The organism is Benzoatithermus flavus (genome assembly GCF_037908215.1).
Taxonomy (GTDB): Bacteria; Pseudomonadota; Alphaproteobacteria; order Geminicoccales; family Geminicoccaceae; genus Benzoatithermus; species Benzoatithermus flavus.
This window is the reverse complement of sequence record NZ_JBBLZC010000036.1, coordinates 1-44,713: the sequence shown is the minus strand read 5'-3', so window position 1 is coordinate 44,713 and position 44,713 is coordinate 1. Positions and strand designations below refer to the sequence as shown.

The following is a 44,713-nucleotide window of genomic DNA, read 5'->3' as shown; positions in this document are numbered from 1 at the left end:
GTGGGTGCGGGTGACGCCCATCTTGTCCTCGGCCCTTTCGTAGTAGGGCGCGAGCTCCTGCAGCGTCAACGGCCAGTCGAGCAGCGTCGCGCCCTCGATGTCGCCGTAGGTGCTCCTGGCCTTGAACTCGTGCTCCTGGAAACGCAAGGCGGCGCCGGCCCAGTGGGTGGTGGTGCCGCCGACGGTCTTGCAGGTCCAGGCCGGGAGATTGGGGAAGTCCTTGGCGATGCGCCAGGTGCCCGAGGTGGTGCGCTTGTCGAGCCAGGCGAGCTGGGCGAAGCTCGCCCACTCGTCGTTGACGAAGCTGTCGATGCTCTGCTGCTTGCCGGCCTCGAGCAGGACCACCTTGATCCCCTTCTGGCACAGCTCGTTGGCGAGCGTGCCGCCGCCGGCACCCGAGCCGATGATGACGACCACGCTGTCATCGTCGAAGTCGTACTTGGCAGCCATGTCGGTTTCCTCCCTGCTTCAGCCCAGAAACGGCGGCGGGCTGGCTTCGGCGTCGGGCTGCAGGGTCCAGCCGGCGTCCTGGAAGCCGCGGAACAGATAGCCGCCGTACTCGGCCGAGCTGCCCTGGTAGCCGAAGTCGGCCCAGAGGTTCTTGTTGTTGTAGAGCGCGACCACGGTGTGGCCGCGCACGCTCTGGAAGAAGGGTGTCTGCTCGAGGCGCTTGAGGGCCTCGAGCTGGGTGCCGGGCGAGAGCCGGAGGAAGGGGACGCCCATGGCCCGATCCAGCGCGGCGATGCCGTCCTTGACCAGCGGTGCCAGGCTCGGGTCGCCTTGGATCTTGGCGTCATAGGCCTCGACCACCTCGGCGTAGTAGAGGTCGCCGAGCCAGTCGTGCGGGTAGAGGTGGCGGGTCATGGTGAGCAGCACCGCGGCCTCGTCGGCGCCAAGGGCGCCGAGCGTCATGGCCCAGGCGCGGTTCGCGGCCAGGATGGTGGTAGCACCCGAGAGCACCACCACCGTGGCCGCCGTGCGCGCCGCGCTCGTCAAAAACGTCCGCCGGTCCAAGATTGTCTTGCTCATTGGTTCAGCCTCCCTGGACGACCGCCGGCTAGCGGTAGCGCCCGTGCCGCTGGAGAACCTCGATCTTGTACCCGTCCGGGTCCTGGACGAAGAAGAATCGCGCCATCAGCCCGCCGTCGCGGTGGAACTCCTTGATCGGGTTCGGGTTGAGCCCGGCTGCCGTGAAGCGCCTGTGCTCGGCATCGAGGTCGTCCACCGCGAAGGCGATGTGGCCGTAGCCTTCGCCGTGGCTGTAGGGCTCGGTGCGCCCCTTGTTGAGCGTGAGCTCGACCTCGAAATCGGCCTCGGGGTTGCGCAGGTAGACCAGCGTGAACGTGTCGAAGTCGAACCGGTCGGCGACGTCGAGCCCGAACGCGGTGCGATAAAAAGCGATCGACCGATCCAGGTCGAGGACCCGGATCATCATGTGAATGGCCTTGGCCATGGACACGCTCCTCCTTAGACTGAAACCGTTCTAACAGAACATCACTCCACCAGGTAACAAAGCGGTACTACCACCGCCGATACCGTAAATAATGGCGGCGCACGTCAGGCAGAGGAAAATCTCTTGTTCCCATCGGTTTCACGACGGAGCCTGCTCGGGGCCGGGCTGGGCGCAGCCTTGAGCAGCCTCGGCCGCATCGCGCTGCCGGCGACGGCCGCAGCCGCCCGCCGCCTCGTCGAGGTGACGCTCGAAGCGCGGGCCGAGGAGCTCGAGGTCGCGGGCGAGCGGGTGCGGCTTCTGACCTACAACGGCTGCTATCCCGGGCCCCTGATCCGCGCCGCCGAGGGCGACCGTCTGCGCATCACGCTCGTGAACGCGCTCGACGAGCCCACGAACCTGCACTTCCACGGGCTCCACGTCTCGCCCGAGGGCTACGGCGACAACGTCTTCGTCGAGGTGGAGCCGGGCGAGCGGCACACTTACGAGCTGGAGGTGCCGGAAGGCTATGGCGGCACGTTCTGGTATCACCCGCACACCCACCACCGCCTGGCACGCCAGCTCTGGCGCGGGCTCGCCGGGCCGCTCGTGATCGACCGGCCGCTCGAGCGCGAGGTGCCGGAGCTCGCCGCGGCGGACGAGCACGTCGTCGTGGTCAAGGACCTCTCGGTCGTGGACGGCCTGCCGGCCGAGCACACGACGGGCGACTGGGCGCGCGGCAAGACCGGGCGAAGCGTGCTCGTGAACGGCGTGCCGGGCCCCGTGCTGGATGCGAAGGCCTCTCTGGTCCGGCTGCGGCTGATCAATGCCTGCAACGCCCGCATGCTGCTGCTCGCCCGCGACGACGGCCGCCCCTTGCAGCTCGCCGCGCACGAGGGGCATCTTCTCGCAGCGCCGCAGGCGCTCGCGCAGGTGCTGGTCACCCCTGCCCAGCGCGTGGATCTCCTGCTGCCGCTCGAGCCGGGCGAGCCGCTGCGTCTCGTCCAGATTCCCTACAACAGCGGCGCCATCCGCACGCCCGCCGAGGTCGAGACGCTGCTCACCATCCGTCCGCCCGCGAAGGCGACGCCTTCGCCGCTGCCGGTGCGGCTCGCCACGGTCGAGCGGCTCGATCCCGCGGCGGCGGCGACCCGGCGCACGCTCAGGATGGCGATGGCGTTCCTCACGCCCGACGGCCATCCGCACCTGGAACCGGTCCGGGCGAAGCTCGGCGATCTCGAGCTGTGGGAGATCACGAACGTCGACACGCAGGATCACGTGTTCCACCTGCATGTCTGGCCGTTCCAGGTCTGGCGGCGCAACGGGGTCGAGGCGCCCTATCCCGCCTGGCGCGACACGATCGACATCCGGCCCGGCGAGCGGGTCGAGATCCTGATCCCGTTCCGCGATTTCGCGGGCACGGCCGTGTTCCACTGCCACATCGCCGAGCACGGCGACGCCGGGATGATGAGCATCGTCGAAGTGGTACCCTGAGAATCGCGTCCAGCGCCCGTTCACGATGTCAGGCATCGTGAACGGGCGGCGATGCTCAGCCGCGGTGCTCGGGCGAGACGCCGAGACCGTCCTCCCCCTCGCCGATCAGGCCCTTCGCGCGCATCTCGGCGATCAGCCGGGCGCGCACCTCCTTCTGGTTCAGGAGCGGCCGGCGGCGCGCCACTCCCACCTCCTCGGCCGTGAACGGGGCGAAGCCGGGCGCCACCTGGCCGGCGCCGTAGGTCGCGAGCACCCAGTTGAGGACGGCGGCGAGGCGCGCATCGTCGAGACGCGAGCGCGCGGCACCGGGGACACGCAGGAGATAGTCGCGCCCCTCGGGCAGCCAGGTATAGAGACCGACGAAGCCCCGAAGGCGCGGCACGTGGCCGGGCGTGCCCTCGCCGTCGAAGCCGTGGCAACCCTTGCAGCGGAAGGCGTAGTCGGCCTTCACCCCGCTATAGTGCTGGACCTGCGAGGCTGCCGGATCGTCGCCGGCCCACGCCGGCGACGACGCCGCGAGCAGCGCCGTCGCGAGGACCGCGGCGAGCCTGCTTCTGGCGATCACGCCTTGCCGATCACCACGGCGCTCGAGCAGTGATAGACCATCGAGGGCGCCCCGAAACACCAGACGATGTCGTTGTTGAGCTCGGGCCGGTAGGTCGGCATCTCGCCCTCGGTGCCGAGACAGTTGCATTGCCCGCACGAATCCTTGCCGCAGCAGTCCTGGTAGGCGATGAGGTAGGCGGTGTTGTCGTCGGGATTGATGCAGGTGCCGATCCAGCTCGTGGGCGAGGCGTGGCTGCCGGGCGGGCACTGGTTGTAGGTGCCGCCACAGCACGAGCACAGGTAGCCGTCCGACGAGCAGTAGCGCCAGTAGTTGCAGGCGGTGGGGTCGGTGGTCTGCGCGGTCTTCGCGAAGGCCTCGGCGTGCGCCATCTTCATGCGGCCGGTGCGGTCCACGGGCAGCATCGGCAGAACGGCGCCGCCGACCAAGGCCGTCCCCAGCCGGGCCAGCACGCTGCGGCGCGAGCTGCGCTGCGCCACCCGACGGGCGGCGCTCTCCATCATACGGTCGAACGCGTCGAGGATCATGCGCTCATCCTCCCGGTGTCGTGGTGGTGCGGTGCGGCAGCCGCACCGTTCGGGCGCTGCGGGCGCTCGGCGCCCAGAAGGTAATCCTGGATCGAGGCGTGGCCGGTCTCCTGTGCCACCAGCAGGCTCTCGAGATGCTCGCGGCTGTTGACGATGCCCTTGGCGCGGATCACGCCCGCGGCGTCGATCAGGACGGCGTGCGGCAGCTTGCCGATGCCGAGCGTGATGCCGACGATGGGAGCCAGCACCATCGGCATGGCCTCGAGGCGATGCTCCTTGACCATGGCCTCGTGCGAGGGCCGGTCGCCGTCCCCCATGAGCACGATCTTGACGTTCTGCCGCTCGCTCTGGGCGAAGGAGCGCGCCACGGGCAGGAGCTTCTTGCACATCGGGCACACGGGCGAGACGAACAGGAGGAGCTGGCTGCGCCCGTCGGCCTGCCGTCCGCCGAGATGGAGCTTGCGCCCGGCGAGATCGCTCACGTCGAACTCGGGCGCGAGATCGCCGACCTCGACCGCGGTCCTGGTGGTGAGAGCGCCCAAAGGTGCGACGCGCTCGTGCAGCACGCCGATCTGACGGGTGAGCGCCAGCACGGTCACGGTGAGCGCCAGGATGACGACCCAGGACAGGACCTGCGAGACGACCAACGGATCCATGGTTTCAGCTCGCTTGCTTGAGCGGGGTGGGCGCCACGCCGAACAGGCGGCTGACGGCGGCATAGAGCAGAAGAAGGCAGAGGACGGCGGCGAGCACCGTGACGGCATCGAGCACCGCGAGCGGGCGAGATGCGCCCCGATCCAGCGTCAGCACCAGGCCCGCGAGCGCCAGGACGAGATTGCGCCCGACCAACCCCCAACTCAGGCGCTGGCGCAAAAGACCGACGAAGCAGCCGCAGTCGATCCGATCACGGCCGCGGGCGAGATTGATGCCGATCGCGAGCGCGAACAGCAGGAGCAGGGCCGCGACCACGAGCGCCGCGAAGGGCCGGGTCGGCGGGAAGAGCAGGCCGAGCGCCGCCAGGAGCTCCACGGGCGGCAGCGCCCAGGCAGCGGGCGTCACCAGCGGCGGCGGCAGGAGCCGGTAGTTCTCGACCACGCCCACGAAGGCGCTCATGGCCTTGAGCTTGGCAATGGCGGCCGTCGCGAAGATCGCGGCCAGCACCAGCGCCAGGGTCAGGGCCAGGGCCGGATCGAGGCTCATGCGGGGATACCCTCACTCGCCGTAGACGTAGAGGACGTAAGGCGAGATGCCGATCCCTTCCTTGACCCCCTTCGACTGGTAGCTCGTGGCGTCGAACACCTCGAGGGTGGCGGTCTCGCTCAAGGCATAGAGCAGCGGCTTGTCGTCCTGCGAGACGTTGACCGAGATCGAGTGGTGGGCGAGCGGGATGCGCTGGATGCGCTGCTTCTTCGCCACGTCGTAGACCCAGACCTCGTGGCCGGCCGCCTTATGGGTCCACCTGTCGCCCTCGTGCATCAGGACGAACAGGCGGTTGCTCGCGGCGTGGAAGGCGGCGATCTGCCAGCCGCCGGGCCGCCAGCCCTCGTCGGCCGCGCTCTGCAGCCTCCAGCGCTCGCCGACGACGGGCCTGCCCTTGAGGGTCACAGGGTAAACCCAGCCGTCGTAGGAGATGAAGAAGGCCTGGCCGCTCGGCCGGTGCATGGCCGCGTGCTCGAACACCGGATCGTTCTCGGAATCGAAGAACGGCTTGCCGTTCTCGATCGTGGCCCTGGCGTTCTCGTCGAAGGTGACGTTCTGCAAGGAGCCGTCCGGGCAGAGCATGGCCACACTCTTCGGGCCCGTCGGGTAAGCGAGGCTGCAGCCGCCCGATTCGATCTCGCCGACGTAGCGCTTCTCCTTCACGTCGACGACGCTGAGCCCCATCGAGGGCGCCATGTTGTAGGACAGGAGATAGCGGCCGTCGGTGGTGAGCTCGGCGTTGTTCTTCTTGGGCACGACGAGGAAGCGTCCCTGCGGCAGCTTCACCTCGCCCGTGGCCTCGAGCGTCTTGCCGTCGAAGAAGGTGACGACGTCGGTGCGGTCGCCGCGCGTGCCGCGCGACCAGTAGGTCTCGGTGACGTAGAAGCCGGCCTTGTCGTGATCGAGGACGAGGTTCGCCGTGTAGCCGGCGTTCACCATGCCCTTGTACTGCAGGGTGTCGCCGTCGATGATCCAGACTTTCGAGGCCTGCAGATAAGGGAACACGGGCTCGAGGACGTAGACCCAGTGCGGCTGCGGCTCCGGCAGCGTGAGGGTCGGGTGGTCCTCCTGCGTCCCGAGGCTGGCCTTGCCCGGAACCTGGGCCATGGCGGCCGTGCCGAGCAGGGATGCTCCGAGGAGACCGCCGAGAATCGCCCGCCAGCGTGCGCCGCTTGCCATGCTCACCCCCCTGACCCTTGCTGCGGCCGGGGCCGATCAGCGTCCGCGCCCGCGCCGTCTAATGACGGGACATTAGCGCCGGAAAAGCCGGGCGGGTAGTAGCCGGCTACTACGAAGAAGATGTCGGAACAACCTTCAGGCGAAGGCCGGCAGCGTGGCACCCCGCGGCTCGCGGCGGCCGGCGGCGGGCCGCCCGCGTCGCTCGAGATGGACGGCGCAGACCACGCGCAGAAGCGAGGCGAAATTCGCGACCTCGCCGTGCAGCTCGACGACCTCGTCGTGGAGCCTGGCCAGGAACTTCGGCGTCGTGGTGCCCTCGCCTTCCGCCATCTCGTCGAGGATGGCCCAGAACCGGGCCTCGAGGCGGATGGAGGTGACCACGCCGTGCAGGCGCACCGAGCGCGTCACCGGCGCGTATTCCTTGGGATCGGTGCTGGCGTAGATGCGACACATGACGGCCCCCTGCAGGCGATGAGCATCGTTCTGTTACTCTAGGGAGCCGAACGCGCTCCGGGAAGCGCGACGCACGGCTCGACCCGTGGCACGCATCCGGCACCGGCCAGCAGGAGCATGCTGCGCCTCGCCGGTCCGGGGCGATCCGCACGACCGCGCCGGCCATCCTCTCGGCCTGTCGCGAGCTTCGCCCCGCTGCTAAGCTCGCCGCCCACGACCTGCCTTCCACCTCGGAGCTGCCCGATGCCCGACACCGCACCCGTCCTGCGCCACATCGAGGAGACCTTCGCCCAGAGCGTCGCCCGGCTGCAGGATCTCCTGCGCTTTCCCAGCGTCGGCGTCGATCCGCGGCACGAGGCCGACACCAAGGCCTGCGCGCGATGGCTGGCCGACCGGCTCGCCGAGATCGGCATGGAGGCGTCCGTGCGGCCGACCGAGGGGATGCCCATGGTCGTGGCGCACGACCGCTCCGCACCCGAGGGCGCGCCGCACCTCCTCTATTACGGCCATTACGACGTCCAGCCTGCCGATCCGATCGAGCTCTGGGAGACCCCGCCCTTCGAGCCCACGATCGTCGAGGGCCCGCGCGGGCCGCGCGTGGTCGCCCGCGGCGCCGTCGACGACAAGGGCCAGATCATGACCTTCATCGAGGCGATGCGCGCCTGGAAGGCGGTGCACGGGGCGCTGCCGGTCAGGGTCACGATCTTCCTCGAGGGCGAGGAGGAAGCCTCGAGCAGGAGCCTCGAGCCGTTCCTCCTCGCCAACCGCGACGAGCTCCGGGCCGACGTTTGCGTCATCTCCGATACCGGGATGCTGGACGTCGACAGGCCCGCCATCACCTACATGCTGCGCGGCCTGGCTTACGCCGAGGTGACGCTGCACGGGCCGAGCCACGACCTCCATTCCGGCATGTACGGCGGGGCCGTCGTCAACCCGATCAACGCGCTCTGCCGGATCCTGGCGGAGCTCCACGACGACGAGGGCCGAGTGCAGATCCCGGGCTTCTACGACGACGTGCGCGAGATAGCGCCCGAGGAGGCCGAAGCCTGGCGGAACATCGGCTTCGACGAGGCGGCGTTCCTCGCCGGCGCCGGGCTGAGGAGCTCCACGGGCGAGGCGGGCAGAAGCGTGCTCGAGCGCGTCTGGTCGCGGCCCACCTGCGACATCAACGGGATCTGGGGCGGCTATACCGGCGAGGGCTCGAAGACGATCATCGCGTCGAAGGCTTCGGCCAAGCTCTCCTGCCGCCTCGTCCCCGACCAGGACCCGGCCAGGATCATGGCGGCCCTGAAGCGCTTCTTCGCGGCGCGCACGCCCGCGGGCTGCCGGCTCGACTTCGTCGACATGGGGGTGGGCGGCGCCATCCGCGTGCCGACCGATTCGCCCTTCCTCGATGCGGCGAAGCAGGCGGCCCATGAGGTGTTCGGCGTCGCCCCCGTCCTGATCGGCTGCGGCGGCTCGATCCCGGTGGTGGCCGCGGTCAAGCGCATCCTCGGGCTCGACACGCTGCTCGTGGGCTTCGGCCTCGACGACGACCGCGTGCACAGCCCGAACGAGAAGTTCGAGCTGGTGTGCTACCGGCGCGGCATCGAGACCCACGCCGCCATGCTGGGCCGGTTCGCGGACGTGCGCGCGTAGCGCGGCGGCTGCCCTCGCGTCAGCACAGGCGGAACACCTCGACGGTCTCGTCGCGGCCCCGGAGCTGGCGCGGGCCCAGGGGCTCGATCCGGCACAGGCCCGCCGCATGGGCCGCGGTGGTGCCGCTCGCGAGGATCACGATCCCGTCGTCCGGCGCTATCTCCTTGCCGAGCTGCTCGAGGCGCTGGGCGATGTTCACCGTGTCGCCGACGAGGGTGTAGTTGAGCCGGTCGCTGGAGCCGATGTTGCCGACGAGCGCGGTGCCGGTATGGATGCCGAGCCGGAGCCGGAGCGGCGGAAAGCCTCGCGCCTCGGCGAGCCGGTCGCGGATCAGAAGGGCCGCGCGCACCGCGCGGAGCGCATGGTCGGGCTGCGGCAGCGGCGCGCCCCAGAACGCCATCATGCCGTCGCCCAGAAACTTGTCGACGGTCCCCTCGGTCTCGGCGACGCAGCCCGCGAGCAGCTCGAAATGCCGGTTCAGGAGCGAGGCCGCCTCGCCGGCGTCGAGCTGCTCGGCCAGGCGCGAGAAGCCGACGATGTCGGTGAACAGCACCGTCACCTCGAGCTGGCGCGAGGCCACGACCTCGGGCGAGGGATTGTCCATGAGCTGACGCACGAGCCGGCGCGGCACGTAGGTCTCGAACCAGGCGAGCCCGTTCCTCATGGCGTTGAACGCCCTGGCCGCCCGATCGAGCTCGCGCACGTGGCTGCGCGGCAGGAGCGGCACGGCGTCGAGGTCGAGGGCCTGAATGTGCGCGGCGGCCTCGGCGAGCTTCTCCACGGGCCGCGCCATGCGCCGCCCGAGCCAGAAGGTGGCGGCGACCGCAACGGCGATGCAGGCGAGGCTGAGCAGCCCCGCGTACCACAGGCGGCGGATCTCGGCGCCCGCCACGCTGGCCGGAAGATAGGTGCCGACCACCCAGGGCTGGTCGCCGAAGCCCGCGATCTCGCGGTAGAGGACGACCCAGCGGTCTCCCGTCGCCTCGACCAGGCGCACGGCACCGCGCAGATGCTCGCCCAGCACGTCGAGATTCGCCTGCGAGCCGGCCCACATCGCCGCCAGCACCGGATCGCCCGCCTCGGGCAGGAGCGGCAGCGGATGATCCGGCCCCACGATGCTGGTGTCGAGCCGGGGCAGCGCCACGACGGCATCGCGCCCCTGCAGCACGAACACGGGCTGGCCGATGCCGGCCGAGATCTCGTCGACCCGGCGCACGACCGTGTCCAGCGTGACGGCCGCGAACAGGAGCCCCAGGAGCTGCCCGTCCCGACGCACCGGGATGTGGGCGTTGATGACGGTCTGCTGCAGGTTGGCGCTCCAGGCCGGAGCACCCCACACGACCGCGTCGCCCGCTGCGTGCTCGAAGGCGCGCCGGATCGGCTCGAGGCCCGACCAGTCCTCGGGCGGAAGGCTGCCCTTCGTGCGCAGAAAGCGGAACGCCCGGAAGTCGGGTCGGACGAAGGCCATGCCGACGACCTGGGGGGTGGTGGCGAGGATGCCGCGCAGCGCCCGGCCGCGGGTCATCATCGGCTCGGGCTCGAGATCGCCGTCGGTGATCTCGCTGGCCACGGCCCGCAGCTGCTCCTCGACCGGCCGGAGCAGGCTCTCCACCCGGCCCTCGAGCGTGTCGAGCAGGAGATTGGTGCGGTCGGCCAGCAGCTCGCGGGTGTTGGCGGTGCCGGCGTAGAAGGCGAGCCCGAGCACGATCGCGAGCGCCGCCATGAGCATCAGGCCGAACGTGAGCGACAGCACCACCGCGAGCGGCAGCCGGGCGCGCGTGATGCCGAGCAGCGCGGCCGCGCGGCGCAGGCCGCCCGCGGTCTCGTCGCGGACGGCGGCCCTGCGCCTGGCCCAGTCCGCGTTGCTCAGGAGGCGCATGAGAGCCGCTCAGACGTTGAAGCGGAAATGGCAGATGTCGCCGTCCTGGACGACGTAGTCGCGACCTTCGAGACGCATCTTGCCCTGCTCCTTCGCGCCCTGCTCGCCGCCGAGCCGGACGAAGTCGTCGTAGGCGATCACTTCCGCGCAGATGAAGCCGCGTTCGAAATCGGTGTGGATGACGCCTGCGGCTTCCGGCGCCTTGGCGCCGCGGCGCACCGTCCAGGCGCGGGCCTCCTTGGGGCCGACCGTGAAGTAGGTGAGCAGGCCCAAGAGCTCGTGCCCCTCGCGGATGACGCGGTTGAGGCCGGGCTCGTCGAGGCCGAGCGAGGCCAGATATTCCCGCTTCTCCTCCTCGGCGAGGGCGGAGAGCTCGGCCTCGATCGCGGCCGAGATCACGACCGATCGCGCCCCTTGCGCGCTCGCCATCTCGGCCACCTTGCGGGTGAGCGCGTTGCCGGTCGCGGCCGATTCCTCGTCGACGTTGCAGACATAGAGGATGGGCTTGGCGGTGAGCAGGTTGAAGCTCGCAAGGAACGGCCTCTCCTCCTCGCTCACCTCGAGCGCCCGCGCCGAACGGCCGTCCTCCATGGGCGGCAGGATCTTCTCGAGGAGGTCGAGCTTCGCCTTCGCCTCCTTGTCCTGCCCGCGCGCCCGCTTGACGAGTCCGTCCTTCTGCCGGGCGAGGCTCTCGATGTCGGCGAGCAGGAGCTCGGTCTCGATCAACTCGGCGTCGCGCAAGGGATCGACCGCCCCCTCGACGTGGACCACGTCGGGGTTCTCGAAGCAGCGCAGCACGTGCAGGATGGCGTCGACCTCGCGGATCGCGGCCAGGAACTGGTTGCCCAGCCCCTCACCCTTGGAAGCGCCGCGCACGAGACCGGCGATGTCCTTGATCTCGAGCTGGGTCGGCACGATCCTGGCCGACCTGCCGATCCTCGCGATCACGTCGAGCCGGGAATCCGGCACCGGCACCCGGCCGACATTGGGCTCGATGGTGCAGAACGGGTAGTTGGCGGCGGCCGCGGCCGTCGTGTTGGTGATGGCATTGAAGAGCGTCGACTTGCCGACATTGGGCAGGCCGACGATGCCGCAGTTGAAGCCCATCAGGGTTTCCGCACGAGGAGAGGGTTGAGGAACGCTGGCGCCCTTGTGACGTCACCGGCACGCGCCGACAAGAGAGATGGGGATCGGCATCCGACAGTCCAGCGAGCCTCTCTGCCGCTGCAGCCGGCGAGACCCGTGCCGGGGAGCGGCCGCCGCGGCAGGCATCGGACAGGCTCGGGATGACGGGCTCTTCAACCGCGAAGCGACTTCCGTTATCCGATACGGCAAGAATTACCAAGGCGCGCTCTAGATATCGGACACCCATCCACAATAGAAACGATCCGGTTGACAGAGACGATATTTGGACATATCGTTTTCGTGTCGCCTGGATAGGAAAGAGCGTACCTAGATGCGCCGAAATCGACAGCGACGAGGAAACGCCTTCTTCAGAAAATTCGAACAATGATTGCCCGTCTATTTTGAGGACGTTGGACGACTCTTGTCATCTGCGCTGCCCGAGTGCGGACGGGTCTGCCGATTTGCAGGCTGCGCTGCAGACCTCTCGGGCAGCGCAGCCATCTCTTCCGCTCCGGGCCCGGAGACGACGGGCTCGTGGTGCGGCGCGCAGCGGCTCGACCGTTGTCGAGGCGCCGACGGGAAACTAGAATCCTTCTAGACTTTGCCGATCCCGTCAGGAGAGCCTCTTCATGCCGACCCTCGGCCTGCGTCCGCAAAAGCGCTTCACGGACCTCAGCGAGCGCGAGATCCTGGCGCTGGCGATCTCGCTCGAGGAAGAGGACGGCCGCATCTTCCGCGACTACGCAGAGGGCCTGCGCGAGAGCTACCCGGCCTCGGCCAAGGTGTTCGAGGAGATGGCCGAGGAGGAGAGCGGCCACCGGCGGGCGCTGATCGAGCTCTTCAAGCAGAAGTTCGGCGAGCACATCCCGATGGTCCGGCGCGAGGACGTGCGCGGCTTCGTCCGCCGCAGACCCTTGTGGCTGATGCGGCCTCTGGGCCTCGAGGCGGTGCGCCGCCAGGCCGAGGAGCTCGAGGCCGAGGTGCAGAACTTCTATCGCAAGGCCGCCGAGCACGTCACCGATGCGAGCATCCGAAAGCTCCTGATCGACCTCGCCGAGGCCGAGGCCGCGCATCTCTCGCTCGCCGAGCGCCTGGGCGAGAAGCACCTGACCGAGAGCGCCAGGCGGACCGAGGAGGAGGCGGCGCACCGGCGCTTCGTCCTGCAGTTCGTGCAACCCGGCCTCGCCGGCCTCATGGACGGCTCGGTTTCGACCCTGGCCCCGCTGTTCGCCGCTGCCTTCGCCACCGGCAACAGCTGGGAGGCGTTCCTGGTCGGCGTGGCCGCCTCGATCGGCGCCGGCATCTCGATGGGCTTCGCCGAGGCGCTCTCGGACGACGGCAGCCTTACCGGCCGCGGCCATCCCTGGATCCGCGGCTTCGTCTGCGGCCTCATGACCACGCTGGGCGGGATCGGCCATACCCTTCCCTACCTCATCCCCGACTTCAACGTCGCGACCACGCTCGCGGTCGCGGTCGTCCTGATCGAGCTCTGGGCGATCGCCTGGATCCGGGCGCGCTACATGGACACGCCGTTCCTGCAGGCGGCCTTCCAGGTGGTGGTCGGCGGCTTTCTCGTGTTCGTCTCGGGCATCGTGATCGGCAGCGCCTGAGAAGGGCAGCCGGCATATCCTTCTGCGGCATTTCGTATCACGGACCTTTCGTCGCAGCCCGAATGCGCTAAACCAAGGGTGGAGTGCCGGTACCCGCAGCCTGGCCGGCTCGGATCAGGGGGGCGCGACGAGACGCCAGGACCGCGGCGCCATGGTGCTGCGAGTCCGGCCACGTGGCAGGCCAGCCGTCCGCTCCTCCCGAGAACGGCCCGATGCAGCGGGATGCCCGGCATCTCGCAACCACAAGGGCCGTCAGAGAGGACGACATGAGCACGGCAGGGATCGGTGTTTCCCCGAGCGCCGGCACGACGCGGCTGGTCTCGCGCGCCGAGGAGCGGCGGGTCATCTTCGCCTCCTCGCTCGGTACGGTGTTCGAATGGTACGATTTCTATCTCTACGCCACGCTGGCCCCCTTCTTCGCCGCCTTGTTCTTCCCGCCCGGCAACGAGACCGCGGCCTTGCTCTCCGCCTTCGCCACCTACGCCGCGGGCTTCCTCGTGCGGCCGTTCGGCGCGCTCGTGTTCGGACGCGTGGGCGATCTCGTCGGGCGCAAATACACCTTTCTCGTCACCATCCTCGTGATGGGCGCCTCCACCTTCGCCGTCGGCCTCCTGCCGACCTACGCCACGATCGGCTTCGCCGCCCCGCTCCTTCTCGTTGCCCTGCGCCTCCTGCAGGGCCTGGCCTTGGGCGGCGAGTATGGCGGTGCCGCTACCTACGTCGCCGAGCACGCGCCGCACGACGGCCGGGGCTACGCCACGAGCTGGATCCAGACCACGGCCACCTTGGGCTTCTTCCTCTCGCTCCTCGTGATCGGGCTCTGCCGCGGCTTCATCGACGCCGAAAGCTTCAAGCAGTGGGGCTGGCGGGTGCCGTTCCTGGTCTCGCTGATCCTCCTGGTGTTCTCGGTCTACATCCGGCTGAAACTCAACGAATCGCCGGTGTTCCGGCAGATGAAGGAGGAAGGCCGCGGCTCGCGCCGGCCTTTGACCGAAAGCTTCTTCCATTACCCCAACAACAAGTACGTGCTGCTGGCCCTTCTCGGCGCGACGGCAGGCCAGGGCGTGGTGTGGTACACGGGCCAGTTCTACGCGCTCTTCTTCCTCCAGATCACGCTCAAGGTCGACTATCTCCTGGCCTACCAGCTCATCGGCCTGGCTCTTCTCGTCGGCACCCCGTTCTTCATCTTCTTCGGCTGGCTGTCCGACCGGATCGGCCGGCTCAAGATCATCCTCGCCGGCTGCGCCATCGCCGCCGTCACCTACATCCCGATCTTCAAGGCGCTCACCCACTACGTGAACCCGGCGCTCGAACAGTATCAGGCCTCGACGCCGATCAGCGTCGCCGCCGACGATTGCAGCTTCCACGTCTTCGTGACCCCCGGCACCAGGTTCACGCCCTGTGATCGGGTGAAGGACTTCCTCACCAAGTCGGGCCTGTCGTTCGCATCGCTGCCGGCGGAGCCGGGTGAGGCGGTGGTGACGAGAATCGGCCAGATCGAGATCAAGGGCTGGGACGAAGCGCAGCTCAAGGCGGCGCTGGCTGCCACGGGCTACCCGGCCAAGGCCGATCCGGCGCAGATCGACTACCCGATGACGATGCTGCTCCTCGTCGTCATGATGATCTACGTCACCATGGTCTACGGGCCGATCGCGGCCTATCTCGTCGAGCTGTTCCCGACCAAGATCCGCTACACCTCGATGTCACTGCCCTACCACATCGGCAATGGCTGGTTCGGCGGGATGCTGCCGCTCCTCGCCACCGCCCTGGTGGCAGCCCGGGGCAACATCTACGCCGGCTTGTGGTACCCGATTGCGGTCGCGGCCATGACCGTTGTCGTGGGCGCACTCTTCCTGCACGAGACGCGCGACGTCGACATCCGCCGCTGAGCAGCACCGGCGGCAAAGAAAAGGGGCGCGGCCCGTTCGGCCGCGCCCCGGCGCTCGGTGCCGGAGAGGTCGCTCAGCGGCGACGGATCTCCACCCGACGGTTCTGCGCGTTCGGCGTGTTGTCCGGGGTCGGGACGGCGAGGTTGGTCTCACCGAAGCCCTTGATGGTCATGCGGTTGCGGTCGACACCCTTGCTCTGGAGGTAGGCCGCCACTGCATTGGCGCGGCGCTCGGAGAGCTTCTGGTTGTACGCCTTCGGGCCGGCCGTGTCGGTGAAACCCCAGACCAGGATGTTGGCGCTGGTGTCCTTGACCAGGAGCTCGGCGATCTTGTCGAGTTCGGGCTTGAACTCGTTCTTCACGATCGCCTTGTCGAAGTCGAACAGCACGTCGGCCGAGAGGCTCACCACCTCGGGCATCTGCGGCGCCGCCTTGACCTCGATCAGCTCCAGGTTCTTGTAGAACCCGTCGCGGCAGTAGGCGATGTCCTTGGGCTGGAAGTTCTCCTCGAGCTGCTCGAGCCAGCAGTCGTAGAAGGCCTGGGCCTTGCCGGCCGCCTCGGGATCGCGCTGCGGGCCGCCCGAGCTCAGGGCCGAGACCAGGCGCGCGCGCGCCTGCGTGACCTCGTCGATCTTGTCGGCCGGCAGCTTGCGCTCGCTCGGCTCGGTCGGCGTCGGCGTCTCACCCCGAGCCGCCATGATGGCCTTGCGCGCATGGTAGATCGCGTCCGGATAGTCCATCATCTTCTCTTGCTCGTACGTCGCGTGCTCCATGTAGCCGGCGTACAGAGCCTGATGATAGGCGTCGCCCTGCGGCGAGGCGCTGGCTGCCTCATCGTAGACCCGCTGGGCCTCGAAACCGCCGCAGCCTGCGAGCAGGCCCGCAGTGGCGAGCAATGTCATGGTACCGAGCCGGAGTCGCATTGCTGCCCCCTCACATATGTTACCCTAAACGACCGATAATGCGGCCATAACACCCTAATCTGGGCATGTCGATTAAGGCTGCGCCAAGTTGTGGAAGAAGACCACTTTTTCGGCATGTCGTGGTAATCGGGTAACGGCAACACGCCACAGTCCGTGCCGGCACCGGATGCTGTGACGATGCGTCCGGTTGCCGATCGTCTCGTCGCCATTACCGTCCGGCCGGGACTCATCAACAATAGGACAAGGTGCAAGGATGAATCCGAACGAGGGTCTCGGCCCGCTCGGCTGGCTCGGCCTCGGCCTCTTGCTGCTCATGGCGGTGGTGGCGCTGACCACCGGCTTCTCCAACCTGATCTGGTTCGCACTGGCGCTGGTGCCGGTGGTGTTCGTCGTGATGTTCCTGCTCTGCGGCGGCAAGGTCGACGCCGCTTCCTGAACGCCGGGCTCAATCGCCGGCGAGCTCGGGCAGCAGGCTCTCGAGCTCGCGCCACTCGCCGGCGCTGAGGCCCGAATTCTCACGGGTCACGGGCTCGCCGCGCAGCCGCCTGCGGATCACCTCGAGCGCCTTGGCCGAGAGCTCCGCTCCGCTCAGGCGATAATCCTCGAACGCGCGGGCCGTCAGCGGCACCCACTTCTGCACGATCCCGAACAGCACCTCCGCATAAGCGCGAATCTCGTGTTGCGCGTGGTCGTCGTAGCGCAGCCGCAGGAAGTGCAGGAGATTGTGAAGATCGATCTTCCAATACCACTGTGTGTAGGTGTTGAGCGGCAGCACCATGCGCGCGAGCTCGCGCGCGATGCCGGGCCGCTCCTCGTCGCCCAGGAGCTTCTCGTAGACGGTGAAGCTGCGGCTGCTGATGGCGCCGATCTCCTTGAGCACGGAAGCCGCAGCGTTGGCCTCGAGCACGCCCTCCCGGCCCTGCTTGTTGGTCGTGGACTGGGCGGCGGTCACCTGGGGCGCTGCGGCATCCCCGAGCTCGAACAGGCTGGCCTGCGTCGCCACCGCCCGCTTCTCGACCTTCTGCAGGCGCAGGAACTCCTGATCCGGCAGGTAGAACTCGCGATCGAGGACCGAGTAGCGCGCGGAATATTCGTTGACGTTGGCGGTACGGTGGCGGATCCACTGGCGGGCGACGAAGATCGGCAGCTTCACGTGCAGCTTGATCTCGCACATTTCGAACGGGCTCGTGTGTCGGTGCCGCATCAGGTAGTTGATGAGCCCGCGGTCGTTCGAGACCTGCTTCGTCCCCTTGCCGTAGGAGACCCGCGCCGCCTGCACGATGGCGGCATCGTCGCCCATATAGTCGATCACCCGGACGAAGCCGTGGTCGAGGACCGGCAGGGGCTCGTAGAGGATGGCCTCGAGTGCCGGCACCGTGGCACGGCGGGTTTGCGCCTGGCTCGCCCTGAGGCTTTCGATCTCCGCCCGCTTGTCCTCGTCCAACGCCATGAGCGTCCTCCGTCGACTGGCTTCGGCTACCTAAAGGCGGCCGTTGCCGGTGTCGAGAGCATGCGAGGACCGGTACGGCACAGGTGAGCGCTGCGCCACTTGGGCGGTTGCGTCCCGCCGGAGACCGCCTATATATGGGGAGCCGGTTCGCCGGCTATGGCGATAAACGCTGTCCGGAATAGGCGTAGCGGACCCGGGGGCAGAGCCCGGCGCCTCCACCAATCGTTCCGCCGTGAGCGGTATCACGGGGGCGACTTAGGATCGACGCGCGTAGTAAAGGGACAGTCTTCGCCCGGCATGGTTCCGCCGTTATCGGGCCGAATCACAAGTGCCAACGACAACGTTGCACTCCGGGCGGCTGCCTAAAAAGTAGCCTTCCCGCGGCTCGGGGGGAGCCGGGCAACAGAATCCCCCCACCTCGTCCGGCCCGGCCTTCGGGCCCTGACCCGAAGCGATGGATGGAAGCGGGCGTCGATGCGGCGTTCACGGATCGATTATGGACGGCTGGTCGAAGGCGCGCTCCGCACGGTCGTGCGCGACGTGCTGGAAAAGCTGGGCAAGGAAGGCGTCTTGCCGCCGCATCATTTCTACATCACCTTCCGCACGCGCCATCCGGGCGTGGTCATGCCCGAGTTCCTGCGCGACCGCTATCCGGTCGACATGACCATCGTGCTCCAGCACCAGTTCTGGGATCTCGAGGTCGACGAGCAGGCCTTCTCGGTGACACTCAGCTTCAGCGAGCAGCTTCATCGGCTGCGCATCCCGTTCGCCGCCATCAAGGTGTTCGCCGATCCCGGCGTGGAGTTCGGCCTCCAGTTCACGCTCGACGAGGACGTCGAGGCGGAAACGCCCGCGGTGGAGCCGTTGCCTCTCACGGCACGGCAGGAGCGCCCCGAGACGGAAGCGTCGGACGAAGCCGGTTCCGGCTCCGGCGGCGCGGAGATCGTGACGCTCGACCGCTTCCGCAAGAAGTAGCGGCATCCTTCATCTCCCATCAACGCTTGCCTCTTGTGGGGAGCTGCGCTGCAGTTGCATGGTAGGCAGGGCGTCGTAGACGTGAGGAAGCTACCTTGGGCGGCAACGGCGATGGGCGCGCGGCCATGACACTGGAGCGGATCGAAGCCGCGCTGGAGCGCATCGACGAGCGCACCAGAGACACCGAGCGGAAGCTCGATACCCTCACCGACCGGGTGCTGATGCTGGGCAGAGACACGGATCTGCTCAAGAAGCAGCAGGCCGGACTCTACAAGCTCGTGGAGGCCCGTTTCGAGCTGAGCACGCCGGGCTTCAGACGATGATTAGCGAGACCGTGCGCTTCGAGCTGAGCAATGCCAGAACAATGCTCGGAGGAGAAGTCGATCGGCTGCGCGGTGAGCTTGATGTTCTGCGCCAGCAGGTCGAAGCGCTGGCGCGCAAGGTGAGCGGATGACCGATCGGCCCTGAGGGGATCGGCCGCTTGCCAACCTGCCGGGCCTTTGAGCCGGCCTGCGACACAGGCTGCCGTTGACACCGGGGTCCCCCGGCGCAGATTGGCGCCAGCTTCGAGCAGCAAGGGGGAGCACGGCATGACGGACAGCGCAAAGCCGGCGGTTCGTGTCGAGACCGACACGTTCGGCCCGATCGAGGTCGAAGCTCACCGCTACTGGGGTGCGCAGACCCAGCGCTCCCTTCAGAACTTCAAGATCGGTGGCGAGCGCATGCCCGCACCTCTGGTGCGTGCACTCGGCATCGTCAAGCTCGCGGCGGCCAGGGTCAACGTGCGCCTGGGCGTGCTGGATGCGAAGCTCGGTGATGCGATCGCCCGCGCGGCGCAGGAGGTGATGGACGGCAAGCTCACCGACGAGTTCCCACTCGTCGTCTGGCAGACCGGCTCCGGCACCCAGACCAACATGAACGCCAACGAGGTGATCGCGAGCCGCGCCAACGAACTTCTGGGCGGGCAGCGCGGCGGCAAGTCGCCCGTGCACCCGAACGATCACGTCAATCGCGGCCAGTCCTCGAACGACACCTTCCCGACCGCGATGCACATCGCTGCGGCCGAGCAGACCGTGCGCGAGCTGATACCCGCACTCGAGCACCTGCACGCGGCTCTACTCAAGAAGAGCCAGGAGTTCGAGAGCATCATCAAAATCGGCCGCACCCATCTCCAGGATGCGACCCCGCTGACGCTGGGCCAGGAGTTTTCGGGCTACGCCACCCAGGTCGCCTACGGCATCGAGCGGGTGAAGGCGGCGCTCCCGCGGGTCTACTACCTCGCCCAGGGCGGCACGGCCGTCGGCACCGGGCTCAACGCCAAAAAGGGCTTCGCGGAAGCCTTCGCGGCCGAGGTCGCCCAGATCACCGGCCTGCCGTTCGTGACGGCCCCCAACAAGTTCGAGGCGCTGGCGAGCCACGACGCCATGGTCGAGCTGAGCGGTGCGCTCAATGTGCTGGCCGCGAGCCTCATGAAGATCGCGAACGACATCAGGCTTCTGGGCTCGGGTCCGCGCTGCGGCCTCGGCGAGCTCAAGCTGCCCGAGAACGAGCCCGGCAGCTCGATCATGCCCGGCAAGGTCAACCCGACCCAGTCCGAAGCGCTCACCATGGTCTGCTGCCAGGTCATGGGCAACCACGTCACGGTCACGGTCGGCGGCAGCCAGGGCCATTTCGAGCTCAACGTCTTCAAGCCGGTCATCATCTACAACGTGCTGCAGTCGATCCGCCTGATCGCCGACGGCTGCCGCAGCTTCACCGACAACTGCGTCGTGGGGATCGAGGCCGATCGCGAGCGGATCACCAAGCTCATGAACGAGAGCCTGATGCTGGTGACGGCCCTGAACCCGAAGATCGGCTACGACAACGCCGCTAGAGTGGCGAAGAAGGCCCACAAGGAGGGCACCACGCTCAAGCAGGCGGCCATGGAGCTGGGCCTGCTCACCGCCGAGGAGTTCGACCAGTGGGTCCGGCCCGAGAAGATGCTCGGGCCTTCCGACTAGGGCGAGACGGTTGCCGGGCCGGGTTGCGGCGGGGTCGGGGGGACCTGCCGCAGCCGGCCCGGCGCCCCTAAGAGCCGCAGACGAAACGGGCCACCTTCGGAATCGGCACGTTGCCCGTCCAGGCTCACCTCCATCATCCAGGCCAGAAGATCGAAGCGCAGCCCGAGGCGGCCCTCTCCGCCCGGCAGGCGCAGCACGAGCCCGCCCGACGGGCTCGTCACCATGCCGCGCTCGATCGAAAGCGGTCCTCCCGGTAGCGACAGCTCCAGATCATCCGGCGCATCCGCACCGGCAGCCGCCTCGCCCGGCGGCATCGCACCCCGGAGCCGGCCTTCGCGCAAGGCGAGGCTGCCGTCGCCTGCGAGCGAGACCACGAGATCGGCGATGCCGAGCCCCTGCCCCACCAGCTCGGCAGCGAGGTCGATCTCGCCCGTGAGCGCGCTGCCGGGTGCGAGCACGGCCGCGAGCTGCTCGACGCGCGCCCGCGACAGCCGCAGGTCGGTCGCGAGCACCGCATGGTCCGCCTCGTGCTCCAGCGTCAGCGTCCCTTCGAGAAGACCGCCCGCGAGCGGCAGGGCGAGCCGGCTCAACGCGAGCTCACGATCCGCCAGAACGATGCTGGCCCGCGCTCCGGGCAGCTCCTCTCCTCGATGGCGCAGATGCCCGGCGCCGACCTCGAGCTTCAGCCCGGCCCTGTCGAGCCAGCTCCAGTCCAGCGGACGGCGTGGCCAGGCGCCGGGCCAGCCCCAGGGGCTGCCGGGCGGGAACGCGAGTGGCAGGGCGAGCGTGTCGTAGACGGCGCCGATCAGCGCGGTGTCGAGCGTCCCCGCCTGCAGCCTGCCGTCGAGCCGCAGATGATCGCCGATGTCGACGACGGCCTCGCCCTCGAGGTCGCTTCCACCGATGCGGCTTTCGAGCGCCACCTTCGCCGGCCCGCCATCGCGCCGCACGTCGAAGCTCAAGGTGAAGGCCCCGAGATCCGGCCGCTCCGGCGGCACGATCCAGCCCAGAGCCTCGAGCAGCCTGCCGGCGTCCTCGGCGCTGGCCCGGCCGGTCAGGTCGAGAAAGCGCGGGTCGAACGGCCCGCCCAGCGTGCCTTCGAGCGAGGCCGCGATCCCTTTGCCGTCGAGCCCGAGCATCACACCGGCAGCGCCGGCATCGCCCGTGAGCCTGGCGCTGATGCGCAAGGGGGCGAGGCGGTCGAGCTCGGGTGCCGGCTCGAGGCCGGCGAGGCGGAGCAGGCCGCGCGGCTGCTCGATCGCGAGCTCGCCGTTCAGGTTGTAGTCGCCGCCCTCGGCGAGGTCCGCCGTGCCGGAGAGACGAGCGCGCGCCCCGGCCAGCCCGCCGAGACGGAGCTCGGCGAGATCGAGCCTGCCCTCCTCGACGGTGGCGCGCAGACGCAGATCCTGGCCGCGCAGCGCGTCGTGGCCGATCCGCTCGATGGCGAGATCGAGCCCGAGGTCGATCGCTGCCAGCCGCTCGCGCCAAAGCGCCGGGTCGGGCAGCCGCGGCGTCGGCCAGTAGAGGGCCGTGTTCAGCCGGTCCACGGCGAGGGCGAGGCCGAGCCGTGGTCGCGCAGCGGCGGTGAAGGCGAGCGAGCCTCGTATCCGGCTCGCATCCAGCCTGGCATCGATGTCGCTCAAGGCGATGCCGTCCGGACCGAGCGTGCTCTGGGCCGCGAGATCGAGGCTGGCGAGGCCGCTTGCCGGCAACAGGACGGGATCGGCACCGAGCCAGAGAAGAAGCGCTCGCAGATCGCCGGCCTGAAGCGAGAGCGAGCCCGCAAGGGAAGCCTCGCTCGGCGCCGCCGCCTGCCCGGTCCAGGTGAGCGCGGTCTCGCCGGGCAGGATGGCGACGAGCCGTGGCAGGCGGAGACGCCGTCCCGGCTCCAGCACGGCTTCCATGCGCAGGCGGCGGATCTGGTCGCCGCGCCAGGTGAGCGCGCCCACCTGCAGCATCATCCGGCCATGCAGCGCATCCGGCAGCTCCAGCGCAGCGCCGGTCTGCCGCAGGCTCTGCGCGAGCTCCGGCGTCAAGGTGGCCTGCGCGGCTTCGAGCGCCAGCTCGAAGCCGGACCTCGTGCGATCGAACGCGAAGCTGCCGCGGAGCCGGGTGCCGGCGAGATTCAACTCGAGCTCGCCAAGAGCCAGCTTCTCCGTCGTCCAGACGAGCCTGCCCTGAAGCATCGCCGGGCCTGGCAGCGCCGCCGGGAGCGGCCGATCGCGCCCGAGCAGCGGCCAGAGCCAGCCGGGCGGCTGCCCATCGGGCAGCGTGACCCGGATCTGTCCCTCTGCCCTCCGGTCCGATGCTTCCGGGCGGAAGCTGCCCTGGAACGACAGGACAGCCGCCCGCGCGTCGGCGCCTGTCCCGACCTCGAGGCCGAGGCTCATGAGCGCATCGCGACGGAAAGGCTCGGCCGTGGCCGTCAGCCGCAGCGGCTCGTCGCCGACCCGCGCCGTGCCGTCGACCGTCACGCGCTGCCGTTCCGGCTGACGGGCGATCTCGAGATCGACGGCGTCGACGACGGCAGGGCTTGCGCCATCGGTCCGCTCCGGCGGGCGGAAGGTGCCGTCGATGACGGTGATCCGGCCGAGGCCGGAGAGTGTCGGGTTCGCGACCGCCCGCCAGAGCACATCGACCCAGCCGGCCGCCCGGCCGTCGAGGCGCAGGCGCGGACGGACGAGCTGCAGCCGGACCGGCTCGATACGGCCGAGGAGAAGCGGCAGCGGCGCCACGTCGACATCGACCCGGTCGGCCTCGAACGAGCCGGCATCGCGCTCGCCCCAGGCCACCCGGTCGATGCTGAGCCGCGGCAGCGGCGTCAGCTCGAGGCGGATGGCACCCTCGATGGCGAGGGCACCACCGCCCGCGTCCTGCACGACCCGGGCGAGCGCCATCCGCAGCGCCGGCTCGTCCATGAGCCGCGGCCAGGCGAGGATGCCGCCTGTGGCCGACGCCACGAGAACGAAGAGAAGGACGAGGACGACGCGCACCACCTTCCGCCTGCCCGGAAGCCCCGGCGCCGGCGGCTGGCCACAGCACGCGGCGACGGTGGCGAACGAGCAATAAGGCGCTGGGATGGCGGGCGCAACCGAGCCGAGCGGACTACCCGGACGAGCGGCTCAGACGAGGCTGAGCACCGTGGCCCAGGCGAGGATCGCGATCCGGGCGAGCTCCGCGGCCCCTCGGCTCCGGTCCGCATTACGGGCAGCGCTGCGCCACACCCCCACCACGAGCACCAGGTTCCAGGGCAGAGGTGCTGCGAACGCCAGCGCTCCGAGCCAGGTCGGCAGGTTCGCGCTCAGGAGCATGACGGCAAGAAGCGTCGCGAACAAGTTGACGACGGCCCCGCCCAGTATCCCCCAGAGCCAGAAGGAGCGGGCGAGTCCGAGCTCGCCGCGCCAGAACGCCTTTATTGTCTGCACGTGGTTCCCTCGAGCCCTCGGCCTCTCGCTCAGCCGGCCGCGAGGTACTGCTCGAAGAAATCGAGCGTCCGCCGCCAGGCGAGCTTCGCCGCCGCCTCGTCGTAGCGTGCAGCCGAGGTGTCGTTGTGAAAGGCGTGGTTGACGCCCTCGTAGACGTAGAGCGTGTAGCTCTTGCCGGCCTTCTTCAGCGCGTCCTCGTAGCCCGGCAGCCCGGCGTTGATGCGCTGGTCGAGCCCGGCATAGTGCAAAAGGAGCGGTGCCTTGATGGCGGGCACCGCGTCGAGCGGCGGCACCGGCCCATAGAACACGACCGCGGCGTCGAGATCGGCACCCGCAGCGGCCGTCCGGTTCACGATCCCGCCGCCCCAGCAGAAGCCGACCATGCCGACCTTGCCGTTCACGTTCGGCTGCTGCCGCAGATAGGCGATCGCCGCCTTGGCATCCTGGACCACCTGGTCGGGATCGAGCTTGCCGATCATGTCGCGCGCCTTGTCCTCGTCGGTGGGCGTGCCACCCGCGGGCGAGAGGAAGTCGACCGCGAGCGCCAGGAAACCCGCGGCGGCGAGCCGACGCGCCACGTCCTCGATGTACGGGTTGAGGCCTCGGTTCTCGTGGACCACGATGACGGCCGGCAGCTTGCGTTCAGCCTTCGCCGGCCTCGCGAGGTAGCCCTTGAGCGTCTCGTCGTCGCTGCGGATGATCACGCTCTCGGCGGCGACACGCGGGTCGTCGGGCGCCACCTGCGCCGCCTTCGCCGGATCGGCGCGCAGCGCGGCGAGTGCTGCTGCGGCGGCGGCCGTGCCGCCGGTGAGCTCGGCGAGCCGGGCCATGAACAGCCGGCGGTCCAGGCCGCGATGGGTGAACTCGTCGTAGAGGTCGACGATCTCCTGTCGCATGAAGGCCTCCCGAGGATTTCGACCATGTGGGCTCGATTATGGCCCGGCAGGCGCTCCGTGGCGACCCGTGACGTGGCCCCGTCCGACACCGCCCGACCAGCGGCGCAGGATCAGCTTCTCGAGCTCGATCACGACGAACATGGCGAGCGCGCAGAGAAGGATCGGCAGCCACTGCCGTGCGGTCAACGGCACGGTGCCGAACAGGCCTCCGAGTGGCGACCAGTAGGTGAAGACGAGCTGGAGCAGCACGATCAGGCCGCTCGAGGCCAGCGCCGGGCCCAGGCCCTTCAGCGCCTCGGCCGAGAGGGCGGCGGCCGAGCGGCGGCGCACGTTGAAGAGGAAGAGAATCTCGCAGGCGACCAGCGTGTTCACGGCCATGGTGCGGGCCAGGGTGAGTTCACCGTGGCGGCGGGCGAGCTCGAACACGAGGAGCGTCGCGAGCAGGGCGAGGCCGCCGAACAGCGCGATCCGCCAGGCGAGCAACGGGCCCACGAGCGGCTCGCCGGCCGGTCGGGGCGGACGGCGCATCACGTCGGCCTCCGCGACCTCGAAGGCGAGCGCCAGCCCGAGCGTTATAGCGGTGACGAGGTTGACCCACAGGATCTGCGCGGCCGTGATCGGCAGATGCCAACCGAACAGGATGGCCACCGTGATCGTGAGTGCCTGCGCCGCGTTGGTGCCGAGGAAGAAGAGCAGCGCCTTCTTCAGGTTGTCGTGAACGACACGGCCTTCCTCGACCGCGTGCGCGATCGAAGCGAAATTGTCGTCGACGAGCACCATCTGCGCCGCCTCCTTCGCGGCCTCGGTGCCGCGCCGGCCCATGGCGACGCCGATGTCGGCGCGCTTGAGGGCCGGGGCATCGTTGACCCCGTCGCCGGTCATGGCGACGATCCGTCCTTGCGCCTGGAGTGCCTCGACCAACCGCAATTTATGCTCGGGTGTGGTGCGCGCGAACACGTCGACCTCGGCCGCGGCACGCGCGAAGCCGGCCCTGTCCAGGGCATCGAGATCGCCCCCGGTGAGCGCCACGTCGGTGTTCTCCAGTCGGAACTGCCGGGCGATGGCGAGCGCCGTGTCGGGATGGTCGCCCGTGATCATCTTCACGCGGATGCCGGCCTCCCGGCAGGCGGCAACCGCCGCGAGCGCCTCGCGGCGCGGCGGATCGACGATGCCGAACAGGCACAAGAGCGTGCAGCCGCCCGCCTCGACGTCGGCGAAGGCGAGCATCGTTGTCGTCGGCGGCATCTCCTTGCGCGCCAGACCCAGAACGCGCTGGCCGCGGCGGGCGATGGCGCTCAGCTCCGCCTGCCAGCGGGCCGGATCGATCGGCACGTCGCCCTCGGGCCCGTGCTCGCGCGCGCACATGGCGACGATCCGCTCGGGCGCGCCCTTCACATAGAGAAAGCGGCGGCCCGTGTGGTCGTGGTGCAGGGTCGCCATGAACCTGTGCTCGGATTCGAACGGGATGACGTCGTCGCGTGGGTGAAAGCGATGCGCCGCGTCGGCATCGATGCCGGCCTTGTGCGCGAGCACGAGGAGAGCCCCTTCCATGGGATCGCCGTCGACCTGCCAGCCGGTCCTGGTGCGGCGCAGGCCCGATTCGTTGCACAGGACGGCACCCAGGGCCACGTCGGCCAGAAGCCGCCGGGCGGCGGCCGGCGGCGCCTCTGCCGGCGGAACGATCTCGCCCTCGGGCGAGTAGCCCTCGCCGCTCACCTCGAACAGACCCATGGCCGTGGCCACGCTCTCGACCATCATCTCGTTGCGTGTGAGCGTGCCGGTCTTGTCCGAGCAGATCACGCTGACCGAGCCCAGAGTCTCGACCGCCGGCAGCCGGCGCACGATGGCGTTCCGGCGTGCCATGCGCTGCACGCCGATCGCGAGCGTGATGGTCATCACCGCCGGCAGCCCCTCGGGGATGGCGGCGACCGCAAGCGCCACGGCCGCCGAGAACATCTCCTGCAGCGGCAACTTCCAACCCAGATGGCCGACCATGAAGATCAGGACGGCGACCGCGAGGATCAGAAAGGCCAGTTTGTGGCTGAAATCCGCCATCTGGCGCAGGAGTGGCGTGGTGAGATCGTCGGTCTCACCGAGCAACCGGCCGATCCGGCCGATCTCGGTGGCATCGCCCGTGGCCACCACGACGCCGGCACCCTGCCCGTAGGTGACGAGGGTGCCGGAAAAGGCGAGCGAGGCGCGATCCCCCAAGGGCACCTCCGCGGGCACGGGCAGCGCCGTCTTCTGCACGGGCACGGATTCGCCGGTGAGCGCCGCCTCCTGGACCTGCAGCGAGCGCACCTGCAGGAGGCGCAGGTCCGCCGGCACCTTGTCGCCGGACTGGAGGAAGACGATGTCGCCGGGCACGAGATCGGCCGCCGGCACCACCTGGCGGCGGCCGTCACGCAGGACGACCGCCTGCTCCGAGAGCAGGCCGCGGATCGCCTGGAGCGCCTTTTCCGCCCGCCCCTCCTGGATGAAGCCGATCGCGGCGTTGATCACCACCACGGCCACGATCACCGTGGCATCGATCCAATCCCCCAGAGCGGCGGTGACCAACCCGGCCGCGAGCAGCACGTAGATCAGGACGTTGTGGAACTGTGCCAGGAAGCGCAGGAGCGCGCTACGCTGTGCAGGAGGACGGACCGCATTGGGCCCGAACCGCACGCGGCGCGCCAGCGCCTCGGCCGTGCTCAGGCCTTCCGCCCGGCCATCGACGGCGGCCAGCGCCGCTTCGGCCGGCAGGGCGTGCCAGTTCGGCGTCGCGGTCTCGTTGCCCGGCACGGCTTCCATGCTTCTTCCTCGCTGCGGACGGAATCGTCGTGGCAGCCCAGTCTGGGCGATCCCGGCCGTGCCGGCGGTCCGACAAGGTGCCGCACGCCGGCATGAGGACGATGCGCGCGCATGGTGGCTGCCCGAGGATACCTGCCTTATCTACGAGCGGGAGGGTATCCTTGATCCCATCATCCCGGCAGGAGCGGCTCCATGATCGATCTCTATTACTGGCCGACCCCGAACGGCCACAAGATCACCATGTTCCTCGAGGAGGCGAGGCTGCCCTACCGGATCGTCCCGGTCGACATCGGACGCGGCGAGCAGTTCGAGCCCGCGTTCCTCAAGATCTCGCCCAACAACCGGATACCGGCGATCGTCGACCACGCGCCGGCCGACGGCGGCGATCCGATATCCGTATTCGAATCGGGCGCGATCCTGCTCTATCTCGCCGAGAAGATCGGCCGCTTCATCCCGGGCGACCTGCGGGGCCGGGTCGAGGTGCTGCAGTGGCTGTTCTGGCAGGTGGGCGGGCTCGGGCCCATGGCCGGGCAGAACCACCACTTCTCGCAGTACGCGCCCGAGAAGATCCCTTATGCGATCGACCGCTACGTCAACGAGACCAACCGGCTCTACGGGGTCTTGAACAAGCGCCTCGCCGACCGGCCGTTCGTGGCGGGCGAAGCCTACTCGATCGCCGACATGGCCTCTTATCCATGGATCGTGCCCTACGAGCGCCAGGGCCAGAACCTCGACGACTTCCCGCATCTCAAGCGCTGGTTCGAGGCGATCCAGGCCCGCCCGGCCACCCGCCGCGCCTACGAGGTCGGCAAAGCCTACCAGCGCCGCGACGCCACGGTGGACGAAGAGGCCAAGAAGATCCTGTTCGGCCAGACCGCGGCCACCCTGAACCGCTGACGGCAGCACACGACCGGGCTCGTGCTTCGAGCAGCGCCAGATCGAAAGGACCAGCCTCCGGCTCCCGCCGGAGGCCGGCGATCGGCGCGAGTGTGCCGACGATCACGTCGTCAGGTCCTACTCATCGCAGCCGATGATCTCGTCCGGAGAGAGTGCATCCTTCGGGATCTTGGCAGCGGCAAGGCGGGAGATCTCCTCCAGCCGCTGCAACCGCTCGGCACAATCGCTGCGGGAGGTCCGCCGTAGCCGTGCCACTTCCTGACGCGCCAGCTCCAGCACTCTCTCGCCGATGGCCGTGCCTTCGGCGCTGTCTATCTCCTTCAGGAGCGCTTCCGCCTCGTCGCTCTCGATCAGGATCGCCATGTCCCACCTCAACGATCCGCAGCAGCACTCTCTCGTGTCGGGCAAGCCACTGCCGGCGGGCTTTCGTCATCTGCCGGGCCGGCTCGACGCGACGGCACAGGAAGGACTCCTAGCCGAGGTGCTGGCATCGGTCGGGGCCGCCGGCTGGTTCCAGCCGACCATGCCGCGCTCGGGCCGGCCGCTCTCGGTTCGGATGTGCAATCTCGGGTCCTTGGGCTGGGTCTCCGACAAAGAGGGCTATCGCTACCAGCCGCACCATCCCGATACCGGCTGCCCCTGGCCACCGCTCCCCGCCTCGCTGCTCGAGCTCTGGCAGGCGGTCGCGGGCTACCCGCACCCGCCCGAGGCCTGCCTCGTCAACCTCTATCGTACGGGTGCGAGAATGGGTCTGCACCAGGACCGCGACGAGGCCGATCTCTCGGCTCCGGTGGTCTCGGTCTCGCTGGGCGACGATGCGCTCTTCCGCATCGGCGGCACGAACCGGCGCGATCCCGGCCGGACCATCGTGCTGAGGAGCGGCGACGTGGTCGTCCTGGGCGGGGCGTCCCGCCTCTGCTTTCACGGCATCGACCGCATCCTGCCCGGCACGTCGGCTCTCGTTCCGGGCGGCGGGCGGATCAACCTCACGCTCCGCCGGGTGAGCGTGCCGCCTGCGGCGAGCCCCTTCAGTCCGCAGCCAGGAACTCGACCCGGCGGTTGATCGGATCGTAAGGATCGGTGCCCTGCCGCGGCTCGCGCTCGCCGACACCTTCGGCCGCGAGCCGCTCGGGTGCGATACCGTACCAGGCCATGAGATAGCCGCGCACGGCGGCCGCGCGCGCCTCGGAGAGCTTCTGGTTATAGATCTCGGGCCCGGTCGCATCCGCATGGCCCACGACCCTGAGCCGCCGGCCCGCAGCTTCCTCGCTCGCGAGAAGCTCGCCGACACGGTCCAGGAACGGCCGTGATTCCGGCAGGATCTCGGTCGAGGCGAACGCGAAGCGAATCAGGAAAGCGAAGCCCCGCGCAGGCGCTTCGGACGGGGCCGCATCGCCCGCCTCGCCGGTAGCCTGCACCACGCCCGCAGCGTGCGGCCCGAGGTCGAGATTGTCGCGGGTCCACAAGCTGCGGGTGCGCCGTGCCGGCTCGGGCCGCACCGGCTTCGACCACAGCAGAAAGGCGAGTTCCGCCACGCTCGGCAGACGGCTCTGGAACAGAGCGACATCGCCCGCGACTGCGGCGCTCCCAGGGAGCGCACCTGCGAGCAGCAGAAGAACGGCGAAGGCGATGGGGCGGGGGGCCGGACTCGAGGACATGACCTGCTTCTTCCGAAAGCGGGATCTTCCGGTCATCCTGAACCCGTTCGTCGCGGTCTCGCAGTGGCCGAACGCACATTTCCCGCCCGGCCGCCGGCGGCCTTACCCGGCTCCCGCCGAGAGATGGCGATCGACGACGCGCTGCAGGAGCGGCGCATAATGGGAGAAGGGCGGTGTGGCCATGCCGGGCACCTTGCCGCCCTCGTCCCAGAGCCGGACGCGCACGGCCTCGCGCCAGTAAGGGTTCCGCTCGAACGCGGCGACCTCGTCCGCGCTCATGGGTCCGCCCTGCAGCCGCAGGGTGGCGACCGAAGCGGGCGACAGCCTGCCGAAATAGCTCGGCTCGGTCGCACACAGATAGCGCTTGGCTGCCACGTGCAGCCGCACGCATTCGGTGACGAGCGGCGGGAAGAAGGGCTCGAGCACCCGAGCTCCCGCCTCGTCGTGCAGGTTGTCGATCCCTTGCTCGATGTAATCCTCGCCGAACTCGTTGGTGTAGTGGCCGATATCGTGGAGCAGCGCCGCGGCGACCAGTTCCTCGGGCGCCCCCTCCCGCTCGGCGAGGACGGCACCCTGCAGCATGTGCTCGGACATGCTGACCGCCTCGCCGAGATAGGACTCTGCTCCCCGGCGCTCGAAGATGTCGGCGATGAAGGGAACGATCGTGGCGCGGGTGAGAGCGGAGGGATTCATGCGGTGGTCTCCCGATGGGCGTTCTCGATGACGGCGAGCGTGGAGAGGAGCCCGTCCTTGTCGGCGTAGCAGCCTTGCAGCCAGCGCGTGCCGGAGCCCGAGAAGCCCTTTCGGGCATGGAGTACACGCGTGTTGTCGACGATGAACAGCTCGCCGGGCTCGAGCTTGAACGTGACGGCGTGGGCCGGGTCCTCGATCAGCTCCGCGAACCGGCGATAGGCGCGGTAGTAATCCGCCATCGCCTCGTAAGGGATGTCCGTGAAGGGAGCGGCGGAGCGATTGTTGAAGCGGATCGCGATCAGCTCGCCGTCAGGGCCGAGCTCGATGATCGGCCGCTTCGCCTCGAGGCGGACGTCCGGCGTGCCGGCGTAGGAGAAGCGGGCGGGATAGCGTGCGAGCAGATCGAACCCCTCGGGCCATTCCTCCTGGAGCCGGATCGCGACCATGAAGCCGTCGACCACGACGGAATCGCCACCTTCCACCGTGTTCTCGAGGCAGGCGAGGAGCTGGAGCGTGGGCACGGGATCGCGGTACGGGTTGTCGGTGTGCGCCTGCAGGCCGAGATTGGTGTAGGCGAGGTTCGTAGGATCGACCTCCGCCCGCACCTCGAACCAGCGGCCGTAGTTGGTCTCGCGCACATAGCCGAACAGCCCGACCACGTCGCACAAGGCGCCGGGCGTGGTCGGCATGCCCGTGAGCACGGCGAAGCCGTAACGGCGGACCCAGGCGAGCCAGGCACCGAGCGCCTGCCGGTCCGACCGCACGCGGCCGTAGGCCGCTTTCGGCAGATCCTCCTGCAGCCCTCTGTCCCAGCGCTCGATCTCGGGCCCCGTCCAGCCGCGCCGCTCGCCGCCATGGGGCCGATCGTAGGCGTGAGCGGCGAGGAACGCGGCGGGGTAGACGATCTCCTTGCCCTCGGGCGCGAAGCGCACGACCAGGGCACTCCCACCATCCGAGACATCGGCAGCCCCGATGCGGACGGCTTCCGGGACGTCGAGCACCGTGATCAGGCGCTGGCCGTTGCGCGGGCTGCGGGTTTCCGGGTCGAGCGCGTTGTCCCTGAGCCAGACGGCATGGAACCTGGACGTGCCGCCGTCGGCGAAAGCGAGTCTCAAGGCCTTGCCGTCTTCGATGACGACGGCATCCACAAGCCGGGCCATGCGCTGATCCCCTCCGAGCCGTGACCGGCATTGATGGTACGGAGCGGTAGCGATAAGAAAAGCAATGTTGTTGAGGCCAATGACCTCTTTTGACTTATGACACGCGCCGCCCGCCCCTTCACCATGCCCGAGCCGGAATGGCTGCGCACCTTCGAGGCCGCGGCGCAGCGGGAGAGCTTCACCGCGGCGGCGCGCGACCTCGGCCTGACGCAGGCGGCCGTGAGCCAGCACATCCGCAAGCTCGAGGCGAGCCTGGGCCGGCCGCTGTTCCGGCGGCTGCCGCGTGGGGTGGAGCTCACGGCCGACGGCGCAGCCTATCTGCCGCACGTCCACGAAGCGTTCGCGGCGCTCGCCCGCAGCACGCACGACCTGTTCGCCGTCGAGCGCGGACGCGCGGTGAAGCTCGCCGCCCCCGCCTCGATCGCGACGCTGTGGCTCGCTCCCCGCCTGCCGCGGCTCGTAGCCGCGCACCCGCGCATCAATCTCACCATCGCCGCGATCCACCGGCCTGCCGACTACGATGCCGAGAAGGCGGCGCTCGAGATCCGCTTCGGCGACGGCGCCTGGCCGGACCGGGAAGCCCGGCATCTCCTGCCCGAAAGCCTGACGCCGGTCTGTGCTCCGGCGCTGCTGCGGACGGCGCCGGAAGGCGATTGGACCAGGCTGCCGCTGCTCGGCCTCGCCGGAGCGAGGGAGGGATGGTCGGAATGGTTCGCGGCCGAAGGGATGCCGGCTCCCGCGGCGCCCCGGCTGCGCTTCGATACGCTCGTGACGGCTTTGGCGGCCGCGAAGGCCGGCGCAGGCGTTCTCCTGGCCTCGCTCCCGCTCGCGGAGGCCGAGCTCGCGAGCGGCGCTCTGGTCCGCCTGTCGCCGCGCGAGCTCCGCACCGCCTCGGGCCACTGGCTCGCGCGCATCCGGCGCGCCGCCACCGGTTCGGATGTGGAATCGGTATGGCGCTGGCTTCTGGACGAAGCGTCGCGGACGAGCATCCGGCCCTCGTGATCCGGCCTTGCCGCCGACCTCCCATCCATGGCACTCCCGTGCCTTCGAGGGTCGAGGAGCGGAGGCGGACACGCTCATGGCCGGGGCTCGCACCAGAATCAGCCTTCGGATGCGGTCGACGGTCGCCGTGACGGCCTCGGCGGCCGCTCTCGCCGCTGCACCCGCGCTCGCCGCCGGAGCGGAAAAAGGCACCCCGTCGGAGGTCGTCTTCCTCGCCCAGATCGTCGTCCTGGTCCTGCTCGGTCGGCTGATGGGCGAAGCCATGCAGCGGATCGGCCAGCCTGCCGTCATGGGTCAGCTCCTTGCGGGTCTTCTGCTCGGGCCTTCCGTGCTCGGGGCGTTGTGGCCGCAGGCTCAGCGCACGATCTTCCCCGCCGATCCTGCCCAGAAAGGCATGATCGATGCCGTCTCGCAGCTCGGCATCCTCATGCTGCTCCTTCTGGCCGGCATGGAGACCGACCTCTCGCTGGTCAGGAAGGTGCGCCGGGCGGCGCTCAGCGCCTCGCTCGCCGGTGTGGTCGTCCCGTTCATCTGCGGATTCGTGCTGGGCGAGTTCCTGCCCGAAGCGATGCTGCCACGGCCCGACCAGCGCCTGATCACCGCGCTTTTCCTCGGCACCGCGCTGTCGATCGCGTCGGTGAAGATCGTCGCCGTGGTCGTGCGCGAGATGAACTTCCTGCGGCGCGATATCGGTCAGGTGATCGTCGCCTCCGCGATCATCGACGATACGATCGGCTGGATCATCATCGCGATCACGTTCGGCCTCACCCAGCACGGCAGGCTCGAATGGGGAGCGCTGGCCTGGAGCGTCCTCGGCACGGCGCTGTTCCTCGGCATCAGCTTCACGCTCGGGCGGCGGGCGGTGTCGTTCCTCATCCGCTGGACCAACGATGCCTTCGTGAGCGAGGCGGCGGTCATCTCCACGATCCTGGTCGTGATGGGGCTGATGGCGCTCACCACCCATGCGATCGGCGTGCATACCGTGCTGGGCGCCTTCGTGGCCGGCATCCTGGTCGGGGAGTCCCCGATCCTCACCCGGCAGATCGACGAGCGCCTGCGGAGCCTGATCACCGCCCTGTTCATGCCGGTCTTCTTCGGGGTCGCGGGCCTCGGCGCCGATCTCACCATCCTTGCGGATCTGCACCTCCTGCTCCTGACGCTCGGGCTCGTCCTGATCGCCAGCGTCGGCAAGTTCGGGGGCGCCTTCCTCGGCGCGCGCAGCGGCGGCCTCACGCTGCGCGAGGCGCTGGCACTGGGATGCGGGATGAACGCCCGCGGCTCGACCGAGGTGATCATCGCCTCGATCGGCCTCGGCATGGGCATCCTCAGCCGTGATCTCTACACCATGATCGTCACCATGGCGTTCGTCACCACGATGGCGATGCCGCCGAGCCTGCGGTGGGCGCTGGGCAGGCTGCCGGTCAGCGCGGAGGAGCAGGCCCGCCTGGAGCGGGAGGCGCTCGAGGCGCGGGGATTCGTCCCCAACCTCGAGCGACTGCTGGTCGCCGCGGATGCCAGCCCCGTCGGCAGGTTCGCCTCGCGCCTGGCCGGCCTGCTCGCTGCCTCGCGCGGCATGCCGGTGACGGTGCTGCACCTCGCCGACACCGGAGCCTCGGCGGAACCGACCGATCCCGCCGAGACGAGCGGAGCCACGGCGGTCGTCGAAGCTGCCGCCGGAGCCCATGGGCCGGAGCAGGAGCCACGGACGCCGTCCCCGGTCGGGGTCGAGGTGCTGGCACGGCCCCAGGAGGGATCCGTTCGAGACACGGTGCACCGCGAGGCGCGCAAGGGATACGATCTTCTGCTGATCGGCATCGCGCGGACGGTCGGCCCCGATGGCGGCTTCCACGAGGATGTCGCACACATCGCGGCCGGTTTCGAAGGTGCCCTCGCGGTGGCGACGGCCCGCGGCGTGCACGTGGACCGACCGCTCGATACGCCCCTGAGCATCCTGATCCCGGTCAGCGGCGCGCTGGAATCACGCCGCGGCGCGGAGGTGGGGCTCGCCTTGGCGCGCGCGGCGAGTGCCCCGGCGACGGCGCTTCACGTCGTCGCCACCGGCGCCAGGCAGACGCCGTGGCGACGTCGGCGCGCTCGGCAGCGGGAGCGGGAAGCGGCGTTGAAGTCGGTCATCGCTCTCGCCGACCGCTACGAGGTACCGATCCGGACCGTCGTGCGCACGGATGTTGCCGTGGAGGATGCCATCCTGCAGCAGGCGAAGCAGGGCCGCCACAACCTGATCGTCATGGGTGTTCGCCGCCGCGCGGGCGAGACGCTGTCGTTCGGCGACGTCGCTGCCGAAATTCTGGAACGGGCCGCCTGCTCGATCCTGTTCGTGGCGAGCTGACCGATCGGCCGGTCGCGACCGCCTTCGTGCCTCAAAGCGCGTCCGCGAGCCGGCGCAAAAAGGTCGGGACGTCGGGCGGCTGCAGCGTCGCCGCGCGGACCAGATCGTCGAAGCGACGCGTCAGGAGCTGGATGTGCTGGCGCGAGTTGAAGACGAGGTACATCTGGCCGAGATAGAGCGTCGCGCGCAGCGGCCCGAAGACGGTGAAGGGGGCCGAGTAGGTCCGCCGGAGGTCGTAGAGGAACAGCCGGAAGCCCGGATAGAGCTCGTCGCAGAGCGAGGCCATGTAGGCGAGCTGGGCCCGCCGCGTCCCGGCGTCGAGTCCTTCCCAGGCGCCTTCCGCGCGGGCGAAGCCCGTGAATGCCTGCACCGACGCGCAGGCCTCGACGTCCGTGTCGGGCCGGCGGAGATAGGCGAGGCGGGCCTGCGCCGATTCGACGTTACTGTCGGGATCGATCGCGAGCGCGCTCGCGTACTCGAAGCGGATCACCGCCTCCTGCTTCAGCATGTCCGGAAAGCTGCGCGGCACGGTACGGATCTTGTAGCCGGCGGCCTCGCGGTACCAGTCGAGGAAGCGCTGGTCGACCGGCGACGAGGCGGCGGGCTCGACCCGGAACACCTCCTCGATGATGTCGGCCCCCACTTGCTCGCGCTGGCTGAGCCCTAAGAGCCAGTCGACCGAGACCCGGTGCGCGGCAGCGATCGCCGCCAGGGTCTCGGCCCGTGGCAGGCGCGTCTCCTCGGGATCGAGAAGCTGCGAAAGGGCCGAGCGGTCGAGCCCGATCGACCTGGCGAAGGCGGAGAGGCTGCCGCCCGTACGCTGGACGATCCTCGTCAGACGCTCGCGGAAGATCCGGGCGGTATCGCGGCGGTTCATGGTGCAATGTCACCATCGTTGTGCAAAGTCATGACCTGCCATGCTTCAGCACGTATTGTCAAACATCATCGACAAGATGCCACTCGATGTTCGCGATGCCGCGTTGAGTGTCAGACCGGCCTCTTCCATCCTCGCTGCACGGTCGATTCGCGAGGAGGACGCGCGTGCAGTCGAGCCTGCGGTGCCAGCGCGCCGTGGTCGTGGAATGGCCCACCGTGGCGCTGGCGCTTTCGATCTATGGTGCCTGGGCGGCCCTGACCTTCTTTCACGCGGCGCTGCCGCTCTGGCTGCTCGTGCCGCTGGGCGCCTGGGTGGTGGCCTGGCACGGCTCGCTCCAGCACGAGATCATCCACGGCCATCCGACGCGCTGGCGCAGAGTGAACACGGCGCTCGCCTTCCCGCCGCTCAGCCTCTGGCTGCCTTACGAGCGCTACCGCCGCACCCATCTCGCGCATCATCGCGACGAGCGCCTGACCGACCCGCTCGACGACCCCGAGAGCTTCTACTGGACGCCCGAGGCCTGGCAGCGGCTCGGGCCTCTCGGCCGAGCGGCGGTCCGCCTCCAGGGAACACTGCTCGGCCGCCTTATCCTCGGTCCAGCCTGGTGCATCGGCCGCTTCCTTCTCGCCGAAGCGCGGCTCGTGATCGCCGGCAGCGGCGACGCGCGCCGCCTCTGGCTGCATCATGCCATCGGCGTCGCCGGCATCCTCGCCTGGCTCGTCCTCGTCTGCGGCATCGACCCGCTACTCTACGTGGCCGCCTTCGTCTACCCGGCGACCTCGCTCCTGCTCATCCGCTCGTTCGCGGAGCATCGCGCCGCGGCGGAGCCGGCCAAGCGGACGGCGATCGTCGAGCGGTCCGGCCCGCTCGGTCTCCTCTTTCTCTTCAACAACCTGCACGCCGCGCATCATGCACGCCCGGCGCTGCCCTGGTACGAGCTGCCGGGCTGGTACCGGGCGAACCGCGACCGCCTTGTCGCTGCCAACGGCGGGCTCGTCTACCGCTCCTACGTCGACGTTCTCCGTCGCTTTCTGCTGCGGCCGCACGATGCGCCCGTGCACCCGTTCGGGCGCGTGCGCCCGAACGTCCTGCGGCCGGTGGACCTCGAGGCTCAGCCCTCGTCGAGCCGGTAGCAGCGGATGGCGTTGTCCCGCCAGAACCGCCGCAGCTCGCTCTCGCTGCAGCCCGCCAGCACCTCGTCCAGGAGCGCCACCCATTCCGGATAGCGGTGGGTGAGCTCGGCGACGGTCCAGTCGCTGCCGTACAGCACGCGGTCGAAGCCGAAGCATTCGATCGCGTGCTCGATGTAGGGCCGTACCTGCTCCTTGGTCCAGCGGGCGTGATCCGCCTCGGTGATGACGCCCGAGACCTTGCAGACCACGTTGGGTAGGCGCGCGAGCTCCTGGATCTGGCTCCACCAGGGTTCCTTGAGGCCGTGCCGGATGCCGGGCTTGCCGATATGGTCGAGGACGAAGCCGACCTCGGGGCAGCGCCGCGCCAGCTCGATCGCGAACACGAGGCCCCAGTGCTTGACGCAGATGTCGAAGCCGAGCCCGAAGCGCGGCAGCACCTCGAGCCCTTCGATGAAGCGCGGCTCGAGGACGAAGCTCTGATCGACCTCGATCTCCATCAGCCGGCGCACGCCCCTGAGGATCCGGTTCTCGGCGAGGCGCACGAGATCCTCTTCGACCGCCGCCCCCTTCTCGATCGGAGCGTGGGCGATCATCCCGCACAGGCGCGGGTCCTGGTCCGCCAGCCTCTGCACCCAGGCGGCCTCGGCGAGGTGCAGGCCCGGATCGACGCAGACCTCGGCGAAGACGATCTTGTCGATCTGGACCGGCCCGCGCGCCCGGTCGAGATCCGCGAGGTCGAACCGTCGGTCGAGCCTGGGCAGCCGCTTGAGCCAGCTGTAGCGCAGCCAGGTCGGATCGTAGAGGTGGACGTGGCTGTCGACGATCGGAAAGCCGGGCATCGCTCTTCCTTCTGTTCTCGGGCCGGATGTCGGGCGAGCCACGGCGAGAACCGGGCATCCCGCTGCGCGCACCGGACCGCCTCCCTGTCACGTGCCGCCGGGCCGGGTCGTCACTGTCCATCGACCCGGTCGCAAGGCCGGGCGGAACTGTGCTGCCGGCCAGCAGGTCGGTCAATGCGGAGCGTTGCCCGCCAGGACGATCACTTCCTGGGAGAGCCCGAGCGCCGGAAAGGATCCGCCACGGGCTCGCCGCCGGAACGCCCGGCCCGGCCGGGGCGCCCGAGCACGTCCAGAAGACTGCGCCAGCCGTCGCTGCGCCCGCGCCGGCTCCTCGTGCCGGTCCTGAAGCAGCGTGCGAACTCCGATGCCGGCCGGGGCGAGGCTCCATCGCCGGGCCGGCTCCATCGTCCTCGCGTCATGCGATCGACCTCGTCTCCATCGCCCGCATCGTCTCATCCGGCGGCAGTGCCGGCCGCCGATACGGCTCTCCCCTCTCCGAGCGCCGCGTCGGCTGCCGGAATGGCCGGCGCGAACGACAGCGTCGGCTCGTCCCACCGTACCGCCCACACGCCGGGCGCTGCGCCACGACCGCCCCACAGCACCAGCCGCCAGAAGATCCCGGCCGCGGCCGGCAGGGGCTCGGCGCGCCAGCGGGTGAGCGCGGCGTTGGGCGACGGATCGGGCTCGGGCCGCAGGATCAGCCCCGCTCCGCTTCCGGCCTCGACCACGCGCTGCAACCGCCGGCTCGCGGCCAGATCGAGCCGGCCGACCTCGGCCACGGCGCAGGCCACCCCGCGGCAGCGCAGCGCCGCCTCGAACGCCGCCACGACCTCGGCATCGTCCTCGGCCCGGACCACGACCACCCTGGCCGGCTCGAGGCCGAAGCGAGCGAAGCCGGCATCGTCGAGCTCGCCCAGCTCGCCGACGAGCCGGGCGTTGCGGCACCAGATCAGCACCCCGCCGCGCCCGAGAAAACGCCGGCCGAAGGCGGCCGCAGCGCTGGTCGCGGCGAGCCCGCTCACCTCGTGCAGCGCCCGATGAGGTAGGCCACCCCAGGGCAGGGCGGCATCGAACGGCCCGCCGAGCCGCGCCACCCCGCGACCGAAGGCGGCCCTGACGCTCTCGATGGCACGAGCGCGGACGCGCAGATCGTCGAGCACCGCTGCTGTCGCCATGGCCTCGTCCTTCCCGCTGTCTGTTCATGTTTTGTTCTAATCGGGTCCGCATGACTGTCAAGCGCGGTTTCGACTCGTGCTTCTGCGTGGGGAGCGACGCCAGGGCGCTGGCATCGGTGTCAATACTTTTTGTTTCAATCCACGCTCCCGCGCGGGGAGCGACCGATTGTCTCGTAGCGCACGAACGGCCGCTCGTTGTTTCAATCCACGCTCCCGCGCGGGGAGCGACTCCGCACATGAGAGCTGACAGATGTCGGATCATAGGTTTCAATCCACGCTCCCGCGCGGGGAGCGACCTGCGCGAATGTCGCGGCAAGGCCAGAGTACAGCCAGTTTCAATCCACGCTCCCGCGCGGGGAGCGACCCTCGCCTAAGGCCTCGCCTACGTGCGTGCGCTGTTTCAATCCACGCTCCCGCGCGGGGAGCGACGGTGGGGTCTCCTGGTGGGGGGGGGGGGGGTGAGACAACAGTTTCAATCCACGCTCCCGCGCGGGGAGCGACCTCGTGCCGTCGCCGCTCGACGGCAGCCAGGGGCAGTTTCAATCCACGCTCCCGCGCGGGGAGCGACTTGAGCAGTCCGAAGTGATAGCTCTCGCCGAGATTGTTTCAATCCACGCTCCCGCGCGGGGAGCGACGCGATATTGGCGTCGAACACCTCGAGCCAGAGCTCGTTTCAATCCACGCTCCCGCGCGGGGAGCGACCCAGCGCCTACCGCCCTCGGCACGAACGGCGCGCTGTTTCAATCCACGCTCCCGCGCGGGGAGCGACCATCCGGCATAGATGTAAGTAATAAGCTGCCACAAGTTTCAATCCACGCTCCCGCGCGGGGAGCGACCCGTGGCCTCGGCCGCCCTGCGCAGACCAAGCTCGTTTCAATCCACGCTCCCGCGCGGGGAGCGACGCAGGCTTGTCATCGGTGTTGAGGGTGACGGAGGTTTCAATCCACGCTCCCGCGCGGGGAGCGACGGCGGCCGTCACGATGGTCACGCCGAACTTCTTCACGTTTCAATCCACGCTCCCGCGCGGGGAGCGACGCCACGACCTCGACCTCGGCCACGACCTCGACCACGTTTCAATCCACGCTCCCGCGCGGGGAGCGACCCTCGCGGATCTCGAACAGGACGCCGCCGATGTTGTTTCAATCCACGCTCCCGCGCGGGGAGCGACTTCGACAACGACCAGAACTCCTATCTCATCGCCGGGGCGTTTCAATCCACGCTCCCGCGCGGGGAGCGACGGCCTGGCCGATCCCCGACGGCCACGGCAGGCCGGTTTCAATCCACGCTCCCGCGCGGGGAGCGACGACCGGCACGGCGAAGGAGCTGGAAACTCTACAGTTTCAATCCACGCTCCCGCGCGGGGAGCGACCTGGTGCATCGGCGCTCGCGGTAATGAAAGGACGCGTTTCAATCCACGCTCCCGCGCGGGGAGCGACTCGCCCGCAGCTTCTTGAGGCAGGTGGATCCGAGGTTTCAATCCACGCTCCCGCGCGGGGAGCGACGTATTCGGCGGCATCCTGGCTGGCCTGGTCGGCAAGGTTTCAATCCACGCTCCCGCGCGGGGAGCGACGCGACTCCTACGATGCTCTCGCCGCGCTCGCAGCAGTTTCAATCCACGCTCCCGCGCGGGGAGCGACCCAGGGAGTCGGGCGATGGATCGACACTGTCGAGTTTCAATCCACGCTCCCGCGCGGGGAGCGACCTTGCCGGCGGGGCAGAGGTAGGCCGTCGCGGCGTTTCAATCCACGCTCCCGCGCGGGGAGCGACGCGCCGACCGGCCGCGATGGCCTCGTCGAGGTCGTCGTTTCAATCCACGCTCCCGCGCGGGGAGCGACTGTCGCCCCCGTGCCCCGCCGCGACGGTGCACATGTTTCAATCCACGCTCCCGCGCGGGGAGCGACCGATGCCGTCACCACGCTCGGGGCCATCGCGGCACGTTTCAATCCACGCTCCCGCGCGGGGAGCGACGCTCTGGTCACCCTTGATTTCAAGCGTGGCGAAGTTTCAATCCACGCTCCCGCGCGGGGAGCGACCGGTACCATCCTCGATGACTACCTTCGCTACCTCGTTTCAATCCACGCTCCCGCGCGGGGAGCGACGACAGTCTCAGGGCTGGGCTCGCCAAGGTCGACCAGTTTCAATCCACGCTCCCGCGCGGGGAGCGACTTGCGGCCCGAGGCGTCGAAGCCGGCCATGGTGTAGTTTCAATCCACGCTCCCGCGCGGGGAGCGACGACATTCGCGGGGCAGGAGGTGCCGATCAGCTCGTTTCAATCCACGCTCCCGCGCGGGGAGCGACGATGCCGGGGTTCATGTACTTGCCAAAGCCCGTGGTGTTTCAATCCACGCTCCCGCGCGGGGAGCGACGAATCGCTACCCGATCCCTGTGACCGTGCGGACCTGTTTCAATCCACGCTCCCGCGCGGGGAGCGACGTGGTCGAGGCGGCCACGGTGTGGTTGGTCGCGGTGTTTCAATCCACGCTCCCGCGCGGGGAGCGACGTAAGATCCGCTGCACAATGACCAATAAACCAGAGTTTCAATCCACGCTCCCGCGCGGGGAGCGACATGGGCATGCGCGCATGCCGCCGACCTGTCGGAAAGTTTCAATCCACGCTCCCGCGCGGGGAGCGACGATCCCCGTTGCGCACGCTCAGCCGAGCGCGTGGTTTCAATCCACGCTCCCGCGCGGGGAGCGACACGCCCGCACGGCTCCGTGAGGCCATCGGCTGAAAAGTTTCAATCCACGCTCCCGCGCGGGGAGCGACGCCGTGACCGTAACACATTGGTGGGCAGCAGGAAATCGGCTCTGGTGCGCGAACCTGCATGCGATGGCTCGAGGCCGGACGACGGGAAAGAGCGTTCTGCCGTCAAGTACTTGAGAAACCAGCGGCTTCGTCTTGCGCGAACCTCCCGGGGGTCGGTCGGATGCTTCGGGTTCGCGCAAGGCGTCTCGGAGCGCGAGCAGGCCGTCCAGGTCCGGCGCCGGATCGACCTCGCGCGCGAGCATCGGGAGGCGGGCTCGCTGACCCTCGCCCTTGCGGGCCCGCCTCTGCCTGCCGTAGCCGTCCCGAGCCGGCATCACCGCCTGCTGACGCGCACGCGATCTCCTCCGAAAGCGGTCGGAGGAGATCACGGGAGCAAGCCGATGCCCCTCCCCCGCTACGGCCTCAGCCGCTGAACAGAACCGGCAGGGTGGCTTCGCTCAGGACTCGACGGGTGGCGCCACCGAAGACGAGCTCGCGGAGCCGCGCGTGGCCGTAGGCGCCCATCACCAGGAGATCCGCATCGTGGGCGGCAGCCTGGGCGAGCAGGACCGCGCCGGCGTCGTCGTCGGGCTCGGTCACGGCCAGAGGTTCGACCGGGACGCCGTGGCGGCGGAGCATCTCGGCCGCCGGCTCGAGCGTGGCGACGCCGCCTTCGCCGACGGCACACAGGATCACGCGCCCGGCGGTGGTGAGGAACGGCAGCGCCTCGTGGGCCGCGCGTGTCGCCTCGCGCGAGCCGCTCCAACCGACGAGGATGATGCGGCCCAGGTCCTCGGGAGCACCCTGCGGCAGAATCAGGACCGGCACGCCCGTGGTCATGACGAGGCGCTCGGGCAGGTCGGGATCGTCGAGGGCGCTCGGCCCGGGTCGGGCGACGAGAAGGAGATCCGCGGTGCGGGCGGCTTCGGCGAGGACCGTCGCTGGATCGCCCTCGGCCTCGCGCCAGACGGCGCGGGGGTCGTCGGCGCAGAGCGCACGAAAGGCCGCCTCGGCACGGCGACGGGCGGCCTCGGCGGCGGCACGCTGCGCCTCCAGCAGCTCCGGGCGGATATAGACCGAAGCGCCGCCGTCCCAGGTGCTCGGCACGTAAGGGGGCGGGACGACATGCAGGGCGACGAAGCTGGCATCGAAGCGGGCGGCAAGGCGGCGGGCGACCCGTAGGTTGGTCTCCGCGACGCGCTCGCTCGACAGCTCGACCAGGATGGTCCGGTACGACATGAACGGCCTCCCTCACACACGGCAGCAGAACGACCGGTAACACGGCGGCTCCGATCTCCTTCCTAGAGCAAATCGCAGGCTACTTGGAACCGGTTCATGGCAAGGTGTTCGCCGGCGGCCAGCCATGCCCGGAGTCTGTTCCGGGAATCTGCACCGCCGCCCGGTGCGGTGGCACCGACCCCGGGCGTCCGGCCGGCGGCCGTTCGATGCGGCGCGCGCGGAGGTCCGGGGCCGGCTTCGGAACGCCCCCTCGCCGCCCGCGACCGAGATCCCGGTGCGGCTGCAGGAGCGCTGCCCGGGGCGGTTTCCGAGCGAGCGGAAGCGGACCGCGCAGGAGGCGAAGGCCCGGCGGGCCGATGCGGCAACCCGGCCGATCCTGCAAGGCGCTACCGCCCGCGGCATACCCGCCGCGGCGCCGAGGGCGGTGACCGCCCCCTACGCGGCTCGCAAGAGCGTCAGGCTTGCCTCGGCAACATCGCTGGATGAGGCCATACGCCCGGCCAGGACGATTGTCGCTGAACAAGCCGCGGCATCGCCGTGGTGTCACTGCACGGCAGGATCGACACCACCCCGGCGTCGCACGCCGGGCGGACCGCGCCGCACGGCCAGACCGCATCGTGGCGGAAGTCGCGGCGGCCGCACGGGCGTGCACCTTGCTGGTGCCGGCGCCGGCACACCCGCCCGGTCCGACCTGTCCTGACCCCATCGAGGAACCGGATCTCGAGCCGTTCCGCCTCCGGCTGGGCCGCCGCCCTGCCCTGGTACCGAAAGGCCGCTCGCCCTGCGATGACCCGATCGTCGTGCGCTACACCGCCGGAACGTCTTGCTCATTGGTCGTCGTGCGCTTCCGTGCGCACCGAACGCGGTCGGACGGCAGTGATCGAGCGGCTCGCGGGGTGCGGCCCCGAGGACGGTGATCGGCGCCTCCCGTGGCAGCGCCAGCGTCACGAAGCGGCGTCGGCCCGACGGACCTGGATCGTCCGCTGCCTCGAGGGTGATCTGCACCGTGGCCTCGCTGGTCGCGACATCGAGCGTGACGGGGTCATCGCCGAAGTCCGCCTCGTGGCGCCGGCTATTGTCACCACGGAGAACCGCAAAGCGCATCGCCGATCTCCCGAAGGTGACGCGGCCGCCAGTGCCGCCGGGTGCATGCCGACCGGGTGCCGATCCGCTTCGTGATGCTTACTCCCGGTCGGCAGGGGCGTAGGGGATCATCCCCCTTCGCGAAGGCGATCTCCTGGGCCTCGCGGGGCATGGCCCGCAGGTCGATCATCGGGCCATTGACCTCGGCTACCCACACCAGTGGGTTCTGGGTCGAGGTAGCGTCCGTGGTCGTGGTGGCCATTCGGCGCCCATGCGGGTGTAGGGCGAGGGGTCATCGGGCCGACCGGCCAGGGTGGGGTTGCGCGGCTTCACCGGAGAGCGGACCGAGGACGGACGGCCACGGGCCGAGCGGCTGCCAAAGGCCGCTGCCGGCGCCTTCCGGCGCAGCGGCGCCG

Annotated in this window: 38 protein-coding genes, 1 other RNA gene and 1 CRISPR repeat array; of the genes, 14 read left to right on the top strand and 25 right to left on the bottom strand. The window is 69.4% G+C overall.

Annotated features, from left to right (window positions below):
* The 3 genes from U1T56_RS22310 to U1T56_RS22300 all read right to left on the bottom strand — a co-directional run.
* A partial coding sequence (locus U1T56_RS22310; protein WP_418161720.1) for an FAD-dependent monooxygenase occupies positions 1–450 on the bottom strand: 450 nt, incomplete at its 3' end.
* A gap of 18 nt (positions 451–468) precedes the next feature.
* Complete coding sequence (locus tag U1T56_RS22305; protein WP_418161719.1) at positions 469–1,029, bottom strand: hypothetical protein; 561 nt, start codon at positions 1,027–1,029, stop codon at positions 469–471.
* A 28-nt stretch (positions 1,030–1,057) separates the two neighbouring features.
* Entirely contained in the window at positions 1,058–1,453 is a 396-nt protein-coding gene (locus tag U1T56_RS22300; RefSeq protein ID WP_418161718.1) for a VOC family protein, read from the bottom strand.
* Positions 1,454–1,576: 123 nt separating this feature from the next.
* Between U1T56_RS22300 and U1T56_RS22295 the strand changes: the two genes are divergently transcribed.
* Complete coding sequence (locus U1T56_RS22295) at positions 1,577–2,923, top strand: multicopper oxidase family protein (protein WP_418161717.1); 1,347 nt, start codon at positions 1,577–1,579, stop codon at positions 2,921–2,923.
* A 55-nt stretch (positions 2,924–2,978) separates the two neighbouring features.
* On the opposite strand, the gene U1T56_RS22290 is transcribed toward U1T56_RS22295, so the two are convergent.
* From U1T56_RS22290 to U1T56_RS22265, 6 genes are all read right to left on the bottom strand, one after another.
* Positions 2,979–3,488 carry a c-type cytochrome gene (locus U1T56_RS22290; RefSeq protein ID WP_418161716.1) on the bottom strand — a complete coding sequence of 170 codons (510 nt, stop codon included), beginning with the start codon at positions 3,486–3,488 and terminating at the stop codon, positions 2,979–2,981.
* A complete protein-coding gene (mauA, locus tag U1T56_RS22285; RefSeq protein WP_418161715.1) occupies positions 3,485–4,015 on the bottom strand; it encodes a methylamine dehydrogenase (amicyanin) small subunit in 531 nt (176 codons plus the stop codon). The genes U1T56_RS22290 and mauA overlap by 4 nt, the downstream gene beginning before the upstream one ends.
* A complete protein-coding gene (gene mauD, locus U1T56_RS22280; RefSeq protein ID WP_418161714.1) occupies positions 4,012–4,671 on the bottom strand; it encodes a methylamine dehydrogenase accessory protein MauD in 660 nt (219 codons plus the stop codon). The genes mauA and mauD overlap by 4 nt, the downstream gene beginning before the upstream one ends.
* 4 nt (positions 4,672–4,675) lie before the next feature.
* Positions 4,676–5,215 carry a MauE/DoxX family redox-associated membrane protein gene (locus U1T56_RS22275; RefSeq protein WP_418161713.1) on the bottom strand — a complete coding sequence of 180 codons (540 nt, stop codon included), beginning with the start codon at positions 5,213–5,215 and terminating at the stop codon, positions 4,676–4,678.
* 12 nt (positions 5,216–5,227) lie between these two features.
* Positions 5,228–6,394, bottom strand: coding sequence for an amine dehydrogenase large subunit (locus U1T56_RS22270; RefSeq protein ID WP_418161712.1), 1,167 nt, complete (start codon positions 6,392–6,394; stop codon positions 5,228–5,230).
* 135 nt (positions 6,395–6,529) lie between these two features.
* Entirely contained in the window at positions 6,530–6,847 is a 318-nt protein-coding gene (locus tag U1T56_RS22265; protein WP_418161711.1) for a ribbon-helix-helix domain-containing protein, read from the bottom strand.
* Between the two features lie 243 nt (positions 6,848–7,090).
* Here U1T56_RS22265 and U1T56_RS22260 point away from each other — a divergent pair, with 243 nt between their 5' ends.
* Positions 7,091–8,485, top strand: coding sequence for a dipeptidase (locus U1T56_RS22260; protein ID WP_418161710.1), 1,395 nt, complete (start codon positions 7,091–7,093; stop codon positions 8,483–8,485).
* Between the two features lie 19 nt (positions 8,486–8,504).
* On the opposite strand, the gene U1T56_RS22255 is transcribed toward U1T56_RS22260, so the two are convergent.
* Positions 8,505–10,364 carry an adenylate/guanylate cyclase domain-containing protein gene (locus U1T56_RS22255; protein ID WP_418161709.1) on the bottom strand — a complete coding sequence of 620 codons (1,860 nt, stop codon included), beginning with the start codon at positions 10,362–10,364 and terminating at the stop codon, positions 8,505–8,507.
* A 9-nt stretch (positions 10,365–10,373) separates the two neighbouring features.
* Positions 10,374–11,471, bottom strand: coding sequence for a redox-regulated ATPase YchF (gene ychF, locus U1T56_RS22250; RefSeq protein ID WP_418161708.1), 1,098 nt, complete (start codon positions 11,469–11,471; stop codon positions 10,374–10,376).
* 647 nt (positions 11,472–12,118) lie between these two features.
* Here ychF and mbfA point away from each other — a divergent pair.
* Both mbfA and U1T56_RS22240 read left to right on the top strand, forming a co-directional pair.
* Positions 12,119–13,099: an iron exporter MbfA gene (gene mbfA / locus U1T56_RS22245; RefSeq protein ID WP_418161707.1), complete on the top strand. Its 981-nt coding sequence runs from the start codon at positions 12,119–12,121 to the stop codon at positions 13,097–13,099.
* A gap of 266 nt (positions 13,100–13,365) precedes the next feature.
* The gene (locus U1T56_RS22240; RefSeq protein WP_418161706.1) at positions 13,366–14,988 is read left to right on the top strand and encodes an MFS transporter; all 1,623 of its coding nucleotides are present in this window, start codon (positions 13,366–13,368) and stop codon (positions 14,986–14,988) included.
* A gap of 73 nt (positions 14,989–15,061) precedes the next feature.
* Here the strand turns inward: U1T56_RS22240 and U1T56_RS22235 are convergent, their stop codons facing one another.
* Complete coding sequence (locus U1T56_RS22235; protein WP_418161705.1) at positions 15,062–15,910, bottom strand: OmpA family protein; 849 nt, start codon at positions 15,908–15,910, stop codon at positions 15,062–15,064.
* Between the two features lie 253 nt (positions 15,911–16,163).
* On the opposite strand from U1T56_RS22235, the gene U1T56_RS22230 reads away from it, so the two are divergent.
* Positions 16,164–16,346: a hypothetical protein gene (locus tag U1T56_RS22230; RefSeq protein ID WP_418161704.1), complete on the top strand. Its 183-nt coding sequence runs from the start codon at positions 16,164–16,166 to the stop codon at positions 16,344–16,346.
* Between the two features lie 9 nt (positions 16,347–16,355).
* Here the strand turns inward: U1T56_RS22230 and thyX are convergent, their stop codons facing one another.
* Positions 16,356–17,360, bottom strand: coding sequence for an FAD-dependent thymidylate synthase (gene thyX / locus U1T56_RS22225; protein ID WP_418161703.1), 1,005 nt, complete (start codon positions 17,358–17,360; stop codon positions 16,356–16,358).
* 103 nt (positions 17,361–17,463) lie between these two features.
* Between thyX and ssrA the strand changes: the two genes are divergently transcribed.
* The 4 genes from ssrA to fumC all read left to right on the top strand — a co-directional run bounded on the left by ssrA (position 17,464) and on the right by fumC (position 20,335).
* Positions 17,464–17,778, top strand: a transfer-messenger RNA (tmRNA) gene (gene ssrA, locus U1T56_RS22220).
* 56 nt (positions 17,779–17,834) lie between these two features.
* Positions 17,835–18,335 carry an SspB family protein gene (locus U1T56_RS22215; protein ID WP_418161702.1) on the top strand — a complete coding sequence of 167 codons (501 nt, stop codon included), beginning with the start codon at positions 17,835–17,837 and terminating at the stop codon, positions 18,333–18,335.
* Positions 18,336–18,430: 95 nt separating this feature from the next.
* Complete coding sequence (locus tag U1T56_RS22210; protein ID WP_418161701.1) at positions 18,431–18,658, top strand: hypothetical protein; 228 nt, start codon at positions 18,431–18,433, stop codon at positions 18,656–18,658.
* 267 nt (positions 18,659–18,925) lie between these two features.
* The gene (gene fumC, locus U1T56_RS22205; RefSeq protein ID WP_418161700.1) at positions 18,926–20,335 is read left to right on the top strand and encodes a class II fumarate hydratase; all 1,410 of its coding nucleotides are present in this window, start codon (positions 18,926–18,928) and stop codon (positions 20,333–20,335) included.
* Here fumC and U1T56_RS22200 read toward each other — a convergent pair.
* From U1T56_RS22200 to U1T56_RS22185, 4 genes are all read right to left on the bottom strand, one after another.
* Positions 20,332–23,331 carry an AsmA family protein gene (locus U1T56_RS22200; RefSeq protein WP_418161699.1) on the bottom strand — a complete coding sequence of 1,000 codons (3,000 nt, stop codon included), beginning with the start codon at positions 23,329–23,331 and terminating at the stop codon, positions 20,332–20,334. The two genes, fumC and U1T56_RS22200, sit on opposite strands and share 4 nt — an antisense overlap.
* A 126-nt stretch (positions 23,332–23,457) precedes the next feature.
* Positions 23,458–23,760, bottom strand: coding sequence for a hypothetical protein (locus U1T56_RS22195; protein WP_418161698.1), 303 nt, complete (start codon positions 23,758–23,760; stop codon positions 23,458–23,460).
* A gap of 29 nt (positions 23,761–23,789) precedes the next feature.
* A complete protein-coding gene (locus U1T56_RS22190) occupies positions 23,790–24,656 on the bottom strand; it encodes a dienelactone hydrolase family protein (protein WP_418161697.1) in 867 nt (288 codons plus the stop codon).
* 36 nt (positions 24,657–24,692) lie between these two features.
* Positions 24,693–27,449, bottom strand: a complete 2,757-nt coding sequence (locus tag U1T56_RS22185; RefSeq protein ID WP_418161696.1) for an HAD-IC family P-type ATPase — start codon at positions 27,447–27,449, stop codon at positions 24,693–24,695.
* A 192-nt stretch (positions 27,450–27,641) separates the two neighbouring features.
* Here U1T56_RS22185 and U1T56_RS22180 point away from each other — a divergent pair, with 192 nt between their 5' ends.
* On the top strand, positions 27,642–28,346 hold the full coding sequence (locus tag U1T56_RS22180; protein ID WP_418161695.1) for a glutathione binding-like protein: 705 nt from the start codon (positions 27,642–27,644) through the stop codon (positions 28,344–28,346).
* 117 nt (positions 28,347–28,463) lie between these two features.
* Here the strand turns inward: U1T56_RS22180 and U1T56_RS22175 are convergent, their stop codons facing one another.
* A complete protein-coding gene (locus U1T56_RS22175; RefSeq protein WP_418161694.1) occupies positions 28,464–28,709 on the bottom strand; it encodes a type II toxin-antitoxin system VapB family antitoxin in 246 nt (81 codons plus the stop codon).
* On the opposite strand from U1T56_RS22175, the gene U1T56_RS22170 reads away from it, so the two are divergent.
* Positions 28,708–29,409: an alpha-ketoglutarate-dependent dioxygenase AlkB gene (locus U1T56_RS22170; protein ID WP_418161693.1), complete on the top strand. Its 702-nt coding sequence runs from the start codon at positions 28,708–28,710 to the stop codon at positions 29,407–29,409. The genes U1T56_RS22175 and U1T56_RS22170 overlap by 2 nt on opposite strands.
* Here the strand turns inward: U1T56_RS22170 and U1T56_RS22165 are convergent.
* From U1T56_RS22165 to tmpA, 3 genes are all read right to left on the bottom strand, one after another.
* A complete protein-coding gene (locus U1T56_RS22165) occupies positions 29,375–30,004 on the bottom strand; it encodes an OmpA family protein (RefSeq protein WP_418161692.1) in 630 nt (209 codons plus the stop codon). The two genes, U1T56_RS22170 and U1T56_RS22165, sit on opposite strands and share 35 nt — an antisense overlap.
* Before the next feature lie 102 nt (positions 30,005–30,106).
* On the bottom strand, positions 30,107–30,697 hold the full coding sequence (gene tmpB, locus U1T56_RS22160) for a (R)-1-hydroxy-2-trimethylaminoethylphosphonate oxygenase (protein ID WP_418161691.1): 591 nt from the start codon (positions 30,695–30,697) through the stop codon (positions 30,107–30,109).
* The gene (tmpA, locus tag U1T56_RS22155) at positions 30,694–31,857 is read right to left on the bottom strand and encodes a 2-trimethylaminoethylphosphonate dioxygenase (protein WP_418161690.1); all 1,164 of its coding nucleotides are present in this window, start codon (positions 31,855–31,857) and stop codon (positions 30,694–30,696) included. Before tmpA ends, tmpB begins: the two co-directional genes overlap by 4 nt.
* A 96-nt stretch (positions 31,858–31,953) precedes the next feature.
* Here tmpA and U1T56_RS22150 point away from each other — a divergent pair, with 96 nt between their 5' ends.
* Positions 31,954–32,859, top strand: a complete 906-nt coding sequence (locus U1T56_RS22150) for a LysR family transcriptional regulator (protein ID WP_418161689.1) — start codon at positions 31,954–31,956, stop codon at positions 32,857–32,859.
* A 109-nt stretch (positions 32,860–32,968) separates the two neighbouring features.
* Positions 32,969–35,206, top strand: coding sequence for a cation:proton antiporter domain-containing protein (locus U1T56_RS22145; protein WP_418161688.1), 2,238 nt, complete (start codon positions 32,969–32,971; stop codon positions 35,204–35,206).
* 31 nt (positions 35,207–35,237) lie between these two features.
* Here the strand turns inward: U1T56_RS22145 and U1T56_RS22140 are convergent, their stop codons facing one another.
* On the bottom strand, positions 35,238–36,083 hold the full coding sequence (locus U1T56_RS22140) for a transcriptional regulator (protein WP_418161687.1): 846 nt from the start codon (positions 36,081–36,083) through the stop codon (positions 35,238–35,240).
* Between the two features lie 164 nt (positions 36,084–36,247).
* Here U1T56_RS22140 and U1T56_RS22135 point away from each other — a divergent pair, with 164 nt between their 5' ends.
* Complete coding sequence (locus U1T56_RS22135; protein WP_418161686.1) at positions 36,248–37,216, top strand: fatty acid desaturase; 969 nt, start codon at positions 36,248–36,250, stop codon at positions 37,214–37,216.
* On the opposite strand, the gene U1T56_RS22130 is transcribed toward U1T56_RS22135, so the two are convergent.
* The 3 genes from U1T56_RS22130 to U1T56_RS22120 all read right to left on the bottom strand — a co-directional run bounded on the left by U1T56_RS22130 (position 37,195) and on the right by U1T56_RS22120 (position 43,214).
* Positions 37,195–38,055, bottom strand: coding sequence for an amidohydrolase family protein (locus U1T56_RS22130; protein ID WP_418161685.1), 861 nt, complete (start codon positions 38,053–38,055; stop codon positions 37,195–37,197). The two genes, U1T56_RS22135 and U1T56_RS22130, sit on opposite strands and share 22 nt — an antisense overlap.
* Before the next feature lie 452 nt (positions 38,056–38,507).
* The gene (locus tag U1T56_RS22125) at positions 38,508–39,230 is read right to left on the bottom strand and encodes an ImuA family protein (RefSeq protein ID WP_418161684.1); all 723 of its coding nucleotides are present in this window, start codon (positions 39,228–39,230) and stop codon (positions 38,508–38,510) included.
* A 131-nt stretch (positions 39,231–39,361) separates the two neighbouring features.
* Positions 39,362–41,996: direct repeats of the CRISPR family, unit length 32 nt; unit sequence GTTTCAATCCACGCTCCCGCGCGGGGAGCGAC.
* Positions 41,997–42,398: 402 nt separating this feature from the next.
* Positions 42,399–43,214 (bottom strand): universal stress protein, encoded by an 816-nt coding sequence (locus U1T56_RS22120; RefSeq protein WP_418161683.1) that lies wholly within the window; start codon positions 43,212–43,214, stop codon positions 42,399–42,401.
* Positions 43,215–44,713 lie beyond the last annotated feature (1,499 nt).

Coding starts and splice junctions, on each gene's coding strand:
- U1T56_RS22305 (WP_418161719.1), bottom strand. CDS start 1,029: ATGAGCAAGACAATCTTGGACCGGCGGACGTTTTTGACGAGCGCGGCG.
- U1T56_RS22300 (WP_418161718.1), bottom strand. CDS start 1,453: ATGGCCAAGGCCATTCACATGATGATCCGGGTCCTCGACCTGGATCGG.
- mauA (WP_418161715.1), bottom strand. CDS start 4,015: ATGATCCTCGACGCGTTCGACCGTATGATGGAGAGCGCCGCCCGTCGG.
- mauD (WP_418161714.1), bottom strand. CDS start 4,671: ATGGATCCGTTGGTCGTCTCGCAGGTCCTGTCCTGGGTCGTCATCCTG.
- U1T56_RS22275 (WP_418161713.1), bottom strand. CDS start 5,215: ATGAGCCTCGATCCGGCCCTGGCCCTGACCCTGGCGCTGGTGCTGGCC.
- U1T56_RS22270 (WP_418161712.1), bottom strand. CDS start 6,394: ATGGCAAGCGGCGCACGCTGGCGGGCGATTCTCGGCGGTCTCCTCGGA.
- U1T56_RS22265 (WP_418161711.1), bottom strand. CDS start 6,847: ATGTGTCGCATCTACGCCAGCACCGATCCCAAGGAATACGCGCCGGTG.
- U1T56_RS22260 (WP_418161710.1), top strand. CDS start 7,091: ATGCCCGACACCGCACCCGTCCTGCGCCACATCGAGGAGACCTTCGCC.
- U1T56_RS22255 (WP_418161709.1), bottom strand. CDS start 10,364: ATGCGCCTCCTGAGCAACGCGGACTGGGCCAGGCGCAGGGCCGCCGTC.
- ychF (WP_418161708.1), bottom strand. CDS start 11,471: ATGGGCTTCAACTGCGGCATCGTCGGCCTGCCCAATGTCGGCAAGTCG.
- mbfA (WP_418161707.1), top strand. CDS start 12,119: ATGCCGACCCTCGGCCTGCGTCCGCAAAAGCGCTTCACGGACCTCAGC.
- U1T56_RS22240 (WP_418161706.1), top strand. CDS start 13,366: ATGAGCACGGCAGGGATCGGTGTTTCCCCGAGCGCCGGCACGACGCGG.
- U1T56_RS22235 (WP_418161705.1), bottom strand. CDS start 15,910: ATGCGACTCCGGCTCGGTACCATGACATTGCTCGCCACTGCGGGCCTG.
- U1T56_RS22230 (WP_418161704.1), top strand. CDS start 16,164: ATGAATCCGAACGAGGGTCTCGGCCCGCTCGGCTGGCTCGGCCTCGGC.
- thyX (WP_418161703.1), bottom strand. CDS start 17,360: ATGGCGTTGGACGAGGACAAGCGGGCGGAGATCGAAAGCCTCAGGGCG.
- U1T56_RS22215 (WP_418161702.1), top strand. CDS start 17,835: ATGCGGCGTTCACGGATCGATTATGGACGGCTGGTCGAAGGCGCGCTC.
- fumC (WP_418161700.1), top strand. CDS start 18,926: ATGACGGACAGCGCAAAGCCGGCGGTTCGTGTCGAGACCGACACGTTC.
- U1T56_RS22190 (WP_418161697.1), bottom strand. CDS start 24,656: ATGCGACAGGAGATCGTCGACCTCTACGACGAGTTCACCCATCGCGGC.
- U1T56_RS22185 (WP_418161696.1), bottom strand. CDS start 27,449: ATGGAAGCCGTGCCGGGCAACGAGACCGCGACGCCGAACTGGCACGCC.
- U1T56_RS22180 (WP_418161695.1), top strand. CDS start 27,642: ATGATCGATCTCTATTACTGGCCGACCCCGAACGGCCACAAGATCACC.
- U1T56_RS22170 (WP_418161693.1), top strand. CDS start 28,708: ATGTCCCACCTCAACGATCCGCAGCAGCACTCTCTCGTGTCGGGCAAG.
- U1T56_RS22175 (WP_418161694.1), bottom strand. CDS start 28,709: ATGGCGATCCTGATCGAGAGCGACGAGGCGGAAGCGCTCCTGAAGGAG.
- U1T56_RS22165 (WP_418161692.1), bottom strand. CDS start 30,004: ATGTCCTCGAGTCCGGCCCCCCGCCCCATCGCCTTCGCCGTTCTTCTG.
- tmpB (WP_418161691.1), bottom strand. CDS start 30,697: ATGAATCCCTCCGCTCTCACCCGCGCCACGATCGTTCCCTTCATCGCC.
- tmpA (WP_418161690.1), bottom strand. CDS start 31,857: ATGGCCCGGCTTGTGGATGCCGTCGTCATCGAAGACGGCAAGGCCTTG.
- U1T56_RS22150 (WP_418161689.1), top strand. CDS start 31,954: ATGACACGCGCCGCCCGCCCCTTCACCATGCCCGAGCCGGAATGGCTG.
- U1T56_RS22145 (WP_418161688.1), top strand. CDS start 32,969: ATGCGGTCGACGGTCGCCGTGACGGCCTCGGCGGCCGCTCTCGCCGCT.
- U1T56_RS22140 (WP_418161687.1), bottom strand. CDS start 36,083: ATGAACCGCCGCGATACCGCCCGGATCTTCCGCGAGCGTCTGACGAGG.
- U1T56_RS22130 (WP_418161685.1), bottom strand. CDS start 38,055: ATGCCCGGCTTTCCGATCGTCGACAGCCACGTCCACCTCTACGATCCG.
- U1T56_RS22125 (WP_418161684.1), bottom strand. CDS start 39,230: ATGGCGACAGCAGCGGTGCTCGACGATCTGCGCGTCCGCGCTCGTGCC.
- U1T56_RS22120 (WP_418161683.1), bottom strand. CDS start 43,214: ATGTCGTACCGGACCATCCTGGTCGAGCTGTCGAGCGAGCGCGTCGCG.